Source organism: Dolichospermum sp. UHCC 0352, from assembly GCF_009711925.1.
Taxonomy (GTDB): domain Bacteria; phylum Cyanobacteriota; class Cyanobacteriia; order Cyanobacteriales; family Nostocaceae; genus Dolichospermum; species Dolichospermum lemmermannii.
The window spans coordinates 1-55,615 of the sequence record NZ_VIKY01000103.1; the positions used below are offsets into that span (position 1 = coordinate 1).

At 36.7% G+C, this 55,615-nt stretch carries 50 protein-coding genes and 3 pseudogenes; 20 read left to right on the top strand and 33 right to left on the bottom strand.

Features of this window, described 5'->3' with window-relative positions; translation table 11 throughout:
• Positions 1 to 147: 147 nt before the first annotated feature.
• From FJR06_RS06570 to FJR06_RS06590, 5 genes and pseudogenes are all read left to right on the top strand, one after another.
• Positions 148 to 744: pseudogene (locus FJR06_RS06570) on the top strand (MotA/TolQ/ExbB proton channel family protein); the annotation flags it as partial.
• Positions 734 to 1,366, top strand: a complete 633-nt coding sequence (locus tag FJR06_RS06575) for a biopolymer transporter ExbD (RefSeq protein ID WP_015079742.1) — start codon at positions 734 to 736, stop codon at positions 1,364 to 1,366. The pseudogene FJR06_RS06570 and the gene FJR06_RS06575, both read left to right, overlap by 11 nt.
• Before the next feature lie 113 nt (positions 1,367 to 1,479).
• On the top strand, positions 1,480 to 2,472 hold the full coding sequence (locus tag FJR06_RS06580) for a zinc-dependent alcohol dehydrogenase family protein (RefSeq protein WP_015079743.1): 993 nt from the start codon (positions 1,480 to 1,482) through the stop codon (positions 2,470 to 2,472).
• Between the two features lie 157 nt (positions 2,473 to 2,629).
• Positions 2,630 to 4,777: a pentapeptide repeat-containing protein gene (locus FJR06_RS06585; RefSeq protein WP_174783350.1), complete on the top strand. Its 2,148-nt coding sequence runs from the start codon at positions 2,630 to 2,632 to the stop codon at positions 4,775 to 4,777.
• Between the two features lie 118 nt (positions 4,778 to 4,895).
• Positions 4,896 to 5,768, top strand: a complete 873-nt coding sequence (locus FJR06_RS06590) for an S-methyl-5'-thioadenosine phosphorylase (protein WP_168651077.1) — start codon at positions 4,896 to 4,898, stop codon at positions 5,766 to 5,768.
• Positions 5,769 to 5,804: 36 nt separating this feature from the next.
• On the opposite strand, the gene FJR06_RS06595 is transcribed toward FJR06_RS06590, so the two are convergent.
• Together FJR06_RS06595 and FJR06_RS06600 are read right to left on the bottom strand one after the other, a co-directional pair.
• Complete coding sequence (locus FJR06_RS06595; protein ID WP_168651078.1) at positions 5,805 to 6,128, bottom strand: hypothetical protein; 324 nt, start codon at positions 6,126 to 6,128, stop codon at positions 5,805 to 5,807.
• A 72-nt stretch (positions 6,129 to 6,200) separates the two neighbouring features.
• Positions 6,201 to 6,713, bottom strand: a complete 513-nt coding sequence (locus FJR06_RS06600; protein ID WP_015079748.1) for a hypothetical protein — start codon at positions 6,711 to 6,713, stop codon at positions 6,201 to 6,203.
• A gap of 100 nt (positions 6,714 to 6,813) precedes the next feature.
• On the opposite strand from FJR06_RS06600, the pseudogene FJR06_RS06605 reads away from it, so the two are divergent.
• Positions 6,814 to 6,953, top strand: a pseudogene (locus FJR06_RS06605) (magnesium-protoporphyrin IX monomethyl ester cyclase); the annotation flags it as partial.
• A 138-nt stretch (positions 6,954 to 7,091) separates the two neighbouring features.
• Here the strand turns inward: FJR06_RS06605 and FJR06_RS06610 are convergent.
• The 4 genes from FJR06_RS06610 to FJR06_RS24865 all read right to left on the bottom strand — a co-directional run bounded on the left by FJR06_RS06610 (position 7,092) and on the right by FJR06_RS24865 (position 13,816).
• Positions 7,092 to 7,814, bottom strand: a complete 723-nt coding sequence (locus FJR06_RS06610) for a Uma2 family endonuclease (RefSeq protein WP_083881449.1) — start codon at positions 7,812 to 7,814, stop codon at positions 7,092 to 7,094.
• A gap of 83 nt (positions 7,815 to 7,897) precedes the next feature.
• Positions 7,898 to 10,042 (bottom strand): caspase family protein, encoded by a 2,145-nt coding sequence (locus tag FJR06_RS06615; RefSeq protein ID WP_015079750.1) that lies wholly within the window; start codon positions 10,040 to 10,042, stop codon positions 7,898 to 7,900.
• A 75-nt stretch (positions 10,043 to 10,117) separates the two neighbouring features.
• Positions 10,118 to 11,299 carry a sulfate adenylyltransferase gene (sat, locus tag FJR06_RS06620; RefSeq protein ID WP_015079751.1) on the bottom strand — a complete coding sequence of 394 codons (1,182 nt, stop codon included), beginning with the start codon at positions 11,297 to 11,299 and terminating at the stop codon, positions 10,118 to 10,120.
• A 465-nt stretch (positions 11,300 to 11,764) separates the two neighbouring features.
• Positions 11,765 to 13,816 carry a putative Ig domain-containing protein gene (locus tag FJR06_RS24865; RefSeq protein ID WP_168651079.1) on the bottom strand — a complete coding sequence of 684 codons (2,052 nt, stop codon included), beginning with the start codon at positions 13,814 to 13,816 and terminating at the stop codon, positions 11,765 to 11,767.
• 193 nt (positions 13,817 to 14,009) lie between these two features.
• Between FJR06_RS24865 and FJR06_RS06630 the strand changes: the two genes are divergently transcribed.
• The 4 genes from FJR06_RS06630 to FJR06_RS06645 all read left to right on the top strand — a co-directional run bounded on the left by FJR06_RS06630 (position 14,010) and on the right by FJR06_RS06645 (position 17,855).
• The gene (locus tag FJR06_RS06630) at positions 14,010 to 16,892 is read left to right on the top strand and encodes a BPSL0067 family protein (protein ID WP_168651080.1); all 2,883 of its coding nucleotides are present in this window, start codon (positions 14,010 to 14,012) and stop codon (positions 16,890 to 16,892) included.
• A 284-nt stretch (positions 16,893 to 17,176) separates the two neighbouring features.
• Positions 17,177 to 17,338 carry a hypothetical protein gene (locus tag FJR06_RS06635; RefSeq protein WP_168633541.1) on the top strand — a complete coding sequence of 54 codons (162 nt, stop codon included), beginning with the start codon at positions 17,177 to 17,179 and terminating at the stop codon, positions 17,336 to 17,338.
• A complete protein-coding gene (locus tag FJR06_RS06640; protein ID WP_015079754.1) occupies positions 17,335 to 17,559 on the top strand; it encodes a type II toxin-antitoxin system VapC family toxin in 225 nt (74 codons plus the stop codon). Before FJR06_RS06635 ends, FJR06_RS06640 begins: the two co-directional genes overlap by 4 nt.
• A gap of 29 nt (positions 17,560 to 17,588) precedes the next feature.
• Positions 17,589 to 17,855 carry a type II toxin-antitoxin system HigB family toxin gene (locus tag FJR06_RS06645; protein WP_015079755.1) on the top strand — a complete coding sequence of 89 codons (267 nt, stop codon included), beginning with the start codon at positions 17,589 to 17,591 and terminating at the stop codon, positions 17,853 to 17,855.
• A gap of 254 nt (positions 17,856 to 18,109) precedes the next feature.
• Here FJR06_RS06645 and FJR06_RS06650 read toward each other — a convergent pair whose 3' ends face one another.
• Both FJR06_RS06650 and FJR06_RS06655 read right to left on the bottom strand, forming a co-directional pair.
• Positions 18,110 to 18,343 (bottom strand): type II toxin-antitoxin system HicB family antitoxin, encoded by a 234-nt coding sequence (locus FJR06_RS06650; protein WP_015079756.1) that lies wholly within the window; start codon positions 18,341 to 18,343, stop codon positions 18,110 to 18,112.
• Positions 18,343 to 18,579 (bottom strand): type II toxin-antitoxin system HicA family toxin, encoded by a 237-nt coding sequence (locus FJR06_RS06655; protein ID WP_015079757.1) that lies wholly within the window; start codon positions 18,577 to 18,579, stop codon positions 18,343 to 18,345. Before FJR06_RS06655 ends, FJR06_RS06650 begins: the two co-directional genes overlap by 1 nt.
• 64 nt (positions 18,580 to 18,643) lie before the next feature.
• Here FJR06_RS06655 and FJR06_RS06660 point away from each other — a divergent pair, with 64 nt between their 5' ends.
• Genes FJR06_RS06660 through FJR06_RS06670 form a run of 3 tightly spaced genes read left to right on the top strand, consistent with a single transcriptional unit; the run spans position 18,644 to position 19,477 of the window.
• Complete coding sequence (locus FJR06_RS06660) at positions 18,644 to 18,796, top strand: hypothetical protein (RefSeq protein WP_158310516.1); 153 nt, start codon at positions 18,644 to 18,646, stop codon at positions 18,794 to 18,796.
• 34 nt (positions 18,797 to 18,830) lie between these two features.
• Positions 18,831 to 19,304: a type II toxin-antitoxin system VapC family toxin gene (locus FJR06_RS06665; protein WP_015079758.1), complete on the top strand. Its 474-nt coding sequence runs from the start codon at positions 18,831 to 18,833 to the stop codon at positions 19,302 to 19,304.
• A gap of 2 nt (positions 19,305 to 19,306) precedes the next feature.
• A complete protein-coding gene (locus tag FJR06_RS06670) occupies positions 19,307 to 19,477 on the top strand; it encodes a hypothetical protein (protein WP_015079759.1) in 171 nt (56 codons plus the stop codon).
• A 268-nt stretch (positions 19,478 to 19,745) separates the two neighbouring features.
• On the opposite strand, the gene FJR06_RS06675 is transcribed toward FJR06_RS06670, so the two are convergent.
• Entirely contained in the window at positions 19,746 to 20,000 is a 255-nt protein-coding gene (locus FJR06_RS06675; protein ID WP_015079760.1) for a hypothetical protein, read from the bottom strand.
• Positions 20,001 to 20,425: 425 nt separating this feature from the next.
• Positions 20,426 to 24,619, bottom strand: a complete 4,194-nt coding sequence (locus tag FJR06_RS06680) for a glycerophosphodiester phosphodiesterase family protein (RefSeq protein ID WP_254434397.1) — start codon at positions 24,617 to 24,619, stop codon at positions 20,426 to 20,428.
• A gap of 495 nt (positions 24,620 to 25,114) precedes the next feature.
• On the opposite strand from FJR06_RS06680, the gene FJR06_RS06685 reads away from it, so the two are divergent.
• On the top strand, positions 25,115 to 26,206 hold the full coding sequence (locus tag FJR06_RS06685; protein ID WP_015079762.1) for an HNH endonuclease: 1,092 nt from the start codon (positions 25,115 to 25,117) through the stop codon (positions 26,204 to 26,206).
• A 77-nt stretch (positions 26,207 to 26,283) separates the two neighbouring features.
• On the opposite strand, the gene radA is transcribed toward FJR06_RS06685, so the two are convergent.
• Positions 26,284 to 27,798 carry a DNA repair protein RadA gene (gene radA / locus FJR06_RS06690; RefSeq protein ID WP_015079763.1) on the bottom strand — a complete coding sequence of 505 codons (1,515 nt, stop codon included), beginning with the start codon at positions 27,796 to 27,798 and terminating at the stop codon, positions 26,284 to 26,286.
• 168 nt (positions 27,799 to 27,966) lie between these two features.
• Here radA and rpaB point away from each other — a divergent pair, with 168 nt between their 5' ends.
• From rpaB to FJR06_RS06710, 3 genes are all read left to right on the top strand, one after another.
• Positions 27,967 to 28,695, top strand: coding sequence for a response regulator transcription factor RpaB (rpaB, locus tag FJR06_RS06695; protein ID WP_015079764.1), 729 nt, complete (start codon positions 27,967 to 27,969; stop codon positions 28,693 to 28,695).
• A 244-nt stretch (positions 28,696 to 28,939) separates the two neighbouring features.
• Entirely contained in the window at positions 28,940 to 29,587 is a 648-nt protein-coding gene (locus FJR06_RS06705; RefSeq protein ID WP_015079765.1) for a cofactor assembly of complex C subunit B, read from the top strand.
• A 129-nt stretch (positions 29,588 to 29,716) separates the two neighbouring features.
• A complete protein-coding gene (locus tag FJR06_RS06710) occupies positions 29,717 to 30,235 on the top strand; it encodes a DUF456 domain-containing protein (RefSeq protein ID WP_015079766.1) in 519 nt (172 codons plus the stop codon).
• Between the two features lie 16 nt (positions 30,236 to 30,251).
• On the opposite strand, the pseudogene FJR06_RS06715 reads toward FJR06_RS06710, so the two are convergent.
• Positions 30,252 to 30,974, bottom strand: a pseudogene (locus tag FJR06_RS06715) (phytoene desaturase family protein); the annotation flags it as partial.
• 337 nt (positions 30,975 to 31,311) lie between these two features.
• Here FJR06_RS06715 and FJR06_RS06720 point away from each other — a divergent pair.
• A complete protein-coding gene (locus tag FJR06_RS06720) occupies positions 31,312 to 31,512 on the top strand; it encodes a hypothetical protein (RefSeq protein ID WP_053540318.1) in 201 nt (66 codons plus the stop codon).
• A 68-nt stretch (positions 31,513 to 31,580) separates the two neighbouring features.
• Here the strand turns inward: FJR06_RS06720 and glnA are convergent, their stop codons facing one another.
• Positions 31,581 to 32,996: a type I glutamate--ammonia ligase gene (glnA, locus tag FJR06_RS06725; protein WP_015080355.1), complete on the bottom strand. Its 1,416-nt coding sequence runs from the start codon at positions 32,994 to 32,996 to the stop codon at positions 31,581 to 31,583.
• A gap of 373 nt (positions 32,997 to 33,369) precedes the next feature.
• On the opposite strand from glnA, the gene apcB reads away from it, so the two are divergent.
• Positions 33,370 to 33,879, top strand: a complete 510-nt coding sequence (gene apcB, locus FJR06_RS06730; protein ID WP_015080356.1) for an allophycocyanin subunit beta — start codon at positions 33,370 to 33,372, stop codon at positions 33,877 to 33,879.
• Positions 33,880 to 34,457: 578 nt separating this feature from the next.
• Here apcB and FJR06_RS06735 read toward each other — a convergent pair.
• From FJR06_RS06735 to FJR06_RS06830, 20 genes are all read right to left on the bottom strand, one after another.
• A complete protein-coding gene (locus FJR06_RS06735) occupies positions 34,458 to 34,754 on the bottom strand; it encodes a type II toxin-antitoxin system VapC family toxin (RefSeq protein WP_051155181.1) in 297 nt (98 codons plus the stop codon).
• The gene (locus tag FJR06_RS06740) at positions 34,754 to 34,981 is read right to left on the bottom strand and encodes an AbrB/MazE/SpoVT family DNA-binding domain-containing protein (RefSeq protein ID WP_015080357.1); all 228 of its coding nucleotides are present in this window, start codon (positions 34,979 to 34,981) and stop codon (positions 34,754 to 34,756) included. The genes FJR06_RS06735 and FJR06_RS06740 overlap by 1 nt, the downstream gene beginning before the upstream one ends.
• A 51-nt stretch (positions 34,982 to 35,032) precedes the next feature.
• Positions 35,033 to 35,500, bottom strand: coding sequence for a type II toxin-antitoxin system VapC family toxin (locus FJR06_RS06745; RefSeq protein WP_015080358.1), 468 nt, complete (start codon positions 35,498 to 35,500; stop codon positions 35,033 to 35,035).
• Positions 35,497 to 35,898 carry a hypothetical protein gene (locus tag FJR06_RS06750; protein WP_015080359.1) on the bottom strand — a complete coding sequence of 134 codons (402 nt, stop codon included), beginning with the start codon at positions 35,896 to 35,898 and terminating at the stop codon, positions 35,497 to 35,499. Before FJR06_RS06750 ends, FJR06_RS06745 begins: the two co-directional genes overlap by 4 nt.
• 327 nt (positions 35,899 to 36,225) lie before the next feature.
• Positions 36,226 to 37,293, bottom strand: a complete 1,068-nt coding sequence (locus tag FJR06_RS06755) for a glycosyltransferase family 1 protein (RefSeq protein ID WP_168651082.1) — start codon at positions 37,291 to 37,293, stop codon at positions 36,226 to 36,228.
• A gap of 18 nt (positions 37,294 to 37,311) precedes the next feature.
• Positions 37,312 to 38,160: a glycosyltransferase gene (locus tag FJR06_RS06760; RefSeq protein WP_168651083.1), complete on the bottom strand. Its 849-nt coding sequence runs from the start codon at positions 38,158 to 38,160 to the stop codon at positions 37,312 to 37,314.
• Positions 38,161 to 38,226: 66 nt separating this feature from the next.
• The gene (locus tag FJR06_RS06765) at positions 38,227 to 39,144 is read right to left on the bottom strand and encodes a glycosyltransferase family 2 protein (RefSeq protein ID WP_168651084.1); all 918 of its coding nucleotides are present in this window, start codon (positions 39,142 to 39,144) and stop codon (positions 38,227 to 38,229) included.
• A 55-nt stretch (positions 39,145 to 39,199) separates the two neighbouring features.
• Complete coding sequence (locus FJR06_RS06770) at positions 39,200 to 40,372, bottom strand: glycosyltransferase family 4 protein (protein WP_168651085.1); 1,173 nt, start codon at positions 40,370 to 40,372, stop codon at positions 39,200 to 39,202.
• Entirely contained in the window at positions 40,369 to 41,289 is a 921-nt protein-coding gene (locus FJR06_RS06775; RefSeq protein ID WP_168651086.1) for a GDP-mannose 4,6-dehydratase, read from the bottom strand. The genes FJR06_RS06770 and FJR06_RS06775 overlap by 4 nt, the downstream gene beginning before the upstream one ends.
• Positions 41,286 to 42,914 (bottom strand): hypothetical protein, encoded by a 1,629-nt coding sequence (locus tag FJR06_RS06780; RefSeq protein ID WP_168651087.1) that lies wholly within the window; start codon positions 42,912 to 42,914, stop codon positions 41,286 to 41,288. Before FJR06_RS06780 ends, FJR06_RS06775 begins: the two co-directional genes overlap by 4 nt.
• A gap of 13 nt (positions 42,915 to 42,927) precedes the next feature.
• Positions 42,928 to 44,055 carry a dTDP-4-amino-4,6-dideoxygalactose transaminase gene (rffA, locus tag FJR06_RS06785; protein ID WP_168651088.1) on the bottom strand — a complete coding sequence of 376 codons (1,128 nt, stop codon included), beginning with the start codon at positions 44,053 to 44,055 and terminating at the stop codon, positions 42,928 to 42,930.
• 21 nt (positions 44,056 to 44,076) lie between these two features.
• Positions 44,077 to 44,946, bottom strand: coding sequence for a bifunctional 2-polyprenyl-6-hydroxyphenol methylase/3-demethylubiquinol 3-O-methyltransferase UbiG (locus tag FJR06_RS06790; protein ID WP_168651089.1), 870 nt, complete (start codon positions 44,944 to 44,946; stop codon positions 44,077 to 44,079).
• Between the two features lie 10 nt (positions 44,947 to 44,956).
• The gene (locus tag FJR06_RS06795) at positions 44,957 to 45,667 is read right to left on the bottom strand and encodes a GNAT family N-acetyltransferase (protein ID WP_168651090.1); all 711 of its coding nucleotides are present in this window, start codon (positions 45,665 to 45,667) and stop codon (positions 44,957 to 44,959) included.
• Positions 45,668 to 45,686: 19 nt separating this feature from the next.
• The gene (locus FJR06_RS06800) at positions 45,687 to 46,619 is read right to left on the bottom strand and encodes a glycosyltransferase family 2 protein (protein WP_168651091.1); all 933 of its coding nucleotides are present in this window, start codon (positions 46,617 to 46,619) and stop codon (positions 45,687 to 45,689) included.
• Between the two features lie 151 nt (positions 46,620 to 46,770).
• Positions 46,771 to 47,625: a GDP-mannose 4,6-dehydratase gene (locus FJR06_RS06805; protein WP_168651092.1), complete on the bottom strand. Its 855-nt coding sequence runs from the start codon at positions 47,623 to 47,625 to the stop codon at positions 46,771 to 46,773.
• Positions 47,622 to 48,332: a sugar phosphate nucleotidyltransferase gene (locus FJR06_RS06810; protein WP_168651093.1), complete on the bottom strand. Its 711-nt coding sequence runs from the start codon at positions 48,330 to 48,332 to the stop codon at positions 47,622 to 47,624. The genes FJR06_RS06805 and FJR06_RS06810 overlap by 4 nt, the downstream gene beginning before the upstream one ends.
• 18 nt (positions 48,333 to 48,350) lie before the next feature.
• Entirely contained in the window at positions 48,351 to 49,349 is a 999-nt protein-coding gene (locus tag FJR06_RS06815) for an NAD-dependent 4,6-dehydratase LegB (protein WP_168651094.1), read from the bottom strand.
• 38 nt (positions 49,350 to 49,387) lie between these two features.
• Positions 49,388 to 52,603 carry a glycosyltransferase gene (locus tag FJR06_RS06820; RefSeq protein ID WP_168651095.1) on the bottom strand — a complete coding sequence of 1,072 codons (3,216 nt, stop codon included), beginning with the start codon at positions 52,601 to 52,603 and terminating at the stop codon, positions 49,388 to 49,390.
• 63 nt (positions 52,604 to 52,666) lie between these two features.
• The gene (locus FJR06_RS06825; RefSeq protein WP_168651096.1) at positions 52,667 to 53,422 is read right to left on the bottom strand and encodes an ABC transporter ATP-binding protein; all 756 of its coding nucleotides are present in this window, start codon (positions 53,420 to 53,422) and stop codon (positions 52,667 to 52,669) included.
• Positions 53,423 to 54,229, bottom strand: a complete 807-nt coding sequence (locus FJR06_RS06830; RefSeq protein WP_168651097.1) for an ABC transporter permease — start codon at positions 54,227 to 54,229, stop codon at positions 53,423 to 53,425.
• A gap of 319 nt (positions 54,230 to 54,548) precedes the next feature.
• Here FJR06_RS06830 and thiL point away from each other — a divergent pair, with 319 nt between their 5' ends.
• On the top strand, positions 54,549 to 55,592 hold the full coding sequence (gene thiL, locus FJR06_RS06835) for a thiamine-phosphate kinase (RefSeq protein WP_168651098.1): 1,044 nt from the start codon (positions 54,549 to 54,551) through the stop codon (positions 55,590 to 55,592).
• Positions 55,593 to 55,615 lie beyond the last annotated feature (23 nt).

Sequence of the window (55,615 nt, forward strand, 5' to 3'; positions counted from 1 at the left end):
TGAAAACTTCTTTACTCTTGCCTCTTGCCTCTGGTTACTGAGCGAAGTCGAAGTATTGCCTCAAGCCTAGTGCTATGACGACAATTTTCAACGCCAACCTACTAATACTACTTAACGGGGATAGAATCAACATCCACAGTTTCACCATTACAAAAAAGTGATCCAGAAACCTTTAGATTAGCCCTAGAATCCACCGCAGCGGACGAAATAGCCGGAATGCGTCGGGGTGAAAAACTTTTAGAAGCGGTGATTGCCCTTTCGCCACTGTTAGGATTATTGGGTACAGTTCTGGGTTTGATTCGTTCTTTAGGTGCAATTCGCATTGGTGATTTGGGAACTGAATCTACAGCCGGTGTCACCACGGGGATTGGGGAATCGTTAATTAGTACAGCAGCGGGATTAATAGTAGCGATCGCTAGTTTAGTATTTTACCGCCTATTTCAGAGTTTTGTTGTTAACCAAGTTAAAATTTTCAACAAAGCTGGTAATGAAATGGAACTGCTTTACCGTCAATATCCTCCCGAACCTAAAACAATTAACACAGAAAGATTCTCAAAACGCACCTCTAAAAATTTCGATTCATCTTCTCAGTTAGAATCAAAAACATTTATCCAAGAACCGGAAAATGAGCCAGATGATACAGATAATTACAGTTTAAACCTGGGAAATTCAGCAAATTTACCAGATGACAAGGTTGATAATGCCAATTTGAAATCTGGAGAAAAACAAGAAGATGAAAGTTAAGCTAGATACTCCGACTGAAGACGTTCAGATTCAAATTATCCCCTTAATTGATGTTGTTTTTTGTATTCTGACATTCTTTCTCTTAGCAGCTTTACAATTTACTCGTCAACAAGCAATTAATGTTGACTTACCCAAAGCTAGTACAGGCGAAAATTCTGCGGCTAATTCCCAAATTAAAAGCAAAATATTACCTGTAACAATTGATGCTATTGGATTGACTTACATCGAAAAAGAACCTGTGAAACAGGAAGAATTAGAAGCACGTTTAAAACAATATATCCAAGCCAATCCAGATGGAATTTTAGTATTGAATGCGTCGCGGACAGCTACTTATAACGACGTGATTCAAACATTGGATTTGCTGAGAAAAGTAGGAGGAAATCGTGTATCTTTGGGAATTATCCCCGGTTCATCTCAACCACTGACAAATTCACCCAATTTCCCAACTCCTCCCATAAATAATAATCCCACCATCCCAGGAATTAACTCACCTGACAATTTGAGGTCTTTACCACCGGTTAACCCAAATCCCCTTCCCACAGCCGGGAACGGAATTAATCCCGGTACTTTACCTCAAGCGCCTGTAACACCAGGAACTAATAATTCTTCTCCTCAAAATTAAAACCATTTTGTGAGAAATTTTGGATATTTCTTCCCCATATTTTCCTCAATAATTAGGAATTTATGGGGATATTTTTAGGTAAATTTAAATAAGTGTATCTAGGAGAAAAAACCATGAAAGCGATATTAATGACAGCAGCGGGTAAACCGGAAGTTTTAGAATTACAAGAAGTTCCCCAACCCATACCCACAAATAAAGAAATTTTAGTGAGAATTTTGGCGGCTGGTGTTAATCCCATTGACACAAAATTACGTCAAAGGGGGACATTTTACCCTGAACAAATGCCAGCTATTTTAGGATGTGATGGTGCAGGTATAGTGGAAGCTGTGGGTAATGATGTCCAAAAATTTGGCGTTGGTGACGAAGTATATTTTTGCTATGGTGGTTTGGGTGCAAAATCTGGAAATTATGCAGAATATACCATTGTTGATGAAAGATTTGTAGCCTTTAAACCCAAATCGGTTTCTTTCACCGCAGCAGCAGCAGCACCTCTGGTTTTAATCACTGCTTGGGAAGCTTTATATGAACGGGGAAGACTTGAACCAGGAGAAAAGGTATTAGTTCATGCTGGTGCGGGTGGTGTTGGTCATGTGGCTATTCAATTGGCTAAACTCAAAGGTACAGAGGTAGCGACTACGGTTAGTTCTCTAGAAAAGGCTAATTTTGTCACTCAACTTGGTGCGGATAAAATCATTTTTTACAAAGAAACTGATTTTGTCGCATCTGTATTAGAGTGGACTAATGGTGAAGGTGTAGATTTAGTTTTTGATACTGTTGGTGGTGATACTTTTGAAAAATCTTTTCCCGCAGTGCGACTTTATGGGGATATTGTGACTATTCTTGAACCGAAAGCTAACACTGTTTGGAAAGTTGCTAGAAATAGAAATCTCCGCATTGGTTTAGAATTAATGTTAACACCGATGTTGTTAGGAAATGTGGAAGCGTTAATACATCATGGAGATATTTTACAAGAATGTGCTAATTGGATAGATGAAGGGAAGTTAAAAATTGAAGTTAGTCAGACGTTCCCTTTAGCGTCAGCAGCAAAAGCACACGCTTTAGTGGAAACTGGTTCTGTGCTGGGTAAGGTTGTTTTATTAAATTAATCATTAAGTAGGGAATTTGTTGAGATTGTTTTGTCACTTTAGCTATTTACAAAGATGGGATTTTTCTCAGCTTTGGCAAATAAAAAACACCGTTAAAAAAATAAACTTATTATCTGCGAAATTAGGAAAAATAATCATATCTAATTCCGCAGTAATATTGTTTATTTGTATATTTGCTATATTTTTATTTCCTATTCCTACTTTTGCAGTCCCAAATGAACCCATAACTTTAACTTGGGAATTATTACAAGAACGAGTTAAAACACCAATTTTGCGAGATGGTAATTTAACTGTAGATTTAAGGAAAATGGTAATTGATTTACGTCCAGAAAATGGTATTTTCCGGGATGATTTTTACCAATTACTCAGAAAAGAATTACAAAAAACTGGTGCGACGGCTTTGGGTTTAGATTTGAGTAATTCTGTAATTGAAGGTGATTTTTATGGGAGTGATTTGGGTTTAAGAACTCCTGTTTATGCTCAAGGTATAGCCCAAATTTTCACACATACAGAACGGGAACAGTTAGAAAGTTTACGTTCTGTATGTTTGCAATCTTTAACAAGGGCTTTTCCTAATTCTAAAGATTGTAAATCTTTGTTGAATAATCAGTCAAATAATTCTAGTAGTATTTCTGTGTTTCGTGGGGCTTTAATTATGGTAGAAAGTCGTTTTAATGGTGAGGTAAAATTTCCGAATACGTTCTTTCTGCAATCTGTAAATATTCAAGGGGCAAATTTTTTAAAACCTACTAATTGGGAGGAATCAAGATTTAGTAGAACTGTGAGTTTTAATGGGGCTATTTTTCACGCTCTTAGTAGTTTTCAAGGTAGCATTTTCTTTGATAAAGCTAATTTTCAAAATGTCAAATTTCTAGATGCTACTAATTTCCAAGGTGATGTATTTTGTGATGATGCAAAATTTAATCAAGGAAAATTTCAACAAATAGTTAGGTTTAATAGTAGTTATTGGCAAGAAAATGCTGATTTTTCTAGTGTGATTTTTAATAATCAAGTAAACTTTAACAGAGCTAATTTTCATCAATTTCTATTCATGAAAGATGCTATTTTTAAACAAGGACTAATTTTTCGAGAATCTGAGTTTAATCAATCTGTGGATTTGCAAAGTGCAAGTATTCTTAATCAAGCTGATTTTAGTGATGTTAACTTTGCGGAAACAGCATTTTTAAATGTTTCTGATTTGGTGTTTAATTCTAATCAAGCGAAAATTTTAGGTAATGTTGGAGAAATTGGCAAAAAGTTGATTGTCCCCACTTTACGCGGTAATCAAAATATTTTGCGGAATTTAAGTCAAAATTTCCGGTTACAACAGCAGGTTAGTGATGCAAATCAGTTAGAATATACAAAACAACGGTTAAGGTTAATTGAATTAAGTCATCAGTTGATAGCTATTAATATTAATACTGCTGCTGTGAATAGGTTGATAAATTTAGGTTTTTCCGCAACCCAAGCGGCTGAAATTCATCAATATCGTCAAATCAAACATTTTCGGAATATTAGCGAGTTACTAGTTTTAGCAGATGTGAATTTAGAAATATATAATCAGTTAAGTGATAGAATTATTGCCACTGAACCTCTGGTTTTTAGTGGGTGGGTAGTTAGATATTTAAGTTGGTTGTTATTGAGTTTATTATTGCTGTTAAGTGGTTATGGGACAAACTTTTGGTTAGTATTTGGTGTGGGTGGTGTAGTTATTTCCTGTTTTGGTGTATTATTTTGGTTAGTTGATCGCTATCGTCGTTTGTCTCCTGTAGCAATTGTTCCTAGATATTATGAAACTGTTTGCATATTATTGAGTTTTATTTGTTTAATATCTGGTAGTTTATTAGCAATTTTTCGGAATTCTGGGAATCCTTGGTTAACTCTACTGTGTTTATTTTTCATTATTTTTCCCTTACCTGGAATTTTATTATGGCGACTTTATCAACAAGGACGTTATCATGATTTAATGGATATTTCCTATTTTCGAGAAGATGGAACATTAAGACAATTAAGATTATTAATTGGGAGATTACCAGTTATTCCTAGAAATCCTAGTTTCCGGGAAAGATATATGCCACTATTATGGGATAAACGTTGGAATTGGCTGAATTATTATGATTTTAGTTTGAATAATTTGGTGAGATTGGGATTTAATGATATTCGTTTACGTGATGAACATTTACCAGGAATTATCTCTACCTTGGCTTGGTATCAATGGAGTTTAGGGTTACTTTATATTATTCTCGCTGGTTGGACTCTCTCGCGGACAATTCCCGGCTTGAATTTATTGATTTATCTCAAATAGATTGAAAATTTTTCAACTTTTATAAAAACAAGAACTTTATTTTTTACCGAATATTCTTGTACAATATACAGACGGTAAAATTACTTATTAATCCCATTCATCACAAGGTTGATAATTTATGAATGTAGCTAGAATTGGCATCATTGGTGGTAGTGGGTTGTATAAGATGGAAGCACTGAAAGATGTGGAGGAAATAGAAATTTCTACGCCTTTTGGTTCACCGTCAGATGCGATTATTCTCGGAACTTTAGAAGGGACAAGAGTGGCTTTTTTAGCGCGTCATGGTCGTAATCATACGTTGTTACCTGCTGAGTTGCCATTTCGGGCTAATATTTACGCTATGAAGCAATTGGGGGTAGAATACCTGATTTCTGCTAGTGCTGTGGGTTCTTTGAAGGCTGAAGCTAAACCCCTAGATATGGTAATTCCCGATCAATTTATTGACCGCACCAAGAATCGCATTTCTACCTTCTTTGGTGAGGGAATTGTGGCGCATATTGCTTTTGGTGAGCCGATTTGCCATAATTTATCTAGTATTTTAGCTGAAGCGATCGCTTCTTTAAGTTTACTAGATGTCACATTACATAATGGTGGTACGTACGTATGTATGGAGGGACCGGCTTTTTCTACTAAGGCTGAATCTCATCTCTATCGGAGTTGGGATGCTACAGTCATAGGGATGACAAATTTACCCGAAGCGAAGTTAGCACGGGAAGCGGAAATCGCCTATGCAACGTTGGCGCTGGTGACGGATTATGATTGTTGGCATCCAGATCATGATACTGTGACGGTGGAAATGGTGATTGGGAATTTACATAAAAATGCAGCAAATGCACAAAAGGTAATTCAAGAAACTGTGAAGCGGTTGAGTGCAAATCCCCCTGCTAGTGAGGCGCATTCGGCTTTGAAGTATGCGATTTTGACGAATTTGGAGAAAGCACCAGCAGCAACTAAGGAGAAGTTGGCTTTGTTGTTGGAGAAGTATTTGTAAGGTAATAGGGGATGAGAACTGACTGATTAAATCGGTCTATTCTCTCTCCCATGATAGACATTTCCGCACTCGTTCATGTTCCACTCCTGAACCTGTGCGACGGTAGGCTTCTAGCGCAGATTTACTTTGCTGAATCATGTCGGCTTCAGTGAGAGGTTGAAAATTTAGTTCTGCATCTATTTCGCCATACTCAAGTGATTCTTCTGTGGTTTGAGTAGGTTTATTTGTCAACAACCGCTCAAAATCTTCTAATTCCCCAGATGTACCAGTTAGCCATGTTAAGAGAAGGGTTTTTACTTGTTCTCCAGGTAATGGTTGAAGATGATCTAGAATTTGTTGTCTAATATTACTCGCTATCATAAGTTTTTGATTTTTGTGGTAGCTTTGCCTTCAATATAACATTTTTGGCGTTGGTGATAGATAGCCATATCATTAATCCCACCAATAAGTAATAACTACAGCATCTCGCTGTTGCCAAAGCGACTCACCTTCCAAACCTGCTTCCAATCTCATTCGTAACTGTCGCCCAAGTCGCAAACCATATTCTTCATTATTACCATCAGTAATATCCACTGAATCTGCACGCCACTTTTTACCCAAATCCAAAAGCTGAGACACGATACTATCTTGGTTTTCTGTCAAAATGTAGAGGGTATCCCCAGGATAAGCTACAAAGTGGATTATACTCGATTCTGGCATCGGGCGATAATTTGCCATTGCCAATAAAGTATCTACCAAACCACCAAAACTTAAACCATTTTCATCTGGTGCAAAAATTGGTTTCGTAAACAGAAAACTTGCCCATAGATGAGAATGTTGGCTAAGATCCCTAACAACCTCCTCCCCATTAAACTCATTAAAGCGACGTTGCCACACCAAAGCTGCAAAAAGTTCCTGGGGACTGTATTCTTGAGCTAGGGTTTGAATATTAGCTAAGTTCAACATAGAGAATTAATAACAGTTTGATTAAGTAGGTTGGCGTTAAAAATTGTCGTTATGGTAAGGGAACAGAAAAGAGGTTTTCAGCCTCCTAATTATAGGAACGGGCGATTTTAAACTATCTTTAGATTTAGGTGAAGTAACCAAAACCCGCACCTATACATTTTCCCCCTTAGAATGGGTGCTTTACAGTGTTTATTTATCAGAAAAAATGGTTATTGGCATTATATCATTATTGTCCAAAATTATCTGCGTTCATCTGCGTTTATCCTCTTCCATCTGCGGTTAATTCTTTATTGTTGTACCTCACTTGAATGGGAATTACTAGAAAATATCCCCGACTTCTTTAAGAAGTCGGGGATCTGAATAGGATCTTCATGAAAATTAGTCAGAAATGCCAGCATCTCGAAGGCGTTTTTCTAACTCTTCCAAACGTTTTAAGGCAGTTTCCTTAGCAAGTCGTTCTTGTTGCACTAACTCAGAACCCCAAAGTAGCAAATTACCATCTTGATCCCACCAGCGTAACCAGTAACCTTGACGGTTTTCGCGTTTTCCTTGCCAAACACCAATAAATAATTCCATTTCAGTTAACCAGTAACGGTTATTTTCATCTGAGGAACGCAATTTATAGTGTCCATTTTCATGCAAGTTATATATTTCTAATTCACCGATATCTGGTTGAAAAATAATGTAATTAGGAACTTGTAAAACTTGTTCATAATAAAACCATTTTCCGGGGGGATAGGTGTGTTTATTAGAATATTCACTACCATCAGTATCGGAAAGAAATTCCATGACCACCACAGGAATTTGTCCCTGTTTATGGGGGGTGTAACTGCGTTGGATTTGTTCTCTAGGCACTGTAATTTGCGCCACGTAAGCCCAGTCAGGGGCTTTGATGACAAATTTGCCATTAACTGTGGCGCAGATGCCGTAATTGGTGGTAGCAAGGGCAGTTTCTGGAAGTTTGCCAGCGAGTTCTAGGCTTTCTGTGAGTGCTGCTGCTAGACTGGGTTGATTGACATTATCCACAGGTTCATTGTCTAAAACAAAGTCTTCAGGTAAAAGTTCCCAAGTGATCTTGGTGGTGGAAGCACTTACAACCATAGGAAACACAAATAAGGGATTAAGTTCTAGTATATAGTTATTCTCAATCAAATGTGAACAGGACAATAATGAAATCCCTACCTCTAAACAACCTGAAAACTAAAGTTCAAACTTGCCCAATTATTCACATCCAAAACATAAGCATCATTAATATCAGTTGTCACTTTACTGGCGTTATGTAAATCTTGTAATATGGCTTGGGCAACTTCTAAAGGGTTGACAATGGGACTAATAGCCTGTTGATCTGTGGTAGGATATTTAGCGATCGCTAATGCCGTGAGAGTTTCCTTAAATGGTGCTGTACTCAGAATAATTTGGTGTTCACAAAAAGTATAACGAGTAGGCAGTAACCAGCCAGCTATCGGGTGATTCTCTGGGATTTTGACAGTTTTACCCGGAGGAATCAGAACTTCTATTAATTGGGGTTTGGTAGGAGGAATATCTGTCTGCAGGAAAACTTCCCAAGGATAAAAAGCAAAGGCATCTTGATAATTATTTAAACCCACTAAAATTAAGTATATCGGGCGATCGCTCAAATTTTCAATTTTATATTGCCAGCGACTACCCACAGGAATTGTCGGCATAGCTATTTCTTCATAGCCAGGTGTTTGCAAAGTGTTATCAATACTTGCAGTCCCCAAAGTATCCCTCACCATAAAAACACGGGGTAAAACGTTGTTAACAATCTCTAAAGTTGCCCTCACAGGTAAACGCGAAGAACCTTTATTTTCTGTCAACTGCCACAACTTTGATGCTAACAGAGTAGAAAATTTTGGTTTTAATCGCTGTACTGCCACCTTCACCGCTTCCCCAACTTCCCCTATCGTATTAATAATCAATTCACCACCCAGGCAAAAAAGACCATAACGGCTGGGGACTTGGGCAACTTTACCAAACACATAATCAGCAGTTTCTTCTACAGTAGCAATATTAGCAATCCGGTTAATTCCTGAAAAAACACTAGTAGCATCTACCCGTTCAATTCTTTCCAAACCCTGATCTAAAGCCACATTAACATGAATATTCCGAGGTAATACCCGAATAACTTCTTGGACTATTTGCCCAACTTGAGGTAAAGTAGTAATTTCTTTATTTGTAAATTGGGCTTTAGCTATTAACCCACTTCGTGATTTAACAACTAACTCTTCTCCCGTATCCAGAGTTAACCGAGAATTTACGCCATAATTTGTGAGAACTTGATTAGGTAATCCTCCTAACCATAATTTGACTGTTTTGCCATCATCATCTATGGCTTGAACTACACCAATACTTCTCAATTTATCAATCGGAAAATAATCAACAATTAAAGCATTTTGAGATTTTTTTGGCTCATTTACTAGACTTGGTTGTTGTTTTCCACCTAACTGATACATGGAAGTAGCAACACCAGAAAGAAAAACTGGGATTGTTTTGGCTGGGATAGTTTCCCACAAATATTGAGTTAAAGCATAAGTTAATAATCCCGCAGTCCAATTAGAGAAAAGAAATTCTCCGGCTTGCTGATTTAGTTCTGAAGTCGCATTGATCATCAGAGGATTATTATTAGCTGATTTATGATTTTTCAGTTGTGATAGAAATTCTAATTCTTCTATTTGTAAAGTTGCTGTTGATAATTCTGGACGGGTACGCATTCGTAAACCACTGGGTTTTAATTCACTAGAATGATAGTAGCTAGTATCTAATATTGCTGTAACTTGATTTGTTGGGAGCGATCGCAATAATAATAACAGAGTTTCTGCCAATAAATAGTTTCTCGAATTTGTCCCCAATAAATTATTCTCATCAACAGGAACTATGGCATTATAGATCCCCGACTTCTTGAAGAAGTCGGGGATCTGCTCATTTCCCAAATTAACACGAGTCCCATAACCAGAAAAATGGAAAATCACCACATCTCCAGGTTTGGCTTGCTTACCCAAGTGATCTAAAAAAGCATTTTCAATAAATTTTCTGCTGGCTTGTTCATCAGTTAAAGTCAGAATATCTGACGCGGCAAAGCCACAACGATTAATTAACAATTCTGTTTGCAATTCCACATCAGTTACACAACCACCAAGGGCAGGACTTTGTGGATATTGATTAATTCCTATCAATAATGCCAACTTCCGCTGATTAGGTTGTGCTAAAGCTTGGTAATAGGGATTACCCAAACTCAACCACTCAGTTTCAGCCACTCCCAATGCCGCTAATAAGCCGCTAATTTGTTGTAAAAACCCACGCCGTTTCATAATTAACAGTCAGACTCCAGCCCATTCTCATAGCTTAAAGGCTGAAGTCTGGAGAGTAAAGTTTCTGATCTTAACCTAAACTAATACAGGTGCAATTTTCATAGCCCTGGTTAACTCAGCCGCAACTTCTGGACGAGAAAATTCCGGTGGTGGTAACTCACCCCGACGTAACATTTCCCGCACCTTGGTTCCCGACAGATGAACCCGTTCCTCTGGTTTGCTAGGACTGGTTTTAGTTGTGGCCATTTGTTTGGTGCGCTTGCAATAGAAAGCGTGTTCAAACTTCATTGGTACAATTCCCAACTCTTCAGGGGCGAATTCATCAAAGATATATTGAGCGTCATAAGTGCCGTAGTAGTCACCCACACCAGCATGATCACGTCCGACAATAAAATGTGTACAGCCGTAATTTTTCCGCACTAAAGCATGGAAAATGGCTTCTCTAGGCCCAGCATAACGCATGGCTGCCGGGTTAATTGCCAAAATTACTCTATCTACAGGGTAATAGTGTTCTAGTAAAATTTCATAACAACGCATCCGCACATCAGCAGCGATGTCATCTTCTTTTGTTGCCCCTACCAATGGGTGCAAAAATAGACCATCAACAGTTTCTAAAGCGCACTTTTGAATATATTCATGGGCGCGGTGGATAGGATTGCGAGTTTGGAAACCCACAATTGTTTTCCAGCCTTTTTCTCGAAACATTTCCCGTGACGCAGCCGGATCAATTTGGTAGCTGGGAAAATGGGGATGAGAGTCCCGTTGTAATAACCAGATATCACCAGCTAGGTTGATAGAACCTTGGTTATATACTACCTGCACCCCAGGATGTTTAGCATCATCAGTGCGATAAACATTTATGGCTTCTTGTTGTTTGTCGTAGGTATACTTCTCGGTCAGTTCCAATACCCCAATAAACTCGCCTCTGGGGTTATCCAGACGCACCAAACCGCCTGCTTGTAGAGGGGATGCTACTTCTTCGGTTACAGACAGTGTAATGGGAATTGACCAGACAATACCGTTAGCTAACCGCATTTGGGTGACGACTCGGTTATAGTCTGCTTGGTTCATGAAACCAGTCAAAGGACTAAAACCACCAATGGCAATCATTTCTAAATCAGAAACTGCTCGTTCATCAAGTTCCACACGCGGTAAAAAGTCAGCCTTAGAGAGAAATATTTCTCTTTGTGCTGAGGAAGCAACCCGGTTAATTAACTCTCCACCGTGGGCGGCAATGGCATCTGGATGGTAACTCAACGTAATTTTTCCCTAGTTGTTGCAGACTATGTACTAAGTTACCAAATTATTGGTACACATTGTTAAATTTCTGTGAATTTTTTTCCTTTGCCGGTCGGAAAGGGTGAGATTAGGAAAAGATGGTGTATTTTACACTGCTAATACTAGTAGTTCGTCAAGATAAAAATGATGGACTGTAGTGTGAGCGTCTCGCTCACGCGGGCAAGACTTGTACTGAGCAAGCGAAGCCCTGAGCCTGTCGAAGGGTCGAAGTATGCCCGCACTGCCAAAAACCCGTCAGGGAATAAATTCCCTGTCTCATAGCTCAAGTCCGTTAAAACGGACTAATGAATTTTCCTAGTATTTAGTCATCTTTTAGATGACTTTCGCTATTAGCAAGGAACTTGAGTTCCTTGCGGGATGAAGATTTTGCGTTAAGTTGACACCAATAAAGCTCTTGCTTTACCCCTACCTCCTAAATGCTTATTACGCAAAAACAAACTGTTTAGGATCTGTCAAACTCAAACTACTGGCTTGAATTCCCGTCAGAGTAGCTAGAGTTTGATTATTGAAGACAATCGCAGTATCTGCACCAACTTGATTTAACTTGAGTGTGGATGTGGTAATACCTAAACTGACAGCACCACTAATCCCAATCACATCAGTCCCCAGTTGGAAGTCAAGCACGGTATTAGCAGCTTTCGGTAGTTCAGCTTTGACAATCCAGAATTGGTCAGTACCAGCACCACCGGAAATTAAGTTACCACCACCAAGACTAACTCTGAAGATATCTTTACCATCACCACCCAAAGCCCGGTCATTGCTACCCAAGTAGAAGGTATCATCACCGACACCACCGGATATGCGGTTATTACCTTGGCCATCTCTAGCATCAAAGGTATCATTACCATCGCTACCGAAAGCGCGATCGCTCTTATTCACAAAGATAGTATCATCACCGCTACCCAGATCAACGATATTGCTACCTGAGTTGGGAAAAACAGATACAGTGGACAGGTCTAACTCATCTTTACCTGCACCTGTAAATACAATATTGTTTTGACCATCGAATTGACTACCAGGAGTGGCAATTAATTTATCATCTCCTGGAGTTCCTACAGTTGTAGATTGGTTGACTGCGAGAGTAAAGATATCATTGACAGTTGCCCCGGCTTTATCTGTCGCAATTACCTTGACATCTAATTTACCGACATTTCCTGTGTTGGGAGTACCACTAAAGGTGCGAGTTGTAGAGTTGAAATTCAGCCAATCTGGTAAATTACTACCATCAGCTAACGTGGCAGAATATTTAATTAAATCAGGAATTACACCATCATTGAGCAGTGTATTTTCAAATGTATCTGTTACTAACTGATGCAGTCTGGTTGTGGGATGAACATCGTCCCAGAAAGCATATTGATCAGGGTTAACTGGCGTAGTGACTGTAATTAGCGGCTGAGTAATATTCGTGAATTTGTAATTAGCAGGATTAGTCTGAAATGCTGTACTCAAACCAAAGATGTCTACTAAAGATAAATCAACATTGAGGGCTGGTTCTAAGTTAGTTAAAGCTTGAGTTAAAGCTGCATTAAAACCAATAGAAATTGCTCTGGCATTCGCTACATTGTTATTAGCAATACTCAAAGGAGTAGCACCCAAGTCTGATAAATTGCCAACAACAATTTCTTTAGCACCTAATCCGGCTAAAGTTGTAATTGCACTACTAATATTAGTAACTGCATTAGTCACAGCCTGAGTAGGATCTGTGGCAAGATTCAGAAAATCATTAGCACCAGTCCAGATTACATACAGTCCATCTTTACCAATAGAATTGGCATTTACAGTTTTAAATTGCTGAATTTGTGTGAGTAATCCAGGTACGGTTATTTGCCCAAAAGTATTACTTACTCCTGTATTTGCGCCCAAAAAGGCGTAATTTTGAATTGATGGGTTTGTAAATTGTAAATCAGGGGCAAAGTAATCAACCCAAATTAAGCCATTAGAAAGACGACCTTGATAATTAGGTGATGGTGGAAAGGTGTTACCGGATGCTTTGTAGGCATTACCTGTATCTGAGAGGCTATCACCAAAGATGACGAGGTTTTTATAGGGATTAACTGTGTCTGGATCGGAGAAGGTATCTTTGGGTAGTGTAAATGTAAAGGTAGAATTGACCTTAACTGTTTGATCTAAAAGTGGATTTTTGAGGATGGGTGCGGTATTCACGTTTTGTACCTTAATAGTGAACGTATCAGTAGCGATCGCTCCTATTTTATCTGTAGCTGCTACTTTAACATTCAGATTCCCTACATTATCATTAGTGGGAGTACCGCTAAAAGTCCGAGTTGTAGAATTGAAGGTTAACCAATTTGGTAAAGCATTACCATTTTCTAATGTTGCTGAATAGGTGAGAATATCACCCGCATCAATATCTGTGAAGGTATTGGTGGGAATTTGGAAGTTGAAAGCAGTTCCTTGTTTAGCATTTTGATCTGCGATTAGGTTAGCAACTATTGGTGCATTGTTTACGACTGCCACATCATCATTGGTAATTGTTCCTACGGCTGTAGCGGTGGCAATTGTGGGATTGGTGGGATTGGAAAGGGCGCAGGGCCTGCGCCCCTACAGATTTTCCAATTTACTGACTGTATTAAATTCAGTAATAATACTGTAGTCATGATTAAACATAATCTGTAATCATGATGAATATATATGAACTCAGAGTGTACACATGGTATTAGATATCGTAAATAATACGCTGGACTCTACCACCAGCCTTAATCTAAGCGGGACAAATCAGTTATTCACAAATATTGACATAATAGGTAATACTTATTTACTCAAAGATACAGCCAACAAATATTTTGCTCAAGCAGGAACAAATACCCCAATTACTATCAGAAATGGTGGACAACAAATCTATCAAGATATCTATTCAGGATGGCAAACTCTAGCAGTAGAAACCGTGAATGGAGATAATCAAGTTCTCTGGAAAAATGTTTCTGGAAACTTCCTGCATATCTGGCATTTAGATAATAATTGGAATTGGATTTCTTCTGAAGGAGCATGGGGATTAAATTCTGCTGAAGCTTTGGGTAAAGAATCTGTTTTTGCTATAGATGTAAATGGTGATGGTGTTATTGGTATTGAGAAACCAACAATTACTATTAGTGCAAGTGATGCTAATGCAGGAGAAACTTCAACTGGACAAACTGCAAATCCTGGTCAGTTTACTTTTACAAGAATAGGAAATATAGCTTCATCTTTATCTGTTAATTACTCTGTTGGGGGTACAGCAACTAATGGCATAGACTACAACGCATTAAATGGGATTGCGACTTTTGCAGCTAATTCTTCTACAGCTACGGTTAACATTAATCCCATTGATGATGCTATTTATGAAGGCAATGAAACAGTAGTTTTGAGCCTAGTAAATAATGTTAATTATGTGGTTGGAACTGCTAATAATGCCACAGTTGTAATTGCTGATAATACTAAAACCAGTCATTTAGGATTGGTTACTGACTTTAATAAAGACGGTAAAACTGACATTCTCTGGAAAAATCTATCTGATGGAAACCTTGGTGCTTGGGCAATGAATGGGACCTCTGCTAGTTGGATAGACCTTGATGATGGAGGTGATAAAAATGATGGAGCTTGGTATTTTGTAGGCACTGGAGACTTTAATAATGATGGTAATACAGACATTATTCAACGTTATCACTGGGTTAATTCTCCAGGTTATGTTCGTATTTGGTTAATGAATGGTAATCAGCGCATTGATATTAAGGAGATTGAGGCAGTATCGAGCAATGATTGGCATATTGTAGGCACAGGTGATTTTAACCAAGATGGTAATGTAGATATTCTCTTGCGTAATTATGTCACAGGTGCTAATCAGGTTTGGATGATGAAGAATTATCAAGTTATTGGTCGAGTTGATTTAGAAGCTGATACCAATCTTAATCAGCGCATTGTGGGAACAGGTGACTTTAATAGTGATGGCAAGATTGATATTCTTTGGAGAAATGCAACTACAGGGGATAATTCCATCTGGTTGATGAATGGCGTAAATCGCGCTAGTACCGCCAATGTTGATAAGGTTGGGGATCTCAACTGGCATATTATGGGCGCGGCAGATTTCAATAATGATGGTAAATCCGATATTATCTGGCGCAATTATGCCAATGGTCAAAATCTTGTTTGGTTAATGAATGGTAGCACTCATACAGGTGATCTAGATATTCTAGATGAGCCTAATCGCAATTTCACTATTGTGGGTAAATCTGATCCTGTTGGCATTTGGACAACCGACTATTTCGGAAATAAAGATTTATCAGCAATACCTACTTACACAGAAGGTTTTACCGATATTACTGGCAGCTTTAGCCGGGATTGGGGTAATGGATCTGTCCCAAATACTCCGACGGATAACTTCTCTGCACGTTATCAAACTACTCATTATTTTGCACCTGGACTGTATCATATTACCACTGGTGCTGATGATGGCATTAATGTAAAAATTGGTAATGAATATGTAGTAAATAAGTACAATCAAATTGGCTGGTATTCTGGTTACTTCCGTTCAACGGGTGGGTATTATCCTGTTACCATTGAATATAAGGAAGATTCTGGTATTGCTTCAATAAATTTCAAACTGGAAGGACATCAGGCTTTCAATGACAATGTAGATACTTCAAAATACTGGAATGGATCTATTTACCATTGGGATGGACAAGGTACTGCACCTTCCTTTGATATTTTCCGTGATCAGGGGAATCTGATTGGTAATGCTAATTTAGGCTCTAATGTTCGCAGTGATGGCAAAATTGGTATTAATGCTAATTGGGGACAAGATGCGCCTAATGGTGATAACGCTCGTCTCCCTCATAATTTCTTTGTGATGGGTGCTTGGACTCTACAATATTTTGATGGTAGCGAATATAAATTCCGGGTGCGTGGAGATGATGGTTTCCACCTCTGGGCAAATGGTGCTTGGGGACAAGGCGGTTCTTACAATATCACACCTGCTAATCAATGGTTATATGCTTATGGTGACTATTACGAGGTGAAATTCACTTTGCCTGCGGGTTGGTATGATGTCGGTTACGATATGTGGGAAGGTGGTGGTGCTGCATTTATGGATATATCTTGGGAGAAAGTTGTTGTAACACCACCTGCACCATCCGGTTTAATGACTACTTCAACTCGTTTAACCCAGTTACAGAATGGACAGTTAAATGGTCAATACATTGATGTAGATGGTTATCCCAGTGAAAATATATATCAATGTTGGGATTTAGTTGCTTATGCCACAGGAATTAATAGCTCTAGTCCTTATTACTTCACCACTAACTGGAAACGAGGAGCTAATGTCATGGGAAATGGTAATGTGGCTGTAGGTACTGCGATCGCAACTTTTGCTGGACCAAATAATAGTTATGATAACGGTTCCTATCAACATACCGGAATTTTTGCAGGTTATGGAACTCAAAATGGAGTATCTGGTTTTTATTTGTGGCAACAAAATCCTGGAGCAGTTAACTTGGGATTTTATCGGAATAATGGGACAGGAGTTGGTGATGCCGACAACTACTATGTGATTCAGTCTTGATTTCTAGTTTGGTAGGGGTTTAGCAATGCTAAACCCCTACGATATCGGGTACACAAACCGATAAAATATTGGGTACAAAATCGGTAGATATTTAGGTTATTTCCATATCCAAAAATGTCGAAAATCAAGATAATTCCTCAACATGAAAATCATTGTAAATATGTCGCTGCTAGTTAGTCGTTGGGTAATGGTTTAGCAGTGCTAAACCCCTACGTTTTGGGGAGGATAAAAAGATGTAGGGATGTGGGAGAGCGAAAATTCGACCGTAGGAATCGCTTTTAGGGATGATGGAATGGAAGTTTCTAGAATTTAAAGCAGGAAACATTGATCTAATTTCACAACAGATAAACACTACAAAGAATTACCCACTCAAAGGAAAACCTATTACCATTGCTAGTGATTTTGATGAACCTATGCCTGAACTTTGGCAAGCATTAGCAGAATGATTTTTCTAGATACCCATATTTGGCTATGGTTGCTTCATGAGCCTAGTCAATTATCACAAGCAGCGCAAGAAGCTATTGAAAGTGAAGAATCCCAAAATGGCTTATTAATTTCAGCAATTTCTGTTTGGGAAGTAGCAGTTAAATCTAGTGTCAATAAATTAGTTTTGCCTTTACCCATTGATGAATGGTATCAGTTAGCGCAAACTGCAAATGCCAAGTAAACTAATTTTTGATAAATAATATTATTACAATGAGAATTATTGCTCGGACTACCCTAAGAGAATATTGGCAAAAATATCCTGATACAGAACAGCCTTTAAAAGCATGGTTTGATGATGCTACCCGTGCAAATTGGCAAAGTCCATCAGACATTAAAGAAGTTTATGCTAATGCCAGTATTATTACTAATAATCGATTAGTCTTTAATATTAAAGGTAATAATTATCGTTTAATTGTCCACATTCGTTATGAGATTGGGATTATTTTTATTCGTTTTATTGGTACCCATCAAGAATAATCACTGTTTTGCGATGATGGGAGGAGCGATAGCGAAGCCCGACCTAGGAATCGCTTTTAGGAATAGGGGGAGTGCGATAGCGAAGCGCTGCTGCAAGCAGTTCGATGTTTGGGGATGTGGGAATGCGATAGCGAAGCGCGACCTAGGAATCGCTTTTGGGGATGTCGAGGAGGTGCGATAGCGAAGCGCTGCTGCAAGCAGTTCGCTGTTTTGGGGGTGGGGGTGCGATAGCGAAGCGCTCCGCAGGAATCGCTTCATGAAGAGTACAGTTTTCTACGCACAGGAGCAAAGGGAATTTCTTTACCCTTTTGTTGATAATCTTCCTTCACTAACTCCCAGGCTAATTTTAGTTCTTGCAAAGCTTCTTCGGGAGTATCACCAAAAGCTGAAATGTTAGGTATTTCTTGGAAATGTGCTAACCAATCTCCTTGTTCATCAATATATAAATTAATTGTAAAGCCATTAAAATTATAATTATTTAAAGTCATTACTGATTTCCCTCTTGATATTCAAAGAACTGCTGAATTTGATAGAGTTTTGCTTTTCCATCTTTACGAGGTTGAATTGGTAAAGGTTTGCCACTCGGTGAATACCATAAACGATGACTTCCTTTTTGACGACTAAATTCCCACCCATTCTGAATGAGGAGAGTTTCAAATTCATCAAAAGTTAGATTTTCTGGACTATTTTTAGCTTTTTGCCATAGTTTTTCTTTTTTAGTCATCACCAAGGCTATTATTTAGTAGATTATCCCTTGATTTTATTATAGTCTGACAGGAATTTAATTTGTGACAGCGCAAGCGCTGACTTGTCAGTTCGCTTTTTGGGAATGTGGGAAGTGCGATAGCGAAGCGCTGCTGCAAGCAGTTCGCTTTTGGGATGTGGGATGTACCATTTTTGGGGATGTGGGATGCGATCGGTTGTTTGTAGCAATCATATAGTAAAATAATAAATAATTTTTTTAAATATTTAATAATGATTGAAAGTCTATATCTTGATACCAGTATTATTGGCTATCTAACAATTAGACCAAGCACTAATCTAATTACTGCTTCAAATTCAGTAATTACACAAAATTGGTGGGATACTCGTCGGGAAAATTTTACTCTATATATTTCGGAAGTAGTTCTAGAAGAATTAGCCAGAGGAGATCAAGAAATAGCTACTAAACGACTGGATCTAATAAGTGAGTTACCATTATTAGCACTCAATGAAGCAGTGGAAGAATTAGCCCAGCAATTTCTGACAAAAAGCAATCTTCCTCCTAAAGCATCTGATGATGCCTTGCATATTGCCTTAGCCACTGTTTATAAAGTAGATTATTTGTTAACATGGAACTGTAAACATATTGCCAATGCACAAATCCAGAAAAAACTCTCACAAATTAGTATTCAATCTGGATATGAACTACCAACGATTTGTACACCTTATGAACTTATGGGAGATTAAATATGTGGAAAGATGAAGTATTAGAAGAAATTTACAAAATCCGAGAAGAACACGCTAAAGCTTTTAATTATGATTTGCATGAAATTTGTCAAGATTTAAGAAAAAAACAGGTAGCTAAAAACAGAAAAGTTATTACTCAGCCGCTCGTAACATTATCATCCTCAACTAAATAGGCTCGCTGTTGTAGGGGATGATGGGAGGTGCGATAGCGAAGCGCTGCTGCAAGCAGTTCGCTGTTTTGGGGGATGATGGGATGCGATAGCGCAAGCACTGCTGCAAGCAGTTCGCTTTTTAACAAGGAGATTGAAGGCGATATAATGGTAGTAATGCAGTATAGGAAAAAGTTATGATTCAAACCTTAGATGCTCTGTTCGATGGTACAGCCCTTCTTCCTGAAGTACGTTTAAACTTACCATTAGTGTTCCATGTAATACTCAATCCCTAGCTCGCTTGATTACCTCGAATTAAATAGCGAACTTCCTCAAGTATAACATTAAATCTCTGATCACTTTCAGCCTGTCTTTCTTTTATTAATTCCATATTTTGTTGATTTTGAGCAGCCAATTGTAACAAAGCTTGAGCAGTTATTCTTAAACCATCTATACCATCTTTAACCTCAGTCATACTTTCTCTTAATTCACTTACACTTGATGCTAATTCATCAAGCATTTCGTCATTCCAGCGTTCTATAGTCATAGTATATTCCTAATTACAAACTCAATTCATATTTCCTATTTTACAATACAATAACTTGCTTTGAGATTAGGAGCGATAGCGAAGCCCGACCTAGGAATCTCTGTTTGTCACTGTTGTGATTACAAAATAACCCAGATTCCTGAGATTGATTACACTTCTAAGAGGATGTTTGAAAAGTTTTTAATGTATAAACTGACCCCTCTCCAAACCTCTCCCCTTGCAGGGGAGAGGCTTTAAAACCCCCATTCCCTTGTAGGGAAGGGGGGTAGGGGGGTTAAGTTTTTGGAGATTATGGGTTTCATATAATACTTTTCAAACAACCTCTTACAGCAGTTTTCGATCAAAAAAATGCAAACCAAACTACAGAGATTTTGCCCCGTCAGGGCTTAACGCATTGCGCTAAACCCCTACGGGAGAATTAGATTCTAAGCAAAGACAAACTGTTTAGAATCTGTCAAACTCAAACTACTGGCTTGAATCCCAGTCAGAGTAGCTAAGGTTTGATTGTTGAAGACAATCGCAGTATCTCCACCAACTTGATTTAACTTCAATGTTGATGTGGTAATACCTAAGCTAACAGCACCTTGAATACCGATAACATCCGTACCCAGTTGGAAGTCAAGCACGGTATTAGCCGAAGAGGGTAATTCAGCATTGACAATCCAGAATTGGTCAGCGCCGGCACCACCGGAAATTAAGTTACCACCACCAAGACTAACTCTGAAGATATCTTTACCATCACCACCCAAAGCCCGGTCATTGCTACCTAAGTAGAAGGTATCATCACCCACACCACCAGATATGCGGTTGCCACCTTGACCATCTCTAGCATCAAAGGTGTCATTGCCATCACTACCGAAAGTGCGATCGCCCTTATTCACAAAGATCGTATCATCACCGCTACCCGAATCAACGATATTGTTACCAGCAAAGGGAGAACTTGCACCCAAGACAGTATCAACAGTGTCATCACCTGCGCCAGTGAAGATGGTGTCATTGATGCCATCAGTGCCACCACTGACAAACAAATCATCTTTACCAGTTGTCCCCGCCACATATTGGGTAGCTTCTGCTATAGACGCAGATAGACCTAGACGGGGATCAAGGGCAAGAGGTTTGTCTAGTTCCAAGACCACCATCTCATTGTTGTCAATTCCTGGAGGACGACCAATGGAGAAGGGATAGTTGTTATCGTTTGCCACCAAAATGGTTTTGCTATCAATTACCAACACATCTTCAATGGTTTGGAAAGGCATATTGTATGTAGTTTTGCCATCACCATTGAGATCCTTAGCATCTTGGATATTTAGGAGGTCTGCGACTTCCTCTTTGGAAACAAAGCCATTAGCATCAATCTTGCTGAAATCAACTTTGAATATCTTCTTGAAAGCGGCTGTAGTACCTTGGTTATTATCGCGTTCAATAATTAGGAACTCGTTGTTATTGATGGGAGTGAAATCACCGATCGCATTACTGGTACTGGCTAATTGATAACGTCCTACCAATCCTTGGTAGCTTTCACTGGCTACATCGAATTTATAAATCCGTACAGAACCAGCAGGATCGCCGACAACAGTTCCTTCCAACATCGGATAGAGGGTTTGACGGTCAGGGCTAAATGCCATGCCTTCAAAGCCTTGGGAGCGGTTCAAATTCGCTGTTACGAGGTCGCCGTAGTAGGGTTGATTAGGAGCAAAGTATTCTGGGGAATTATTGAAGTAAGGAGTATTTAAATTCCCGTTGGGATTAGCGTAGCCTGTACCAGCCAGGTAATTATTTACTAAGACAGAACGCCCGGTTTTTGGAAAATCGGTAAAAAAGCCGTCTACACCCAAATCAATGAATTTACGGAATTCTGCACCGGGGTCGCCTTTATAATCTGCGGGGAGGAAGAAACTGTCATTCCGCAAGGTGTAGAGGTGAACGATTAAACCTGCTTTGTGGGCATCTTGAATGAGGGTTGTAGGAGCGCCTAAAATGCGATCGCCATCACTGATTTGTCCATCACCATTGAGATCATCAGGCTGTCCATCCTTATTGGCATCCACTGTCAACTGAGGAATAATCCGCTGTTTATTAGGACCAATTCCTTTAGCGTAGGTAGCAATTTCGGCTAAACCTGCGGGGGTGGACAAATTGGTATAGGTGCGGGTATCACCAGCAACTACAAAGTCATAAGGTTGACCTGAACCACCAAACAATTGCACCAGAGGAATATCAATCCCTGCGGTGGGCATGATGGTGTTTTTCAGCGCCTTGAGGTTGGCAACTTCAAAGGATTGAATGAAGATCCGAGATGGGTCGGTAAAGTTCTCAGCTTTGAGGGTGTCTGCTAAGATTTGGCTAGTATTGATACCTTGCTGTTGAAAGAAAGTAGGATGTTTGGTTTCGGGATAAATACCGATTTTGCGACCTGTTTCTAGTTCGACTTGTTTCACCAAATCAATGACTTCTTTCAGGGTTGGTACTTTCAATCCATCTTGATCGAAAGTAGTACCACGCAAAGCAGGAATCCGTTCAATCGCATTCAGTTCCTTAACTTCTGCCAGGGTAAAGTCTTCAGCAAACCAACCGACGACATTGCGACCATCTAAATTTTTGATTTTCAGGCGATCGGCAAACTTATCCCGTAAGTAAACATCCGTACTCGTATCAGTAGTATTGATAACTGGCTTACCATTAGCATCTCGTTGAATTGTGCCATCAGTATTGAGAACGCCGACTGCTAACATGGGTTCATGACGGGCAATTAAGACACCATCTTTTGTTACCACTAAATCGGGTTCAACGAAATCTGCACCTTGAGCGATCGCTAATTTGTAGGATGCTAGGGTATGTTCTGGACGTTCACCACTTGCACCCCGGTGACCGATGACGATGGGGGCTTTGCCTGTGAGGGTATCAAATTTAGGAGTAGAGAGAACAGTGGGATTTTGGGGCGATCGGACTTGATTCGCCGTAATTTGATCCCGAACTAAGTCTCCTGTCCCTGGGAAGTCAGTAAAGTAACCATCTACACCCAAACTAATGAACTGACGGTACTCCAACTCAGGATTGTTATTGTAATCTGATGCTAGAGAACGGCTTTCATTGCGGAAGGTGTAAGGATGGACAACCAAACCCTCTTTGTGGGCATCACTAACTAAGCTGGTGGGTGCTAGGGTAACTTTATCCGCATCGTTAATCACACCATCGTTATTGAGATCGTCAGGTTTACCATCATTATTGTTATCAACTGTTTTCACCGAAACAATCTGCCGTTTCCAGGGTCCAATACCATCAGCGTAGGCAGCAATTTCTTTCAAACCAGCAGGAGTTAATAAATCTCCATAGGTGCGGGTGTCTCCCTTAACAGTGAAATCGTAGGGACGAGCGTAAACATCTTGATACAACAGTGTGCCATCGTTGGCGACATCGTAGGCATCAAGCAATTGCACTAAGGGCAGATTCACACCAGCAGTCGGCATGATGGTGTTGTTTAAATCCTTGAGATTGCTGACTTCAAAGGACTGAATGAAAATCCGTTTGGGATCAGTAAATCCTTTGACTTTGAGGGTGTCAATCAGTTTTTCTTCCAGAGACAAACCCAAATTGTCGTGATAGGTGGGGTGTTTGGTTTCAGGATAAATACCGATTTTCTTACCAGTTTGTACCTCAACCTCTTTCACCAAATCAATAATTTCGCCCAGGGTAGGAACTTGGAGAAGACCGTTGTATAACTGATCTCGGAAACCTTGAGGCATTACAGCCCGCAGAGTTTTAATTTCTGCCAAGGTAAAATCTGAAGCAAAGAAACCTTCTTCAGCAACACCATCTACTATCTTAGTAGTTTTCCGACTAGCAAATTCGGGACGACTAGCTACATCGGTGGTGTTAATCAGGTTAGGTTCATGACGGGCAATTAATACCCCATCCTTAGTGGATACCAAATCTGGTTCAATGAAGTCTGCACCGCGCAAAATTGCCAGGCGGTAAGCTTCTATTGTATGTTCTGGTAGTTCACCACTAGCACCACGATGGCCAATGACAATGGGGGCTTGACCGTTGAGGGTATTTAGTTTAACAAGGTTAGGAGTGGCGAAGGGTGCATCTAATAAAACACCATTGCTATTGAAATGTAGTAGGTAAGTTCCAAATTCATCACCGACCCAAATATCGCCCTTAGCATCAATCACAAAGGACTCTACATCAAAGTCAGCCCCGGTCAGTTCCCGTTTGGCTGTGTTTTTATTGACAATATCAAAGGGGATTAATTTATTGGGGTCAGAGAGTTGAATGAAGTTTTGAACCGCTACAGAACCATTAGCGTTTTCTGTACCCGCAAAATTGGGGTCAACTTGGTAAAGTCGCAGGAGGAAATCAGCACTGTTATTTTTTGCCCCAAAACCGTTATCTGCTAAGAACCAAAAGACAGAACCACCACCATTAGGAGCAAATTGGACACCACTAAAACCTTGCACAGGTTGACCAGGAAAGGGTGTGGTACGTCCATTGGTAGGATTAGGTACAGCCGCACCCGAAGCTGGTCCAGCAGCTAAGGTATCGGCGGGTAAAGAAGCAAAACCTTTGAGTGTCACCATAGGAGAAGTAATATTTAAAGTATTTTGAGAGAAAGACAATTTGCTTATGAGAAATTGCAGGTAATGGCATCAACAATATCAGTCGAAAGTTAAGATATTATTGTCTATAGTTTAGATTTATTTAAGTGCTGATTAAGGTTGTACTTAAGTAACAAAATCTCTAAGTTAAGATTATTGATTTGGTAGGGGGAAACTATGAAAGCTTTAGAAGCTGTTTGTAGGAGAGACTAGTCAAAGTAGTTTTTGATAGAAAATGAGATAGGTATAATTAGTTATTGCTAGTTGATGGTATCATGGTGGTTACAGCAGTATAAATGCAACTGAGATGACTCCTGATGATTCGGGAGATATCCGTAAAACTGTGTGGGAAAAAATCGCCAAAAGGATTTAACAAGTATCTTGTTTTTTATCTTTCTTCAGATTCAGGTATAGAGATTCTCAGAGTCATCTATGGTGAGCAAGATATAGAAGCAATCTTGGATGAAAAGTTGGGATAAAGTAATGGTAAATAGTATTAATAAGGTAAAGTAAAAAATGTCAAATAACGAAAATTTGAAAATCAAAACAAGAATTTTAAATCGTAAAACTGGTAAGATGACAATTAAAAGCCAGTCTTTGGAAAAACTTATTCCGCGTAATAGACCAGTTAGCCAAATTACATCTGAACAGCTTAATCAAATTAACAGAATTTATTCACTTGTCGGTGTTTTTGTAACTGACAGTTTTGAAAACTGGTTAAAATGTTTTACACTAGATGTCTTTCCAGAAACAGAAATTAAAGTTTGGGAAACCATCACTTTTGTCTTTATAAAATATGTAGAGCAGCATACCTTAAACTTTAAGCAGAAAAAAGATGTTCTACTGAAGCTTATTATTCTTTCATCCGGTGAAAGTCCAAAAGATAAATTATCAAAAGAGTTATTTTTATTTCAGGCAAAATTGGAAAAGGAAATTCTAGAAGAACGTTATCAAAATACAAAGTTAGGAGCAGAAGAAAGTCCTCACGAAAATTCAAGAAATATTAGTCCTTGGGATAAAATAGATTTTGTAAAATTAGCTTTTGTTTATCAGAAATATATAAAGCAACGTGACTTTAATTCAGAGGAAGAGGATGATATTTACGTAAGGTTAATGCACCTGATGGCTGGAGAAGAGCCAAAAGACGACCTTTCTAGAGAATTACTTCATGCTCTTGAAAATGAATTTGATCCGCAGAATATTACAGATGATAGAGAGCGAGTTGTATCTGTAGTTGTTCAACGCAAAGGACAAGCTAAGTTTCGTAGTGATCTACTAAAAGCCTATCAAGGAAAGTGTTCCATTACAGGATTTGACACAAAAAATGTTTTACAAGCTGCTCATATTATTCCCTATCTTGGTTATGAAACAAATCATCCTTCTAATGGAATTTTACTTCGAGCAGATATACACATACTTTTTGATAAACACTTACTATCTATAGATCCAAAAAGCTATGAAGTGGTAATCTCCCCTAGCTTATGTGGTACTGATTATCAAGGACTTAGCGGCAAAAAATTACTACTTCCTGAAAAAGACAGATTTAAACCTAATTTAATTGCATTAGAACAGCATTATCAAACTTTTTTACAAAAATGTGAGAAATAAAAAACCCCTCTCCACTTTTGGAAAGGGGTATCCAACAATTGTATTATTTTGAACTACTAAATCCTAGCCTTTGATTATTAATCCTCATCAGGTTCTAAATCTTCTTCTGTCAATTCTTGATGAGGAACAGCCGCAATAATTGCATCTATGACTTTACCTACTGGTAGTATCTCAATCCCAATCTCAGGGAATTTTGTCCCTTTAGGAACTATGGCTCTTTTAAATCCTAGTTTCGCGGCTTCTTTTAAGCGTAGTTCCATTTGGGAAACCGACCGCACTTGTCCCCCTAACCCTACTTCCCCAATTAAGACTGTACCAGGATCAACGATTCGATCGCGGAAACTGGCAACTATCGCTACTGCAATTCCTAAGTCTACCGCTGGTTCTTCTACATTTAATCCCCCCGCAGAAGCAACGTAAGAATCTAATTTGGACATAGGTATCCCTACACGCTTTTCTAAGACGGCGAGAATCTGCACTAAGCGATTATAATCTATGCCTGTACCCGCCCGACGAGGAGATGGGTAACTGGTAGGACTGACTAAAGCCTGTAATTCCACAACTATTGGTCTTGTTCCTTCACAAGCTACCACAATAGCCGTACCCGGAGCCGGATCATCACGATTGCCCAAAAACAGTTCGGAAGGGTTATCAACTTCCTTTAATCCTTGGGATACCATTTCAAATATACCAATTTCGTGGGTTGCTCCGAAACGGTTTTTTACAGTTCTTAATAATCTGTGGGAAGCAAAGCGATCGCCTTCAAAATATAATACGGTATCTACTAAATGTTCTAATACTTTGGGACCGGCGATCGCTCCTTCTTTGGTAACATGACCCACAATTAACATCGTAATATCTTCATGTTTTGCCACCTTCATCAAAGCTGCGGTACATTCCCTGACTTGAGCAACTGAACCCGGTGCTGATGTCAAAGCAGGAAAAAACACTGTTTGGATACTATCTATTACCGCTACATTTGGTTTTAGAGAATCTATCTCCCTCAGAATTTCTTCTAAATCCGTTTCTGGCAAAACATACAAATTTGCACCTATACTGTCAGGATCTATCGGTTTTTCCGGATCTTTGTTTTCAGGATCTTCCGTGACTAGCGTAGGTGGTTTTGACATTCCCAAACGAGAAGCACGCAATTTTACCTGTTGTCCAGATTCTTCTCCAGTCACATAGAGAATTCGGTATTTTTGCGCCAATTGGTTAGAAACTTGCAGTAGTAAAGTTGATTTACCGATACCAGGGTCGCCACCAATTAGCACCATCGAACCGGGAACAATTCCACCACCTAAAACTCGATCTAATTCCCCATAACCGGACTCCCAACGAGCAATTTGGCGATCGCTAATTTGGTCAAAAGTCAGAGAAGATCTGGCTTTAGCTGGTTTATTATGAGACTTACTATGACCTCCAGCTTGCCAATTTCCCACTCCAGACCGGCTAGGTATATCCCCGATAAAAGAACTAATATTTTGCTCAACTAAAGAATCGTAAGTGTCACAATTTGAACATTTTCCGAACCATTGAGAGAATTCCGCTGCACAACTACTACAGATATAAATGGTTTTTGGCTTTGCCATGCTTAAATTTTAGTTAATAATCTTAATTTTTCCTTAAATTTTGGAAAAAACGAACATCTAATGTAATAGTTGGAAGCTCTTTCCAAATCAATTGAGAGCAATGATATCTTAATATTATGATATTTAAAATTAATCATCAAAAATTTTAGTTAAGGAGCATGACAAAACTTGGAAAGTCATAAAGAAAAAATCCTGGTAGTAGACGACGAAGCCAGCATTCGGCGGATTTTGGAAACACGCCTTTCCATGATTGGCTACGATGTAGTGACAGCAGGAGATGGTGAGGAAGCTTTAGAAATATTTCGCAAAGCTGAACCAGACCTAGTAGTTTTAGACGTAATGATGCCAAAACTAGATGGTTATGGCGTTTGTCAAGAATTACGCAAAGAATCCGATGTCCCCATTATTATGCTCACCGCTTTGGGAGATGTGGCAGATCGCATCACCGGCTTAGAATTGGGTGCGGATGATTATGTCGTTAAACCCTTTTCACCCAAAGAACTAGAAGCACGGATTCGTTCAGTCTTGCGACGGGTGGACAAAACAGGTGCAAATGGTATTCCTAGTTCTGGGGTGATTCATGTCAGCACCATCAAAATTGATACAAATAAGCGTCAAGTTTATAAAGGTGATGAGCGCATTCGCTTAACCGGTATGGAATTTAGCTTATTAGAATTGTTAGTCAGTCGTTCTGGTGAAGCCTTTTCCCGCTCAGAAATTTTGCAGGAAGTATGGGGATATACTCCTGAACGCCATGTAGATACTCGCGTTGTGGATGTACATATCTCTCGTTTACGGGCAAAATTAGAGGATGATCCCAGCAACCCTGAACTAATTCTCACCGCTAGAGGTACTGGTTATCTGTTCCAACGCATATTAGAACCAGGGGAAGAGTAGGAAGTTAGGTGACAGGGGACAGAGGGAGTAGGGGAAGTAGGGGGAGTAGGGGAAGTAGAGGGAGTAGGGGAAGTAGAGGGAGTAGGGGGAGTAGGGGAAGTAGAGGGAGTAGGGGAAGTAGGAATTTTCCCAATGACAACAGACAACGGACAACGGACAACGGACAACGGACAACGGACAACGGACAACGGACAACGGACAACGGACAACGGACAACGGACAACGGATAACGGATAACTGACAAATGACTAAATCAGATCCTAATCGAGTTTTACGGCGTTTACCCTTAGTTGTTGGGGGTTTAGGTGCTGTGCTTTTGTTAATGAATCGGTTGTTAACACCGGAACTGACAAATTCCCAAGCACGAGGAGATGTGCTGGGGGTAATTTTGAGTGCGGTGTTAATTTTAACTGGTTTAATTTGGCAACAGGTACAGCCGCGCACACCGGAGACAGTAGAATTAATTGGGGAAGAGGGATTTTTCTTAGATCCAGAATTACCAGAAGCCGCGAAAATAGAATTAGCCTGGGCAACGCGGTTATTATTAACTAATACAGTGACGCGATCGCTCATAGTTTATTATCAAGGTAAAGTTTTATTACGTCGCGGTATTCTGGCTGCTAAATCGGAAGTAGTACCAGGAATAATTTTAAAAAAAGTATTAGAAACACAAAAGCCAATTTATTTAGTGGCTTTGTATGTCTATCCTGGTAAAATCGAATTTGACTATTTACCAGAAAACACACAAGGTGTAATTTGTCAACCAATTGGTCAAGAAGGGGTTTTAATTTTAGCAGCAAATGCTCCCCGCAGTTACACTAAACAAGATGAAAACTGGATTGCGGGAATTGCTGATAAATTAGCTGTTACTCTTGGTCATTCTCGTTCCTAGACTCTGGCTAGGAATGCTAACTTTGAGGCTCTGCCTCCCGTTACTAGCGGCAGAGCCGCGTGATGAACATTCCCAGTCGGAGACTGGGAACGAGATTAACGAGATTCTAAAAGTTATAAATTATGAATTATGCAAATTATTTATTTACTCTTAGTGGCTGTGATGTTCGTAGGGATTATTGGTGCTGTAGTTCCAGCTATCCCTGGAAGCAGCTTAATTTTAATATCTATTATTATTTGGGGAATTGTCAGTAATTCCTTTGCAGCTATCAAAATTCCCCTGATTGTGACAATCATTGTTTTACTTCTGAGTACAGGAGTTGATTTCCTTGCTGGTTATATCGGAGCAAAACAAGCCGGTGCGAGTAAGTGGGGACAAATTGGCGCATTCGTGGGTTTATTACTGGGGTTTTTTGGATTATTACCAGCTTTACCTTTTGGTGGTCCATTATTAGGGATTTTATTTGGACCACTGTTAGGAGCAATTGTTGGTGAGTTTCTTTATCAACGTCAATTATGGCCTGCGGTAAAAGCTGGTATAGGAATTACTGTCGGTACAGTGGTGGGGAATTTGATTCAAGGTGTCTTAGCTATCAGCGCGGTTGTAGTATTTTTGTTGACAACTTGGCCGCAGGTATATGGTAGTTAACCTGGATAAAAACCGTCTATCCAAATACCGAATTAACTGTAGACTTAATTGAATTTCTAGCATCCTTTAAAGCCTGACTAAAAGGTTGCTTATTCTGCAAAAATACCCTCGCACAATTGCGTCCTGGCATACCGGAAATTGAGCCACCTGGATGTGTTCCTGCACCTGTTAAAAAGAGATTATCAATGGGGGTTTTATAATTAGCTAATTCGGGTAAAGGTCGGAAAAAGATCATTTGATCCATTGTCATATCAATATGATAATAATTCCCTTTGTATGCCCCTAATCTTTCTCCTAATTCTGCCGGACTTTCTACTCTTCTAGCGATAGTTGCTTTCTTCACATTGGGGGCGTAAGTTGCTAATTTGTCAATTACTCTATCTGCAACTTTGTTTTTCAATTCATCAGTCCAACCTGTCCCTTTTAAACCTGTACCTTTTGCATTAGCAATTTGATAAGGAGCAAAAAATTCAATCCATAAAGTATGTTTACCAGGTGGTGCTAAACTAGGGTCAAGAGCGCTAGGCATGACGAGATACATGGAGGGGTCAGAATCGGGAATTTCGCCAATTGTACATTTATTATGAGCCTGTTCTACATGATTCATGGAATCAGCAATGAGAATTGAACCAATGAGATATTCATCTTTATGATCATGATGAGAAAAATGCAAAGGTTCATCTAATGCTAAATCTATTTTCAGAATGGTTTCATTGTTATTGATAATCCGTCGTTCTAACCCTGTCTCTTATACACATCTAGATGTGTATAAGAGACAGGTAGGGGGAGTAGGGGGAGTAGGAGGGGTAGGGGAGAGAAATATTCTTTTGCAACTGACAACTAACAACTGACAACTGACCAATTTCATGAAGTTTTATAACAAAAATATCATTTTGTAGTTTACGCTACAGATTTTTATGTTCTCATCGAAAATGCAAGCAGCATAGAGGAAATATAATCATATCAATCCTATTCATTTAAGATTCTGTAGTTTACGCTACAGATTTTTGTGTTATCATCAGATTGCAGGGAATAATAAATTATTCCTTAGTAAATAAATACAGGGAGGTAGTGTCATGTCTATTCAAGAAAAAGCCCGTCAATCAATTGTACGTCAACATCAGCAAGCTAAGAATCGTCAACAATCCATGTTGATGCGGGCTGCACAGGAACTTAATTTGCATGAAGGAATATCTCACTACTGGAATCCCATTCAAGGTAAAATGGATGCAGCTACTCAGACGCTTTATGGACGTAGCCAAGCGACTATGAGTTAAGTGAAAAAGAAAGCCACCCCAGAGGGTGGCTAAAAAATTCACTAGTTGTACGTTAGTAATTGTTGTAATTAGCAATCGTAATACAAGAAGAATTCATAAGGATGTGGACGCAATTGCATTTGCTTAACTTCGTTAGCAACCTTGTAGTCAATCCAATTTTGGATAAAGTCTTCAGAGAAAACGCCAGTTTCAGTTAAGAAAGCGTGGTCATTTTCCAAAGCTTCCAAAGCCAATTCTAAAGAACCAGGAGTAGAAGGAATCTTAGATAATTCTTCTGGTGAAAGTTCATAGATATTTTTATCTAAGGGTTCACCAGGATGAATTTTGTTTTTGATACCATCAATCCCAGCACAAAGCATAGCCGCAAAAGCCAAGTAAGGGTTAGAAGTAGCGTCTGGACAACGGAATTCTAAACGCTTGGCTTTGGGGTTGTCTCCAGAAAGAGGAATCCGCACAGAAGCAGAACGATTACCTTGGGAATAAGCCAAGTTTACAGGTGCTTCATAACCAGGTACAAGGCGTTTGTAAGAATTGGTAGTGGGGTTGGTGATTGCCAACAGTGCTGGAGCGTGTTTGAGAATACCACCAATGTAGTAAAGTCCCATTTCGCTCATACCAGCGTACTTGTCACCTGCAAATAGGGGCTGACCATTTTTCCAGATAGATTGGTGACAGTGCATACCAGAACCGTTATCGCCAAAAATGGGTTTTGGCATGAAGGTGACGGTTTTGCCATACTTTCTAGCCACGTTTTTGATCACATACTTGTAAGTCATCAACCAATCAGCGGCTTCAATCAACTTACCAAATTTGAAACCAAGTTCGCACTGACCACCAGTCGCAACTTCATGGTGTTGCTTTTCAATGGGTACGCCACAATCTTTCATGGTTAGCAGCATTTCTGTCCGCATATCTTGAAAGCTGTCAGTGGGAGGAACTGGGAAATAACCTTCTTTGACGCGGGTTTTGTAACCCAGGTTAGGTCCTTCTTCTCTACCAGTGTTCCAACGACCTTCTACAGAATCAACGTAGTAGTAACCGGAGTTGGTGGTTTGGTCGTAACGGACATCATCAAAAATGAAAAATTCAGCTTCAGGACCAAAGAAAGCTGTATCACCAAGTCCAGTAGAAGCTAGATAATCTATCGCTTTTTGGGCAATAACGCGAGGACAACGGTTGTACCATTGGCCAGTACGTGGTTCTTTAATACTACAAATGATACTGAGAGTTGGCTCTTTCATGAATGGGTCAATCCAAGCGGTGTTAGGATCAAGCACCATGGTCATGTCAGATTCTTCGATACCTTTCCAACCCCGAATACTAGAACCGTCGAAAGGTACACCGTCAGAGAATGAACTTTCATCAATCTGGTCTTGGTACATGGTCAAATGTTGCCAAGTTCCCAGTGTATCAATGAATTTCAGATCAATCATCTGAATTTTTTCGTCTTGAATCTTCTTCAAGATTTCTTTTGGGGTTGTCATTTTTACTTTACTCCTGATGTAGCCAATTACCTAATATAAACCCAGAGTCTGCCCAAGCATCCTCACCTTGTTACGCTAACCCAAGTTGTCATACACTACCTGGAATATCGTAAATAGTTAACTTGACATGATTTTGTCATGTTTGTTACAGATTGTCTGGATTACAGGTTATGTTAACCTTTCTTTCTTAATCTGTACAAAACTAGAAAATTCATGATCAGGGGTCAACTTTGGCATAAAATCCTTAGATAGCAGATGGATAGTTTTTGTGCCAGTGTCTATTTTATGTGAATTGGCACGGAATCTTGTTGGTGCTTCATGGCAACCAAATTAATATCAAATCATAGATAACTCATGATTGGGAGAAAAAAGAATGCGTGATGCCGTTACAACTTTAATTAAGAATTATGACGTAACCGGGCGTTATTTTGACCGGAATGCCATTGATACCCTCAAATCCTACTTTGATAGTGGAACAGCTAGAGTTCAAGCTGCAGCAGCGATTAATTCCAATGCTGCCGCAATTGTGAAACAAGCTGGGGCAAAGTTATTTGAAGAACTACCAGAATTAATTCGTCCTGGTGGCAATGCTTATACAACCCGTCGTTTTGCCGCTTGTTTGCGGGATATGGACTATTATCTCCGCTACGCTACCTATGCGCTAGTTGCTGGTAATATGAATGTTCTTGATGAGCGTGTATTACAAGGACTCAGGGAAACTTACAATTCCTTGGGTGTACCCATTGGTTCAACTGTTCAAGGTATTCAGATAATGAAGGGTATCGTCAAGGAACAGGTAGCGGCTGCTGGTATTGCTAATACTGCTTTTGTGGATGAGCCTTTTGATCATATCACTCGTGAATTGAGTGAGATTGATGTTTAGGATTTCAAAAATAGACATCTGAGGACAAGGTAGAGGCGTTCTATAGAACGTCTTTACTCATAATTGCGCCCGAAAACATGGAGATGTCTATTAATATTCTGGAACTATTAGTTCTAAGGTGGGAAAATAAGTGCGGTAACGATTCACATCTCTGGTTAAAAGTATCATATCCATAATTACCGCATGAGCGCCTATGTAGAAATCAGGTAAAGGAGATTTTTTAGTTCCACCTTGTTGACGATATTTTACAAGATTACTCGGTAAGCGTAAAGCTCAGTCACAAAGCGTGCTGAGATATAAGCGACACGGGCGAAAATATTTAGCCTAACTCGTTGACTAGTAACAGTAGGTGTGATATACTTTTAAAAGTTCCATAATTTAAGTATAACTAAACAACGTAAAAACTTAACTAATTTGGTTGAGTGCGTAGTCATACCTAACAGTATTGCAGTTTAGGAAAGCTAAATTTGGTGAAAAATGAAATACAAAAATCGAGTACGGTAGGGCATACCGGAATTAACGCTTTAGGAGAATCGACCTCTGTTTTTGTTGGAGTAATCCAGCAATTGTAAGTTGGCTCATTGATTAAAGAATCTCAGTGTCTTTAGACCTGAGAGTGTCAAAAAGCATTTTCCCGCTAAAAATGCTGATTCCCAAGGTAGGTCTAAACGGTGAAAAAACTTGATAGGTAATATGGCTTCTAGTTCTTCTATCTTTTGAAAACCAATTGAGACTTCAGCATAGATAATGGGATTAATGTTAAGTTTTGTCTTTTCAGCATATTCAGTTAACTTATTAGCTGACCAATCAAACCAATTTGGATCTTCTGTAACAATATCCAAGATTATATTGCTATCAACGAGTATTTCTTTCATTAGTCTTGTCTCGTTAATGCCATTATTTCATCGGTGGTCATTTTGACTGTAGCTTTACCTCGCATCATTTCTATGAGAGTTTTACCTGGGTTGGGTTTCGCTTTGGTTTTTTTTACGTAAACTGCATCTCCGATGATTTCAAATTCTACTTCTGTGTTGGGTGTAAGTCCTAATTGTTCACGTATTTCTACGGGAATAGTGACTTGTCCTTTGGATGTAATTCTCATGGTTTTGATCTCAAGTAAGAAAATTATTACTTTTAGTATTACATAATGGTTTTAAAATTGAATATCCACCCAGTTTTTTGCCTCAGCAAAGCGACTTAAATGTTTGACATTTGTAGTTGCTATCACAATATAGCGACCAGGAAACTCTTCTTTAAGTTTTTGCCAATGACTACAGATAATAATATCAATATCCAAACTTTTATTATCTGCTGTTGGTATTCCTTGACTACGAGCAGAAGCCCAAAGTGTAGATGCTTCTTTTAATAATTCCCAGTCTATAGGTAAAAACGAGATTATTTCTTGGAGTTCATCTAAATTCTGAATACTAGATGATTTAGGTTTATTTTGAGAGATTAAGATTAAACTTCTTCTAATTTCGTAATCACATAATTGAGAAGAACAAATATACACTCCACGAGCAAGCAAAGCATAAAGCCATTCTTCACAATCTTTAGCTGCATCCATTTTATAGGGATTTGTGAGCAGTCCTAGCACACCTGAATCAATAAATACTATCATAATTCTGAATATAATTTTTGTCCTATTGGTCTTTGTGAATCAACTGTTTTTTTTAATTCTTCAAAAAACTCTTGTTGCTGTAATGATTCTTCATCGGACATATTTTTATGTTCTGCAATACGTTGTGCTAAAATTGCCATTGCTTTTTGATTTTTTTGGAGTTGTTCTTGTTGATTCCATGTTGATTTATGGGTGCTAATTGGGGTATTTTGATCTAGTTTTGATTGCAAAATTATTTTCAGATTTTGAGCATCTGATGATTCTAAGTTGATAGGATGAGGATATCCTTCTAAAATTAGTTGATAATCACTATCAATATTATTGTTATTGGGAATTAGGGCAATAAATCGGGTGATGTTGAGGATTTTACCGCTAGGAAGTTCTATGGAGGTGTTCATGGTATTCTCCTTGGTTTTACTAGTCAATATTTCTTCTATTCTATCATATAGCAATCCTAAATTAGTTATGAACAACAATATATCTGACTGCTCTAAAAGGATGTTTGAAAAGTGGTATTCCGTAATTTTCATCACATTGCTACCCCCCTTTCCCCTTGTAAAGGGGGGAAACAATAAAAATCCAGTTCCCTCCCCTTTACAAGGGGAGGGTTAGGGTGGGGTAAAAAATATTTGATACATCAACCATAACTTTTCAAACACCCTCTAAGAAGTCGGGGATTTTATCTCTTGCAATAGAATCAGGATGTACACCAATTGTACTTATACTCAAAGATATTGTTTTAAAACCTCAACTGTAGCAAGTCCAGTTTTTTCCCAACTAAATTGATTTGCTCTTTTTAGACCTTTTTCTGAAAGTTGTTTTCTGGTTTCTGAATCATTAATAATTGTTGTCATTGCTGCGGTGATTTCCCCTGGATTATAGGGATTAATTAAAATAGCAGCATCTCCTGCAACTTCTGGAAGGGAGGAAATATTAGAGGTAATAACGGGAGTACCACAAGCCATTGCTTCTAAAACTGGTAAACCAAATCCTTCCCAAAGACTAGGAAAAACTAGCGCAATTGCTTGATTAATAATTATTGGTAATTCGTCATAGGAGACATAGTTAAGGAATTTAACTAGATGACTTATTCCTAATTCTTGAGTTTGTATTTCTAATAATGGAGAGTAACGTTTATCGTAGGGTCCCGCTAACCATAGTTCATAATCATTTCTGTGAGGTAGTGCGGAAAAAGCGGTAATTAGTCTTTGCAGGTTTTTGTAAGGGTCTTGACGACCGATATATAGGAAGTAATTGCGGGTGGGGAGGTTGAGGAATTGGAAATGCGAGTTATCCCCCGCCAAGAGAATTGGTGTAATTTTATGACTAGGAATCTGGTAAAATTGGATAATATCATTGGCTGTTGATTCTGATATACAAATAATATGTTCTGCTTGTTTAAAAACTTCAGGAGTATAGTATTTATGGTATGTGGTTAATGGTGACAAGCGTTTGGGAAAATGCAAGGGTATCATGTCAAATGCTGTGACAATAAAACGACAGTTGGTATATAAAGGTGCTTCGGGAATGGGGGAAAACAAAAGTTGGGATTTGAGGTTTTGATAGATTTTTGGGAGTTGGAATTGTGTCCAAACTAAGCGGTTTAAATGTCCTTTTAAACCTTGTTCTGATGTGAGGTTAGGAGGAGTTGGATAACATTTATAGTCAGGGAAAGATTGTGAAGTTAGAAGTGTTGGATCAAGTTTCTGTAAATGAGGTAGAAGATTAAGAGTGTAAGTAGTTGTACCTGTGGGTTTGGTTAGGAGAAATGAAAGATTGATTGATAATGGCATTTTTACTATTGATAGTTGTTAATGATCTTGCTGATTTCTCATATAATCACATATACCATAAATTTTTCCTAAAGCAGCTTGTGGTTTGATAATTAACCCTATTGCTGCTTTGATGATTTGTGTAATGAGTTTCATCGTGAAAACTGATTTATTTGTATATCTGTTAATTGTGAATAAATAACTATAGGTACTATATCTAATCTTTTTAAAAATGTTTCTGTTCGTAATTGATGACGGTTGATGTATGACACATAATTGTTTAGTAATGGCTATTAAATGTCCTTGATTAACATAACGTCTGCAAAAATCAAGGTCTTCATAGTATAAAAAATAAGCATCATCAAATAAGGGACATTCAGGAAATTTCTTTAAATTAATTATTAAACTACAACCTGAAACCCAATCACAATTAATATAATCTATAGCATGATTAGTTAATAAATCTACTTCTGAAATCGCGCCATTTTCAGGAATAAAGTAACCACCAGCAAACCAGATTTTCTGTTCAGGAGTGTAAATAATTGTCCCTACGATTGATAATTCTGGATGTGAATCAAAAAATATTTGAGCTTGTTCTAAAGTATTTTCTGGTAAGAAAGCATCTGGATTAATTATCCAAACTATTGCTTGTTTATCTTGATTGTAAATCCATTGTAACCCTAAATTACAAGCACCACCAAAGCCAAGATTTGTTTCTGCTTCAATAATGATTGTTGATTGGTTTTTAAGTTGATTAATTGCATGATCATCTGGAGCGTTATTAATGATAATAATTTGGTAGTTACTATCTTGATAAAATGGTAGAGAATTTATTAATTTACTTATTAAATTGGTAGAATAATAGTTAACTGTTAAAAAATATATCATAATCAATTAATGTTAAAATAATTATTTTAGGAAAAACATTTAAACGGTTTTTAATGAAAATATGAATTACCATTTTTCAGTAAGTTTGCCTATTAAACCATAATAAGTTCCTAATAAACAAGCCCATATTTTTAATTGTTTATCTTCTAAATCATACAACATAATTAACAAGATTTTAACTAGCATATATTTTATTCGTCGCATTAGGCTAGTAAAGCGGTAATAACCTTGAGAAAAACGAGTTTCTAAATAGGTATGGTTGCGACAAATATAGTAATAACGTAAAGCCGAATATTCTTGTATATAGCGATATTGATTTAGAAATTTTATTTGAATAGGACTACCAAAATTGTGGTGCATACTAGCTTTAGTAACAATCAGATTATGAAATCCTTTTTGCTTTATTCGTAAGCCATAATCAAGGTCAATACCATCAATAAATAGATCAGCACAAGGAGGAGAAATAGTTTTAGCAGCAGATAAGGAAATTAAAGAACCTGATGTAATGGGTGTATCACATTCATAAAAATCTACATTATGATTATGTTCAATAACTCGAAAATGATCATTAGCAAAAACTACACTTTCTACAACTTTACTTATTCTAGTATCAAATGCAGTAGGGGCAATAATACCAATTTTGTAGTCATCTTGTTCAGATAATTTATGATAATTTGTCAGCAAAATTTCTAAGCAATTTGGAGTAGGAACACTATCTTGATCAAATGTCCATAGAAAATCATATTTTTGATCAATAGCCCATGCTAATGCTTTTACTAAACCTTCAGCAATTCCAATATTATTAGGATAATGATGAATTAACAATAGTTGATTTTTATCATCGAGTAGCAATGGTTGTTCAGAGTTATCTACTATATATATAGCTGTAACTTGAATTGATTGAGATTCAATAGCTTTAATACATCGGTTGGAAGATTCTTGATCTTGATAACAAGTTATATAAGCTGCTACTTTTGATTGCATATTATTTAGTGCTAAGGGAGAAAATTTATATAATAAATTGCTTATTAACTGCTTATTATAGTTTATTTTTAATCCATAATCTGAGAGATAAAGGAATAAATTTTTTAATTTTTTTAAAATTCTTAACTATAATTGATTCTAATTTCGACATTTGTTGCGTTGCAAAATAATGATCTGCTAATAGTTGCTGTAAAAACTCAATCCTTTCACCTTGAACATGAAAAGTTTTTGGTTGATTAGATAAATTTTGATAAAAAGTTTCTAATTTATTAATAGAATCCTCCCACTGCATTGAATCAGCAGTTATTTTTCCATTTTCTTGCAACTTTTTATATAAGTCTTTATCATTTATTAATCGTTTTAATGCTTGATGAGCTAAATGAACATCCCCATTAGGTATAACTAAAGCATTGTATTCATCCTTAATATATTCATCATATCCAGTAACATCACTAACAATACAAACTCCACCACAAGCCATCATTTCTAAAGGGGGTCCAAAAAATCCTTCAACACTACTAAGTTTAACTAAAATATCGCAACTGGAATAAATATGTTTCATTTGACTAAAATCTACTTTGTAAAAAAAGTGATCAATTTTCCAGTCTGGAGAAGGTTCTCCTCCATTGGAAACACACCAAATTTCACAATCTAATCCTTGACTTGCTTCAATAGCTTCTTTTACTCTTTTAAAAGGAGTATCTATCGTACCTTCTACTAATATTCTTAATTTATCTTCTTGTTTATTTTCAAGAGGTTTAGCAGGATGAATTATATCAGAATCAATAGCATTAGGGATATAAACAGCTTGATGCCCAAAGTTATCTGTTAGCCATTCAACAATCCACTTTGCTTCTGTCATATAATGAATATTACATAAATAGCTTAAAATAACTTGGTTTTTGAGAATTGGATCATCATAAAAACGAGTTTCATCTGATTGAACAAAATAAACTTTATGTTTGGCAGGAAATTTTAAAACCGGAATAACTGTATCCCAAAAAGTAGCAACACAGATATCAACTTCATCAGGAAAATCTTGAGGATGAACAACATGAGACTTAAAATTGGGAAACCATTCAAAAGAACTTGATGTTGTGGGAATAGCTTCATTTAAAAGACAAATAATAACCTCATGACCTCGTTTTGCTAGTCTAGTAATATGCTGAAGAACTATAATATGTCCGCCACAAACCAAATTAGACGGAAGCACATAAACAATTTTCATAATAGTGATTTAATACCTTCTTCTAAACTAATTAAAGGTTGAAAACGTAACTTTTCTTGAGCCAAACTAATATCAGCACATGAATGTTCAATTTCTCCTGGACGAGATGGCAGGAAAGTGGGTTTTAAATAATAATTCGTCTGCATGGAAATTAAATCAAGTAGTTGTAATAGATTAGTTTTATTTTCTGTACCAATATTAAAAACTCGATGTTTTTCTAATATATTACTTGGTAAACTTGCAGCCAAAATATTAGCTCTAGCAACATCAGAAACATGAATAAAATCTCGACTTTGTTTTCCATTACCATAAATCTGAGGAGACTTTTTCTGTTGATAACATTCTACAAAACGAGGAATTACTGCCGCATAATCTGAATCTGCTCTTTGTCGTAAGCCATATACATTAAAATACCTTAAACAAACTGTTTCTAAACCGTATGAATAATAAAAGCTTTCAGCTAATGCTTCAGCCGTTAATTTACTAGCAGCATAGGGAGATTTAGGATTAGGTAAATAGGTTTCTTTTAATGGTGGTTGATGAATATCTCCATAAACTGAACAACTTGAGGCTATGACAACTCTTGATACTTTTGCTTGTAAGGCAGCCCAAAGTACATTTAATGTACCCCTATTATTGATTTCATAGGTTAAAAATGGGTTTAGCAAAGAACCTGAAACAGAAGAATGTGCAGCCAGGTGAAACACCCAGTCGGCATTTTTTAAGGTTTTCTGTAGCGTATCTAAGTCACGAACATCACCTGATATAACTTCAATCTGTTCTTGAGAATCTTTCAAATTTTCAAGGTTGCCAGTGGAAAAATTATCATAGATAATCGGATAAACACCTTGATCTAATAACGAATCTACAAGGTGAGAACCAATAAAACCACAACCTCCTGTTATAATAGCTTTCATGGGATATAGAGTTCTAAGACTGAAGAAAGATTATCACTATTATCGCTGGTTTGCAACTTTTTTAAATAATTGCCTTTTAAAGTTTTAATATTAATCGCTGAAAATGGTCTAAGCTGATTTTTACCATCTAATATAATTATTTGTTCAAAATTATATTTCTTTTGTGCCACAATTAAGGAATTAAAATCAGGATTAATCTTAAACTTCAGGTTATATTGATGCTCTTCAGCAAGTATATTGTAATAGTCACCTTTAACCGCTTGTATGGGATAAATTTTTCTAAAAAAACCATTAACAACCCAGTCTCCAGCAAATACAGGAACCCAATTTCGCAAGATTTCTGCATCTTTAATTAAAAAGAGAGTCTGAGGTGGAACAGTTGGAAAGTTGCTTTTAACAATAGCTTCATAGTTCTTTAAATCTAATCCAACGTGTCGCCAAATTGTTCCTAGTCCTATCATAGATTCAGCCCCACTTGTCAAGGGCTGTACCAAAAAACAAAATATTATTAGTATGATTGCATATTCTATTTTTTTATGCTTTATTTTTTGGATGATTTCCAAGAATCCTCTCAGTATTAAGACAATAATAACAGCCAAGCCCAAATGAGGTAAATATGTATGTCTTGTATCAAACCAGGCAGAAGTTAAAAAAAATGGAATCAGGGGATATAAACATAGACAAATAGAAAGTATAATAGTAAAAATGTAATCATTCTTCCTAAATAAATTAGCAGTATTGGAAGATTTAAAAATAGGATAAAACCAAGTGATTATTAAAAAAATCATAAATAAGCTTATTATAATGAAAGAAAATTCAGTAAATCTTGAACCTTTAAATGCCTGTGAACCAACATAATTGTCCATTTGAGGATACAACCAAAAAGTAGATTGTAATATATCTTTGGTTCGGATGAATATATTTTCTATTGTAATATGACTGCGATCAAACTGTGAGGATAAACCAAAGGATTTAGTAAATCTAAACAAGAGAAAGGCAAAAATATATGCTCCAAAATAAGAGAAAGTTTTTAGAAGTTTTAGAAAATTAATTTTCGGCTCTTTCCAGATCACAAATCTTGCATACAATAAGCAATGAATTATAGGCAAAAATAAAGCCAGTTCATAGCAAAATAAAGTTGTTCCATATAACAAGGAAGAAATCAATAAAAATTTATTTTTCTTGGTTAAAAGAAATTGGTAAAAAAAGTAAATTGAACCTAACCATACAACTAATAATAGTTTTAAAGTTAATAAAATAACCCACCAATATTCTTGTGAATGTCCTGGTATTAACAGAAAAAATAATACTGTTAAACTACTGTAAAATTTGTTATTCCAAATCAGTCGATCACATACATGATAAACAGTTAAGTTAGCAATAATTTCTAAAATTGCGCCGAAAATATGATAGTAGATCGCATTCCATTTAAAAACTTGAAATATAGATATAAGAAAGATTCCTGCTAAAGGTCTATCTGTAAAAATTGGAACAATAGAATTTGTCTCTTCAAAATCAGAAAAAACTGAAAAATCGTCCAAATAAAAATAGAAATCTTTCAAAAAAATATATTTAAAAATTAACGTAAATAGAGTCAATCCAAAAACATGAATAAAATTGATCATTTTTCTAATTCCTTTAATTTTGAAAATATTTTAATATTAGCTCAATGATCTGATCTGTTGTATCTAAGTTAATCCATAAAGGAAGACGTAACAGACGATCACTCATAGTATTTGTATTGTTCATTCTTCCCTCGACTCTACCATATTTTATTCCAGCAGGGGATGAATGAAGGGGAACATAATGAAATACTGATTGAATGTTATAAGATTTTAGATATTGAATCAGATCAGTTCGTTCTTGTAAACTATTTAACAATAAATAGTATAAATGAGCGTTGTGTTGACAATAACTTGGAATGATAGGACGGCGAACTTTCTCAATTTTTTCTAATTCAGAAAAAGCTTCATGATAAGCTTCCCATATAGACAATCTTTTTTTCAAAATCATTGCCTTTTCTTCAAGTTGCGCCCATAAAAAAGCTGATATTAGTTCACTTGGTAAATAAGATGAACCCACATCAACCCATGTATATTTATCTACTTGTCCTCGAAAAAATTGACTCCGGTTTGTTCCTTTCTCCCAGATAATTTCACTACGTTCAACTAAACTAGCATCATTAACTAATAATGCTCCTCCTTCTCCACTAATTAAATTTTTTGTTTCGTGAAAACTGAGAGCCGAAAGATTACCAAAACTTCCAAGGGGTTGCCCTTTATAGGTTGATCCTATTCCCTGTGCATTATCTTCAATTACCAATAGCTGATAACTTTTGGCAATATTCATAATCATATCCATTTCGCAACCTACACCAGCATAATGTACTGGAACAATTGCTTTTGTCTTTTTTGTCATCGCGGATTCAATTTTAGTTTCGTCTATATTTAATGTATCTGGACGAATATCAACAAATACGGGAACTGCCCCTCGTAAAACAAAAGCATTAGCAGTAGAAACAAAAGTATAGGAAGGCATAATGACTTCATCACCAGCTTGAATATTTGCCAAAATTGCTGACATTTCCAACCCGGCTGTACAAGAGTGGGTCAAAAGAGCTTTCTGACAACCAATGGTTTCTTCTAACCAAGTTTGGCAACGCTTTGTAAACATACCATTTCCAGAAAGATGACCATTGTTAATAGCTTGCTGGATATAGTCAAGTTCTTTTCCTGTCACAAAAGGTTTATTAAAGGGTGTAATCATTAAAAATCACAAATAAATTTCCTAAATTTTTATAGCAACCAGAAGAAGTGAACCTCCCCAGGGAAAGGAAACTCCACTTTGAATCATTTGACGTTCAATGGACAATATAAACTCTAGAGTAACATTTAACCATGAACTAATCTTAAATTCATTCAGAGGATCATAATTTTTTTTTTCTCGACGTTGAGAAAAACGGGAAAGTATCATTAAAGGCAAGAGAAGGGAAACGAAAGAAGTCATTGTCACAATCTTAAATCCAGCTTGTTGTACTTTCCTTTTCAAATCTTGAGATTGATAGCGTCTGACATGAAAAGCATAATCATCTGCTTGACTCCATAACCACGGATGTTGAGGGACAGTCAAAATTAAACTTCCTTGGGGCTTCAAAGCTTGATATATTTGTCCGAGAACTACATGATCCTCTTGGATGTGTTCCAATACATCAAAAGCACCAATACCATCAAATTCATCTTGAAATGGAATATGAAGTGCATCCATTTGAAAAAGTTGGGTACGATTTAAACGTTGGGACGCAAATTCTAACCCTTGTGTAAATATTTCACTTCCTGATAATTGTAATTGAGAAAAAGATTTTTCTAATCCAGAAAGCACAAACCCTGTTCCACAACCAATTTCTAAAAAGTTTTTTTGATTTGGAAAAAATTTTTTAATTGCCGAAATAATGAGACGATTCCGGGAACGAAACCAAAAGTTTTTAGCTTCTACTTTTGCTAATTTAGCAAAGAAAATCGGATCATAACTCTCAACTTTGTCTATAATTTCAGGCGCAAATGATAAATAACCATTAATTAGATTCGGATTATATTGACAGTTGGGACATTTCCATTCTTGATTGTCAAATATATAAGCACATTCGTTACATTTTTTCATCGTTATTACCCTACTGAATTAATAAGTGGTAAACATCTTGAGCATTTTTAAAAGTGAAACCTAATGATCTATAAAGATTGAGTACCGCCAGATTAGAAGCAGATATTGAACTAATAATTTCCTGATGACCTAATTTAAACATTTCTTGGCAAGCTATACTCCAAAAATATTTTGCCATGCCTTTTTCTCTAAAATTGGATTTCAAAGCATGAAGCAGTATATTTTGAGCAGAAAATCCCCAAAATCCTGCTAATTTTTGGTCATACATTAAACCCCATACTGTTTGATCATTAAACAATTGAGATAACCATGAATTATATCTTGAATCTGCTTGTTTTTTATCTATGTTGAAGTCACGGTGAAATCTACCATGAATGAAAGCACCATCACAAATACTAATTAATTCTTCTAAAGAATTTGTTTGAGAAAGATGAATTTTAGAGTGATAATGAGGAATAAAGTTTGAAAAGTAGCAAGATGGTTGTATTAATGTATCACAATAATAAAAATCACAATCAGATAAAAATTTGGTATTCCAAAGAGGATCTACTTTAATCGTATAATGTCCTTTTTCTGCATTTTTTATAAATTGATTTATGTTTGAAAATAACAGTTCTTCAGATGAAGCAATAATTTCAAAAGTATTGATTCCTAAAATATTTTTATCCCAAGGAGTTTTCTTAATCAAAATTTGATTATTTTTTGGACTTATTTGTGTCATGGAATGTTATCTGAAGAAGTTATTTAAAATCTAAGTTAGTTGAATTTCTCACTAAATATAATGGTCTTTTTTTTGTTTCATCAAAGGTTTTACCTAAATAAATACCAATTATTCCTAAGATAGAAATAATAATGCCTCCTAAAAAATATAAGGAGACTATTAAACTACTCCAGCCTATGACAGGAGTTCCAAATAAGATAGCTTTAATAATCAGATAAGTTCCTGATAGAAAAGCTAATAGTGAGATGATAAAGCCTATTTTAACAGATAAGCGCAATGGTTTATCTGAATAGGCAATAATTGTATCAGTAGCTAATTTCCAAAGTTTCTTAAAAGTGTAGGTGCTTTCCCCTTCTAGACGAGAATCATGTTGAACCTCTATACAGACAGTGGGAAACCCCATCCAATCAACTAAACCGCCAAAAAACCTTAATTGCTCCCGAATTAGACAAAAATTAGATACCACTTTTCTAGAGATAATCCTAAAGTTACCGACCTCTGCATCATACTTTAAATCTGCCAAGTAGTTAAAAATTTGATAAAACAGTTTAGAAGTTAGTTTTTTGAGAAAAGCATCTTTCCTATTTTTTCTTTTAGCTAAAACTACATCGTAACCTTCTTGTGCTTTAGCATAAAGTTTAGGGATTTCTTCTGGACGATCCTGCAAATCACAATCCATAACTACGACCCAATCTCCATTACAGTGATCCAATCCTGCTGTTATCCCATAGTGTTGCCCAAAATTGCGACTAAATTGAATACCTTTAACTCTGGTATCTTGATTTGCTAATTCTAAGATAATCTCCCAAGAGCGATCACCCCCACAATCTTCTACTAAAACAATCTCAAAATCTTCAGAAATAACCTGTAGAGATGATTTTAGTCTTGTATAAAGTTCATGGAGACATTTCTCTGCTTTATAGACAGGAATAACTACAGAAATAACGGCCATTTTTTTAGTTATATTTTAGTAAAAAAAATCTGAGATTGTATTTTTAGGCAACCTTTCACTTTGAGCAGTTGACATGGTTTCAAGTCGTTTAATTGCTTCTGCCTATGGTGAGGCAATCTGATTAATTTTATTCTCCAAGCTAATTTTTCATTTATTTTCCTAATCCTATTAATAAATTTACTTTAGATAAATCGGCAAAAATATCATTAACATTTATTTTGTTAATGTAATTTCTTGACTTTGTTTCAATTATATCCATTGTTAGATCATTTTCTCCTATAATTTTTTCCAGAAGTTCAGACAGTCTGACAGAAGTTCCACTTCCTACGTTATAAATCTCTCCAGTTTTACCATAATTCATAACTATTTCATAGTATTTGATAGCTTCCTTAACATGGATATAATCTCTTTTGCTTTGTAAGTCTCCTAATATGATTTTATCGGTTTTACCGCTTTTATATTCTTCTATTTGTTGATAAATTCTGCCGATAAAAAGTTGTTTTGATATATTCTTTCCTAACAAATTAAAAGTACGAGCTATAACAATATCTAAATTATGAACTTGACAATAAAATTGCATTAAGTGAGTCTGATAGACTTTGGTTAAGCCATAAATACTAACTGGATTTAAGGGATGATCTTCATTAACTGGATTATCTGATTCTTGAATTAAACCATACTCAGCCGCACTGCCGATTAATAATACTCGACAGGGCATTTTAGTGTTAATAAGACTATCTAGGATATTTTTGGTAGATATAACATTATTAGCATAATCTATAGAATAATCATTAGTAAAACTTCCCGCTAGATGATAAATTTTATCTGGTTGAATTTCCTGAATTAAATTATTCACTGCATTAGCATTTGTCAAATCACAAATTAAACCATTAGTATCTTGGTTTGTATGAGTAGTTAAGTAAAGTTCTACATCAAAATTTTGCTGTAAATGTTTAACTAAATGACTACCAGTAAAACCATTAGCTCCCGTTATTAAAACTTTCATATTAAGCCCAATTTTATTTTGAGTTGATCATAATTTTCATTAGCATTTTCATAATCTTCAGGACGACCAATATCAAGCCAATAACCATCAAAAGGTTTTACTAAGATTTTATTTTTATTTTTAATTCCATCTATCATTAAATTATCAAACCCATAGGATTCACCTTTAGTCAATTTTTCAACAACCCGACGATTCAGACAATAGATTCCCATGCTGACATCAAAGTAGTAAGTAGGTTTTTCGATAAAGGAACAAATTAAATTTTCTTCATTGTATTTCAAAACTCCAAAATCAATTTTTGACTCTCTTTTAAAAGTTGAGACTGTAACATCATTATCAGCTTGAATATGATAGTTATAAAAATCTAGGTAGTTAAAATTACAAAGGATATCACCATTCATCACTAAAAAATTATCAGGCAAATCAGGGATTAAAGTTAAAGGTCCAATGGTACTAAGAGGACTTTCTTCTAAAGAATAATCAATTTTCACATCCCATAAAGAACCATCACCAAAAAAAGCCATAATTAAATTAGCCAGATGATTAACTGCTAAAGTAATATGATCAAATCCGGAATTTGCTAATTGACGAATGATAATCTCTAATATGGGCATCTCACCACCAATCGGAACAAGAGGTTTAGGAATAGTAACAGTATATGGCTTTAATCGAGTCCCTTTTCCACCGGCTAAAATAATGGCTCTCATCTTAAAATATTCTCCCTACTAAACATTATAAATATTAGCTTTATACTTCGATAAATTTTCCTTATTTTTAAACCATTTTATAGTTTCAGCTAATCCTTTAGCTAAATCATATTGGTGACTCCAATCGGTAAGTGACAAGATTTTTTTATTACATCCTAATAATCTATTAACTTCTGATTTAGTAGGGCGTAACCGATCATTATCACTAATAATATTAGCATTAGGATTTAGTTGTTTTATTAGCTCCTTAGCCATCTCTCCAACGGATATTTCCACTCCAGTAGCAATATTAATTTCTTCTCCTATTGTTTGATCCGATTTCGCAATTTCTACAAAAGCATTAGTTGTATCTTTAACATAATTAAAATCACGAGTCGGCTCAAGACTTCCTAATTTAATCTCTGTTGCACCTGCTAACAATTGAGTAATAATCGTAGGAATAACAGCACGCGCTGACTGTCTTGGTCCATAAGTGTTAAAAGGCCTAACGATGACAACGGGTAAATTAAAAGAGCGATAAAATGATTCGGCTAATCTATCAGCACCAATTTTAGTCGCACTATAAGGAGATTGTCCTTGAAATGGATGTTTTTCGTCAATCGGCACATAGTTGGCTGTACCATAAACCTCAGAAGTAGAGGTAATTAAAACTTTTTCAACTCCTAATTTTTTAGCTGCTTGTAAAACATTTAATGTTCCCTTAATATTAGTATCCACATAGGAATCAGGAGAGTGATAAGAAAAAGGAATAGCAATTAAAGCAGCTAAATGAAAGACCACATCACATCCTTTCATAGCTATTTCTACACCATTGGGATCACGAATATCTCCAGCAAATATTTCAATATTATTCAGTTTTTCTTCTGATAAAGAATCAAGCCATCCCCAAGAGTTAAAAGAGTTATAATATACAAATGCTTTAATTTTACAACCCTCTTCCAATAACCTTTCGACTAAATGGCTACCGATAAAACCATCTGAACCCGTAACTAAAACTTGTTTGTTTTTAATTTCCATGAATTTAATGCACCCAATTATTATTTGTGAACAATTAATTATAAGTTATTACTCTTAACTAAGGAAAGAAAAATATTGATATATTCCTTATTCATTTTAGTAATATCTAATTTTTCTTCTGCATAAGTTCTAGCGTTGTTTTTTAGTTGACTTTGAAGATTTTCATCTGAATATATCTTGATAATTGTATGAACAAAATTATCTGTATTATTCGGATCACAAAGAAAACCATTATAACTATCTGTAATTATATCAGGAATACCTCCAATCCTAGAAGCAATAACAGGGACACCTAAAGATAATCCCTCCAGAAGAATAATTGGTATGCCTTCAATGCTTGAGGGAATAATTAATAAATCAGTTGCTTTTAGGAAAGGTTTATTGTCATCAACAAAACCGGGAACATAAATTTTGTCCTGTAATCCTAATGTAGCTATTTTAAATTTAACTGAGTCGTACTCAGGACCATTCCCTAACATCAAAAAATAAATATCCTTATGGTCTCGTAATTTATCCACTATCTCAACAAATTTGAGAGGGCATTTCTCCTCTGAAAACCTTCCCATGTATGAGATAATAAATTTACGGTTGGGAATAATATCTCTAATTAGTGTCTGATTGATATTAATGGAATTGAATTCTTTCTGAGTATCCACTCCGTGAACGATAACACGAGTTTTTGACTTTGATTCTTGATATTTTTGTAGTAAGATATCCTCAATAACTTGACTTGCCAAAATATTCATATCAATCAATTCAGCATACTTTCTGTTGTTTGTTATGTGACCATATTCATTAAAAAGCTGATCTACTATTTTGATATTAGGAAAATCTTTTTTGATACCTGGTAAAAGATCGTAAAAATAAGCTGAACCAACAATAAATAGGATGTCAATTTGACGAGATTCAAGATAGTAGTAAACAAAATCTTTCCACTTTTCTTGAGATTCTAAAAAGTTGTATAGATGGTATATCTCTTGGGTAATTTCCTGGTATCTAGGTGTATTATCACCAAACTTATTAGGATCAGTTTTGATAGTTGTCATTACTGATATATCAAAATTATTTTCACTGAGATATTTAGCAATCTGAAGTAATATAGTATCTGCTCCTCCTGTGATCACAAAAGGTAAAGCAAAGAGAATTTTAATTTTGTTTTTTTCTTTTGTTTGTGCTAAGTATGATTGAGTTAAGTTGATACTACCATTAATAACTTGACAGGATGTCTGATTGTTATTCCAAGAACGTTTATAAGCTTGATGAGTGAGATATCTTTGATTAAAAGATGCAATAGCTTTTGCTTGATTTTTAATGCTAAGACTTTCAGGATGCTTACTTAAGCTGATATGCTTACCATGAATACGATATAGCATTAGATGTTCAGAAATATTAATAACCCTTGCGCCTAAAGCCATCATTCTTACCCATAAATCCCAATCCTCTGAAATATAATCTTTACCTATACCACAATCATGATAACCATTAGCCTTTTCCCACATCTGCTGAGAAAATACAGCCACAGTGGAAACTTGATTCCCTTTAACAATTTCCTCTAATGTAGGATGGGCTAGAATATTCCAAGTTTCTATTGAATTACCAAAACATTGTACTGATGTGGATACAATATCATAAGCGTAAGCTTCTAATAAAAAGAGAGCTTTTTCTAAATAAGTTGGTTTTATTTTATCATCAGCATCGAGACAACAAATATACTTTCCTTGCGCTTTTTCTATACCAAAGTTTCTATTATCTCCTACTAAATGACGACCTTCCCTGTAATAAATAGTTGTTTTGGGCTTGTGTAAAGATTTTAGGGTTGTAACTGTCGAATTATCTGTTGAACCACCATCTACCACGATAATTTCAAAATCCTGAAATGTTTGATTCAGAACAGAGTTTATTGCTTCTTCAACATATTGACCGTAGTTAAAACAGGGAATAATTACACTTACTAATGGTTTTTCAGAATCCCAAATTTCCTGCCTAATTGATTTAAGGATTGGATTAGGATTCTGAAATTTAACTATAATTTTTTTTATTAAAGTTTTAATTAGACCTTTTAAAGTAAGTGATGCACTATTATCGTTTATACCTATGTCTTGTCTAAATTGAAACCACTTTGCTCTGATTTTCCAGAATTTACTACTTTGAATAGCTGATAATTCATTGATAAGTAGTAACTTTTCATTTTGCAGTATGTCATTATTTTGAACAAAATATTTTTTTGCTTCCAAATAACTTATATTATCTTGATATAATTTAATATATTGCTGAGTTAAATATTGAATATTATGTTCAGACAAAGTTAATTTGTCTTTTTCATACTGAGTTAATAAATTTAGCAGTTTATGGGCAATAGCTAGATCATCTAAGTAGCGGATTGAAAAAATCAAAGCATGAGTAATTTGCTCTGCTGAAATATTATTCCTAGTTAATTTTTCGATTTTATCTTGAAAAATAGCATGAAAAATATTCAGGATGGAATTAGAGTTAGATTGATGACTAGCTACTCCTACATAAGTTGCTCCAAAATTTTGTATAGCTACCACTTTCCCTGAATAACTATCAGAAAAATATTCACTGAGAACATTCTGAATACTCTTTTCTGTAAAATAATAAATATGTTCTAAAGATGAGTTATACCAGTATTGATCTCTTGTTGTGAAAGTTAAACAAGGAACTTCAAAAAAGAACCAACCATCTTCATTTAATAAAGACTTTATTTTAGTTAATGTTTCTAACAATTGTGGAATATGTTCTAAAACTGCCCAAGCCGTTATGATATTATATTTTTGTTCTTGAGGCTGTGCAAAGGTGATAAAATCCTCACTAGATACTTCATAGCCTTTCCCTTGACAAATTTGGGCATAATCTTGATTTAATTCAAGTCCTGCTAAGGGAAATAATCCATGACTTTTCGCTAAATCTAAAAATAAACCGTTACTACATCCTAAATCAAATAAACTACCTTTTTTTTCTATTATCGCTACAAGTGCAATAGACCATAAAAAGTAGTCATACTTGATTTCTTTATAGTTAGTATAACCAATGACAGGATTTTCAATCCCTCGTTTTTCATAATAATCTAAACTATAAAGTTCTTGTAGATTTTCTGGATATTTTTCCACAAAACCTAAACCACAATTTTGGCAAAGTAAAACCCAAATATTATCTGCTCGTTTTTCGTGTTTTTTTAAATTCTTAGATTGACAAAAGGGACACTCGTTTAACTCAATATATTTATTATTACCCATAATAATAGATAGACCTACATTTCAATATTTAAAAATACAGTAATTTAAGTTGCTTCTGAAAATTTAACTAGAAATTATTGGAGGGTTGTTTACACCTTCAAGATAGCATCTTACAACTTCATCAGATTCTCCAGACAATTTTATATTACCCTTACTTAACCAAATTGCTTTATCGCAAGACTGTTGAATAAACTCCATTGAATGAGATACAACCAAAATAGTGACGTTATTATCCCAAAACTGATCCATCCTTTGTTTACACTTATTCTTAAAACTCTCATCTCCCACAGATAACACCTCATCTAAAATCAAAATATCCGGCTGGACATCTGTGGCAATAGAAAAACCCAAACGAGCCACCATACCCGAAGATAAACCCTTAACTGGAACTAAAGCATAATCCTCCAATTCGGCAAACTCCAAAATAGAATGCGCTCTTGCTTTCATCTCAGCCCTAGAAAAACCCAACAATACACCATAAAGTAGGATATTGTCAATCACGGAAATGTCAGCATCAAAACCTGCTCCTAGTTCAATTAAAGGCGCAACTTGACCTCGAACCCTGACAGTACCAGATGTAGGCTGAAGAATGCCAGAAATTATCTTTAACAGAGTGGATTTACCAGAACCGTTCGCCCCAATTATACCTATTTTTTCGCCTTTTTCAACCACTAAGTCAATATTATCTAAAACTAATTTTTTGGCAGGTTGACGATATTTGCCCTCTACCACAGATAGGAGCGTTTTTTTTAAGTCATAGGAAAATTCCTCTTGAGTCCTTCTCCACAGTGAAATATTATCCAGACGTATTACTTCCATTTAAAGCAAATCCATAAATTGATGCCGCCACAGATGAAAACAAGTCCATCCCAAGGCTAAAATAATGATGCCACTCAGTAAAGCCCCCCAAATCAAACCTAAATCGGGTGGAGAACCTGATAAGGTAATCTGACGCAGACTTTCAATAATTGGAGATAAAGGATTAATGCCTAAAAACTGTTTTACCTGCTTGGGAACAATAGCTGCTGGATAAAATATGGGACTACTAATCCAAATTACAAATACTACTAATTCATAAAAGTAAGGTAAATCTCTAAAAAATACGTACAAAGCACTGACTAAAAAACCGACTCCTGTAGAAACTAAAATCAGTGCGAGAAATGGAAATACCAAAGCTAGGACATTGACTAGACTTTTGGAGTTAATCAAAGTCATAATCGCTAGTAACGGAAATGCTCCCACTGAAAACTGAAATACATTCGCCGCAATCATTGATACCGGAAAAACACTGACTGGCAACTGGATTTTATTTAATAATGCACCATTGCCGACTACGCTGGTTAAAGCTTGGGATGTGCAAGCTGAGAAAAAATTGATGACCAACAGCCCCGTCAGTGCTGCCAGCATATAGTTCATGATGGAGTTACCATAATAAGATGCAAAGGTAGCACCAAAAATGGCAGTATATAGCCCTGTCATAATCAACGGGTTTAATAGTGACCAATAAACCCCCAGAAAAGAACCCCGGTAGCGGACTTTCAGAGTCCTTCCTACTAAGACGTGCAGGAGTTCACAATAACGCTGCACTTGTAACGAATTTAAATTATCTTTCAGGGAAAGTGTCATTTTTATAGCACCATTACACACCAGAAAAAACTCATTTGGGTATTCTATACTATATAAGTCCGATTGTTTACGATTAATTTTAAGATTAGTAAAATTTCATCTATCTTTAGGTATTACTTACAAACTATCAATACTTTCGCCATTTTTTGCTTTGTTGGGTTAAGCGACAGCGCAACTCAACAAATACATTGGGTTTCATGCTATTGCTTGGCAATGCTAACGTTCCACAACCCAACCTCCGAATCAAGGCTTTTTTCAATTTGGCGAAGGTATTGAACTATCAGGATCTATTCCCATAAAGTAATGAGTACATTTAATTATGAATAGTGATTTATCTGGCTTACGAGTTCGAGATATTGGCGAACAAGGTCTTTTAGAAAGATTACAACGCTTTTGTCCACCCGATATAATTGGTGATGATGCCGCAGTTTTAGAAACCTTACCAAATCAATCTTTGATAGTTACTACAGATATGCTCGTTGACGGTGTGCATTTTAGTGATGTTACCACCTCTCCAGAGGATGCTGGTTGGCGGGCTGCGGCGGCTAATTTATCCGATTTAGCAGCAATGGGGGCGACTCCCGTGGGCATAACTGTGGGATTAGGTTTACCGGGAGATGTAACTGTAAATTGGGTTGAGCGACTATATCAGGGCATGACAGAATGCTTGTCAAAGTATCATGTTCCCATAGTTGGTGGTGATATAGTGCGATCGCCCATTACCACTTTAGCAATTACCGCCTTTGGTCAAGCTAACCCAGATTTCATCATCCGTCGTGCCACCGCTCAAGTAGGAAATGCTATTGTCATCACAGGTATACATGGAGCCTCCCGTGCAGGCTTAGAATTACTCTTACATCCCGAAATAGCTCAAAACCTCAAAACTGAAGCCAAGGCAGCCTTAATCACCGCCCACCAGCGCCCCAAACCCCGTTTAGATGTAATCTCTATCCTCAAAAAAATTCTCATATCCCCCTGCTCCCTGCCCCCTGCCCCCTGCCCCCTGCCTATGTCCGGTATGGATAGCAGCGACGGTTTAGCAGACGCAATATTACAAATTTGCCGAGCCAGTAACGTCGGTGCGGTTATAGAATCTAGTAAAATACCCTTACCATCAGCCTTTGAAGGGTGGCTCACACCAGAAAAATCATTAAAATACGCCCTCTATGGTGGCGAAGATTTTGAATTAGTCCTGTGTTTACCACCAGAACCTGCATTAGCATTAGTGCAAAAATTAGGCACAGGTGCAGCCATAATTGGCACAATTACCCCAGGCTCAAAAGTGATTTTACACCACGAAAAAGCAGAAATCCCCGACCAAGTTCTCAGCCTCAGCCAGGGATTCCAACATTTTGGTCAGTAGGGGCGAAGCATTTGGAAGATAAA

Bases quoted from the DNA above. Each gene is read 5' to 3' on its own strand.
- FJR06_RS06710 (WP_015079766.1), top strand. From the start codon at position 29,717: ATGCAAATTATTTATTTACTCTTAGTGGCTGTGATGTTCGTAGGGATT.
- FJR06_RS06815 (WP_168651094.1), bottom strand. From the start codon at position 49,349: ATGGAAATTAAAAACAAACAAGTTTTAGTTACGGGTTCAGATGGTTTT.
- FJR06_RS06635 (WP_168633541.1), top strand. From the start codon at position 17,177: ATGATGGAATGGAAGTTTCTAGAATTTAAAGCAGGAAACATTGATCTA.
- FJR06_RS06685 (WP_015079762.1), top strand. From the start codon at position 25,115: ATGTCAAATAACGAAAATTTGAAAATCAAAACAAGAATTTTAAATCGT.
- FJR06_RS06575 (WP_015079742.1), top strand. From the start codon at position 734: ATGAAAGTTAAGCTAGATACTCCGACTGAAGACGTTCAGATTCAAATT.
- FJR06_RS06610 (WP_083881449.1), bottom strand. From the start codon at position 7,814: ATGGTTGTAAGTGCTTCCACCACCAAGATCACTTGGGAACTTTTACCT.
- FJR06_RS06600 (WP_015079748.1), bottom strand. From the start codon at position 6,713: ATGTTGAACTTAGCTAATATTCAAACCCTAGCTCAAGAATACAGTCCC.
- apcB (WP_015080356.1), top strand. From the start codon at position 33,370: ATGCGTGATGCCGTTACAACTTTAATTAAGAATTATGACGTAACCGGG.
- thiL (WP_168651098.1), top strand. From the start codon at position 54,549: ATGAATAGTGATTTATCTGGCTTACGAGTTCGAGATATTGGCGAACAA.
- FJR06_RS06775 (WP_168651086.1), bottom strand. From the start codon at position 41,289: ATGAAAGCTATTATAACAGGAGGTTGTGGTTTTATTGGTTCTCACCTT.
- FJR06_RS06735 (WP_051155181.1), bottom strand. From the start codon at position 34,754: ATGAAAGAAATACTCGTTGATAGCAATATAATCTTGGATATTGTTACA.
- FJR06_RS06765 (WP_168651084.1), bottom strand. From the start codon at position 39,144: ATGCAATCAAAAGTAGCAGCTTATATAACTTGTTATCAAGATCAAGAA.
- FJR06_RS06665 (WP_015079758.1), top strand. From the start codon at position 18,831: ATGATTGAAAGTCTATATCTTGATACCAGTATTATTGGCTATCTAACA.
- FJR06_RS06790 (WP_168651089.1), bottom strand. From the start codon at position 44,946: ATGAAAAAATGTAACGAATGTGCTTATATATTTGACAATCAAGAATGG.
- FJR06_RS06590 (WP_168651077.1), top strand. From the start codon at position 4,896: ATGAATGTAGCTAGAATTGGCATCATTGGTGGTAGTGGGTTGTATAAG.
- FJR06_RS06795 (WP_168651090.1), bottom strand. From the start codon at position 45,667: ATGACACAAATAAGTCCAAAAAATAATCAAATTTTGATTAAGAAAACT.
- FJR06_RS06805 (WP_168651092.1), bottom strand. From the start codon at position 47,625: ATGAAAGTTTTAATAACGGGAGCTAATGGTTTTACTGGTAGTCATTTA.
- FJR06_RS06630 (WP_168651080.1), top strand. From the start codon at position 14,010: ATGGTATTAGATATCGTAAATAATACGCTGGACTCTACCACCAGCCTT.
- FJR06_RS06770 (WP_168651085.1), bottom strand. From the start codon at position 40,372: ATGAAAATTGTTTATGTGCTTCCGTCTAATTTGGTTTGTGGCGGACAT.
- FJR06_RS06800 (WP_168651091.1), bottom strand. From the start codon at position 46,619: ATGGCCGTTATTTCTGTAGTTATTCCTGTCTATAAAGCAGAGAAATGT.
- FJR06_RS06670 (WP_015079759.1), top strand. From the start codon at position 19,307: ATGTGGAAAGATGAAGTATTAGAAGAAATTTACAAAATCCGAGAAGAA.
- FJR06_RS06740 (WP_015080357.1), bottom strand. From the start codon at position 34,981: ATGAGAATTACATCCAAAGGACAAGTCACTATTCCCGTAGAAATACGT.
- FJR06_RS06615 (WP_015079750.1), bottom strand. From the start codon at position 10,042: ATGAAACGGCGTGGGTTTTTACAACAAATTAGCGGCTTATTAGCGGCA.
- FJR06_RS06745 (WP_015080358.1), bottom strand. From the start codon at position 35,500: ATGATAGTATTTATTGATTCAGGTGTGCTAGGACTGCTCACAAATCCC.
- FJR06_RS06640 (WP_015079754.1), top strand. From the start codon at position 17,335: ATGATTTTTCTAGATACCCATATTTGGCTATGGTTGCTTCATGAGCCT.
- FJR06_RS06750 (WP_015080359.1), bottom strand. From the start codon at position 35,898: ATGAACACCTCCATAGAACTTCCTAGCGGTAAAATCCTCAACATCACC.
- FJR06_RS06820 (WP_168651095.1), bottom strand. From the start codon at position 52,603: ATGGGTAATAATAAATATATTGAGTTAAACGAGTGTCCCTTTTGTCAA.
- FJR06_RS06760 (WP_168651083.1), bottom strand. From the start codon at position 38,160: ATGATATATTTTTTAACAGTTAACTATTATTCTACCAATTTAATAAGT.
- FJR06_RS06580 (WP_015079743.1), top strand. From the start codon at position 1,480: ATGAAAGCGATATTAATGACAGCAGCGGGTAAACCGGAAGTTTTAGAA.
- FJR06_RS06830 (WP_168651097.1), bottom strand. From the start codon at position 54,229: ATGACACTTTCCCTGAAAGATAATTTAAATTCGTTACAAGTGCAGCGT.
- FJR06_RS06650 (WP_015079756.1), bottom strand. From the start codon at position 18,343: ATGACTTTAAATAATTATAATTTTAATGGCTTTACAATTAATTTATAT.
- FJR06_RS06780 (WP_168651087.1), bottom strand. From the start codon at position 42,914: ATGATCAATTTTATTCATGTTTTTGGATTGACTCTATTTACGTTAATT.
- FJR06_RS06655 (WP_015079757.1), bottom strand. From the start codon at position 18,579: ATGACTAAAAAAGAAAAACTATGGCAAAAAGCTAAAAATAGTCCAGAA.
- FJR06_RS06810 (WP_168651093.1), bottom strand. From the start codon at position 48,332: ATGAGAGCCATTATTTTAGCCGGTGGAAAAGGGACTCGATTAAAGCCA.
- radA (WP_015079763.1), bottom strand. From the start codon at position 27,798: ATGGCAAAGCCAAAAACCATTTATATCTGTAGTAGTTGTGCAGCGGAA.
- FJR06_RS06720 (WP_053540318.1), top strand. From the start codon at position 31,312: ATGTCTATTCAAGAAAAAGCCCGTCAATCAATTGTACGTCAACATCAG.
- FJR06_RS06675 (WP_015079760.1), bottom strand. From the start codon at position 20,000: ATGACTATAGAACGCTGGAATGACGAAATGCTTGATGAATTAGCATCA.
- FJR06_RS06645 (WP_015079755.1), top strand. From the start codon at position 17,589: ATGAGAATTATTGCTCGGACTACCCTAAGAGAATATTGGCAAAAATAT.
- FJR06_RS06755 (WP_168651082.1), bottom strand. From the start codon at position 37,293: ATGCCATTATCAATCAATCTTTCATTTCTCCTAACCAAACCCACAGGT.
- glnA (WP_015080355.1), bottom strand. From the start codon at position 32,996: ATGACAACCCCAAAAGAAATCTTGAAGAAGATTCAAGACGAAAAAATT.
- FJR06_RS06595 (WP_168651078.1), bottom strand. From the start codon at position 6,128: ATGATAGCGAGTAATATTAGACAACAAATTCTAGATCATCTTCAACCA.
- FJR06_RS06705 (WP_015079765.1), top strand. From the start codon at position 28,940: ATGACTAAATCAGATCCTAATCGAGTTTTACGGCGTTTACCCTTAGTT.
- FJR06_RS06825 (WP_168651096.1), bottom strand. From the start codon at position 53,422: ATGGAAGTAATACGTCTGGATAATATTTCACTGTGGAGAAGGACTCAA.
- rffA (WP_168651088.1), bottom strand. From the start codon at position 44,055: ATGATTACACCCTTTAATAAACCTTTTGTGACAGGAAAAGAACTTGAC.